Annotated in this window: 46 protein-coding genes (2 of these 46 only partly in view); 32 read left to right on the forward strand and 14 right to left on the reverse strand. The window is 40.5% G+C overall.

The window, feature by feature from the left end:
- The 15 genes from PYV58_RS04795 to PYV58_RS04865 all read left to right on the forward strand — a co-directional run.
- Nucleotides 1-1,714: the 3' portion of an ABC transporter ATP-binding protein gene (locus PYV58_RS04795; protein WP_034610623.1), read on the forward strand. It extends 92 nt beyond the left edge of the window; 1,714 of the gene's 1,806 nt are visible here — the last part of the coding sequence; the start codon falls outside the window, past its left edge; it ends in the stop codon at nucleotides 1,712-1,714.
- Nucleotides 1,708-3,477, forward strand: coding sequence for an ABC transporter ATP-binding protein (locus tag PYV58_RS04800; protein WP_034610626.1), 1,770 nt, complete (start codon nucleotides 1,708-1,710; stop codon nucleotides 3,475-3,477). The genes PYV58_RS04795 and PYV58_RS04800 overlap by 7 nt, the downstream gene beginning before the upstream one ends.
- Complete coding sequence (locus tag PYV58_RS04805; RefSeq protein ID WP_034610632.1) at nucleotides 3,477-4,421, forward strand: iron chelate uptake ABC transporter family permease subunit; 945 nt, start codon at nucleotides 3,477-3,479, stop codon at nucleotides 4,419-4,421. Before PYV58_RS04800 ends, PYV58_RS04805 begins: the two co-directional genes overlap by 1 nt.
- 35 nt (nucleotides 4,422-4,456) lie before the next feature.
- A complete protein-coding gene (locus PYV58_RS04810) occupies nucleotides 4,457-5,365 on the forward strand; it encodes an iron chelate uptake ABC transporter family permease subunit (protein WP_051670974.1) in 909 nt (302 codons plus the stop codon).
- Entirely contained in the window at nucleotides 5,362-6,132 is a 771-nt protein-coding gene (locus PYV58_RS04815; protein WP_034610638.1) for an ATP-binding cassette domain-containing protein, read from the forward strand. Before PYV58_RS04810 ends, PYV58_RS04815 begins: the two co-directional genes overlap by 4 nt.
- A 6-nt stretch (nucleotides 6,133-6,138) precedes the next feature.
- Nucleotides 6,139-7,113 carry a siderophore ABC transporter substrate-binding protein gene (locus PYV58_RS04820; protein ID WP_034610640.1) on the forward strand — a complete coding sequence of 325 codons (975 nt, stop codon included), beginning with the start codon at nucleotides 6,139-6,141 and terminating at the stop codon, nucleotides 7,111-7,113.
- A 143-nt stretch (nucleotides 7,114-7,256) separates the two neighbouring features.
- Entirely contained in the window at nucleotides 7,257-9,485 is a 2,229-nt protein-coding gene (locus PYV58_RS04825; protein ID WP_034610643.1) for a TonB-dependent siderophore receptor, read from the forward strand.
- 295 nt (nucleotides 9,486-9,780) lie between these two features.
- Nucleotides 9,781-10,839 carry an ABC transporter substrate-binding protein gene (locus PYV58_RS04830; RefSeq protein ID WP_004823403.1) on the forward strand — a complete coding sequence of 353 codons (1,059 nt, stop codon included), beginning with the start codon at nucleotides 9,781-9,783 and terminating at the stop codon, nucleotides 10,837-10,839.
- A gap of 15 nt (nucleotides 10,840-10,854) precedes the next feature.
- Entirely contained in the window at nucleotides 10,855-11,565 is a 711-nt protein-coding gene (locus PYV58_RS04835) for a class II aldolase/adducin family protein (protein WP_004717530.1), read from the forward strand.
- 33 nt (nucleotides 11,566-11,598) lie between these two features.
- Nucleotides 11,599-12,792 carry an LLM class flavin-dependent oxidoreductase gene (locus PYV58_RS04840; RefSeq protein ID WP_034610645.1) on the forward strand — a complete coding sequence of 398 codons (1,194 nt, stop codon included), beginning with the start codon at nucleotides 11,599-11,601 and terminating at the stop codon, nucleotides 12,790-12,792.
- Between the two features lie 12 nt (nucleotides 12,793-12,804).
- Nucleotides 12,805-14,382: an ABC transporter substrate-binding protein gene (locus PYV58_RS04845; protein WP_034610648.1), complete on the forward strand. Its 1,578-nt coding sequence runs from the start codon at nucleotides 12,805-12,807 to the stop codon at nucleotides 14,380-14,382.
- Between the two features lie 2 nt (nucleotides 14,383-14,384).
- Nucleotides 14,385-15,536 (forward strand): ABC transporter permease, encoded by a 1,152-nt coding sequence (locus tag PYV58_RS04850; protein WP_034610651.1) that lies wholly within the window; start codon nucleotides 14,385-14,387, stop codon nucleotides 15,534-15,536.
- Nucleotides 15,533-16,381 (forward strand): ABC transporter permease, encoded by an 849-nt coding sequence (locus PYV58_RS04855; RefSeq protein WP_034610655.1) that lies wholly within the window; start codon nucleotides 15,533-15,535, stop codon nucleotides 16,379-16,381. Before PYV58_RS04850 ends, PYV58_RS04855 begins: the two co-directional genes overlap by 4 nt.
- Before the next feature lie 2 nt (nucleotides 16,382-16,383).
- Nucleotides 16,384-18,201 (forward strand): ABC transporter ATP-binding protein, encoded by a 1,818-nt coding sequence (locus PYV58_RS04860; protein WP_034610658.1) that lies wholly within the window; start codon nucleotides 16,384-16,386, stop codon nucleotides 18,199-18,201.
- Between the two features lie 26 nt (nucleotides 18,202-18,227).
- A complete protein-coding gene (locus tag PYV58_RS04865; RefSeq protein ID WP_034610660.1) occupies nucleotides 18,228-19,496 on the forward strand; it encodes an acyl-CoA dehydrogenase family protein in 1,269 nt (422 codons plus the stop codon).
- A gap of 201 nt (nucleotides 19,497-19,697) precedes the next feature.
- Here the strand turns inward: PYV58_RS04865 and PYV58_RS04870 are convergent, their stop codons facing one another.
- Nucleotides 19,698-20,753, reverse strand: coding sequence for an ABC transporter substrate-binding protein (locus tag PYV58_RS04870; protein ID WP_004717513.1), 1,056 nt, complete (start codon nucleotides 20,751-20,753; stop codon nucleotides 19,698-19,700).
- A 286-nt stretch (nucleotides 20,754-21,039) separates the two neighbouring features.
- On the opposite strand from PYV58_RS04870, the gene PYV58_RS04875 reads away from it, so the two are divergent.
- The 4 genes from PYV58_RS04875 (at nucleotide 21,040) to PYV58_RS04895 (ending at nucleotide 28,668) form a co-directional block, all read left to right on the forward strand.
- Nucleotides 21,040-22,863, forward strand: coding sequence for an ABC transporter ATP-binding protein (locus PYV58_RS04875; protein WP_034610663.1), 1,824 nt, complete (start codon nucleotides 21,040-21,042; stop codon nucleotides 22,861-22,863).
- On the forward strand, nucleotides 22,860-24,692 hold the full coding sequence (locus tag PYV58_RS04880) for an ABC transporter ATP-binding protein (protein ID WP_034610665.1): 1,833 nt from the start codon (nucleotides 22,860-22,862) through the stop codon (nucleotides 24,690-24,692). Before PYV58_RS04875 ends, PYV58_RS04880 begins: the two co-directional genes overlap by 4 nt.
- 166 nt (nucleotides 24,693-24,858) lie before the next feature.
- A complete protein-coding gene (locus PYV58_RS04890) occupies nucleotides 24,859-27,351 on the forward strand; it encodes a TonB-dependent receptor (protein WP_034610668.1) in 2,493 nt (830 codons plus the stop codon).
- A 105-nt stretch (nucleotides 27,352-27,456) separates the two neighbouring features.
- The gene (locus PYV58_RS04895) at nucleotides 27,457-28,668 is read left to right on the forward strand and encodes a lipase family protein (RefSeq protein WP_085942779.1); all 1,212 of its coding nucleotides are present in this window, start codon (nucleotides 27,457-27,459) and stop codon (nucleotides 28,666-28,668) included.
- A 127-nt stretch (nucleotides 28,669-28,795) separates the two neighbouring features.
- Here the strand turns inward: PYV58_RS04895 and PYV58_RS04900 are convergent, their stop codons facing one another.
- The gene (locus tag PYV58_RS04900) at nucleotides 28,796-29,887 is read right to left on the reverse strand and encodes an LLM class flavin-dependent oxidoreductase (protein ID WP_004717504.1); all 1,092 of its coding nucleotides are present in this window, start codon (nucleotides 29,885-29,887) and stop codon (nucleotides 28,796-28,798) included.
- 317 nt (nucleotides 29,888-30,204) lie between these two features.
- On the opposite strand from PYV58_RS04900, the gene PYV58_RS04905 reads away from it, so the two are divergent.
- Complete coding sequence (locus PYV58_RS04905) at nucleotides 30,205-31,275, forward strand: sigma-54 dependent transcriptional regulator (RefSeq protein WP_004717502.1); 1,071 nt, start codon at nucleotides 30,205-30,207, stop codon at nucleotides 31,273-31,275.
- 42 nt (nucleotides 31,276-31,317) lie between these two features.
- Here the strand turns inward: PYV58_RS04905 and tatC are convergent, their stop codons facing one another.
- From tatC to PYV58_RS04940, 7 genes are all read right to left on the reverse strand, one after another.
- Nucleotides 31,318-32,055, reverse strand: a complete 738-nt coding sequence (gene tatC / locus PYV58_RS04910) for a twin-arginine translocase subunit TatC (RefSeq protein WP_034610671.1) — start codon at nucleotides 32,053-32,055, stop codon at nucleotides 31,318-31,320.
- Nucleotides 32,052-32,468, reverse strand: coding sequence for a Sec-independent protein translocase protein TatB (gene tatB, locus PYV58_RS04915; RefSeq protein WP_004823389.1), 417 nt, complete (start codon nucleotides 32,466-32,468; stop codon nucleotides 32,052-32,054). The genes tatC and tatB overlap by 4 nt, the downstream gene beginning before the upstream one ends.
- Nucleotides 32,469-32,481: 13 nt before the next feature.
- Nucleotides 32,482-32,697, reverse strand: a complete 216-nt coding sequence (locus PYV58_RS04920) for a Sec-independent protein translocase subunit TatA (protein WP_034610676.1) — start codon at nucleotides 32,695-32,697, stop codon at nucleotides 32,482-32,484.
- Between the two features lie 96 nt (nucleotides 32,698-32,793).
- Nucleotides 32,794-33,549 (reverse strand): ABC transporter ATP-binding protein, encoded by a 756-nt coding sequence (locus PYV58_RS04925; protein ID WP_034610681.1) that lies wholly within the window; start codon nucleotides 33,547-33,549, stop codon nucleotides 32,794-32,796.
- A gap of 30 nt (nucleotides 33,550-33,579) precedes the next feature.
- Entirely contained in the window at nucleotides 33,580-34,368 is a 789-nt protein-coding gene (locus tag PYV58_RS04930; protein WP_004823385.1) for an ABC transporter permease, read from the reverse strand.
- A complete protein-coding gene (locus tag PYV58_RS04935; protein ID WP_004823383.1) occupies nucleotides 34,368-35,207 on the reverse strand; it encodes an ABC transporter permease in 840 nt (279 codons plus the stop codon). The genes PYV58_RS04930 and PYV58_RS04935 overlap by 1 nt, the downstream gene beginning before the upstream one ends.
- 3 nt (nucleotides 35,208-35,210) lie before the next feature.
- Entirely contained in the window at nucleotides 35,211-36,284 is a 1,074-nt protein-coding gene (locus PYV58_RS04940; protein WP_034610685.1) for an ABC transporter substrate-binding protein, read from the reverse strand.
- A gap of 315 nt (nucleotides 36,285-36,599) precedes the next feature.
- Between PYV58_RS04940 and PYV58_RS04945 the strand changes: the two genes are divergently transcribed.
- From PYV58_RS04945 to PYV58_RS04960, 4 genes are all read left to right on the forward strand, one after another.
- On the forward strand, nucleotides 36,600-37,733 hold the full coding sequence (locus tag PYV58_RS04945) for an LLM class flavin-dependent oxidoreductase (protein WP_034610689.1): 1,134 nt from the start codon (nucleotides 36,600-36,602) through the stop codon (nucleotides 37,731-37,733).
- Between the two features lie 191 nt (nucleotides 37,734-37,924).
- Complete coding sequence (locus PYV58_RS04950) at nucleotides 37,925-38,752, forward strand: energy transducer TonB (protein ID WP_004823380.1); 828 nt, start codon at nucleotides 37,925-37,927, stop codon at nucleotides 38,750-38,752.
- 27 nt (nucleotides 38,753-38,779) lie between these two features.
- The gene (locus PYV58_RS04955) at nucleotides 38,780-39,520 is read left to right on the forward strand and encodes a MotA/TolQ/ExbB proton channel family protein (protein WP_034610694.1); all 741 of its coding nucleotides are present in this window, start codon (nucleotides 38,780-38,782) and stop codon (nucleotides 39,518-39,520) included.
- The gene (locus PYV58_RS04960) at nucleotides 39,520-39,924 is read left to right on the forward strand and encodes a biopolymer transporter ExbD (protein WP_004717481.1); all 405 of its coding nucleotides are present in this window, start codon (nucleotides 39,520-39,522) and stop codon (nucleotides 39,922-39,924) included. The genes PYV58_RS04955 and PYV58_RS04960 overlap by 1 nt, the downstream gene beginning before the upstream one ends.
- Before the next feature lie 322 nt (nucleotides 39,925-40,246).
- Here the strand turns inward: PYV58_RS04960 and PYV58_RS04965 are convergent, their stop codons facing one another.
- Complete coding sequence (locus tag PYV58_RS04965; RefSeq protein WP_034610698.1) at nucleotides 40,247-41,836, reverse strand: ABC transporter substrate-binding protein; 1,590 nt, start codon at nucleotides 41,834-41,836, stop codon at nucleotides 40,247-40,249.
- A 283-nt stretch (nucleotides 41,837-42,119) separates the two neighbouring features.
- On the opposite strand from PYV58_RS04965, the gene PYV58_RS04970 reads away from it, so the two are divergent.
- The 6 genes from PYV58_RS04970 (at nucleotide 42,120) to PYV58_RS04995 (ending at nucleotide 52,048) form a co-directional block, all read left to right on the forward strand.
- Nucleotides 42,120-44,732, forward strand: coding sequence for a TonB-dependent receptor plug domain-containing protein (locus PYV58_RS04970; protein ID WP_034610873.1), 2,613 nt, complete (start codon nucleotides 42,120-42,122; stop codon nucleotides 44,730-44,732).
- A 262-nt stretch (nucleotides 44,733-44,994) separates the two neighbouring features.
- On the forward strand, nucleotides 44,995-47,322 hold the full coding sequence (locus PYV58_RS04975; protein ID WP_034610702.1) for a TonB-dependent receptor: 2,328 nt from the start codon (nucleotides 44,995-44,997) through the stop codon (nucleotides 47,320-47,322).
- A 17-nt stretch (nucleotides 47,323-47,339) separates the two neighbouring features.
- Nucleotides 47,340-48,533 (forward strand): LLM class flavin-dependent oxidoreductase, encoded by a 1,194-nt coding sequence (locus PYV58_RS04980; protein WP_034610706.1) that lies wholly within the window; start codon nucleotides 47,340-47,342, stop codon nucleotides 48,531-48,533.
- Nucleotides 48,534-48,859: 326 nt separating this feature from the next.
- Entirely contained in the window at nucleotides 48,860-49,348 is a 489-nt protein-coding gene (locus PYV58_RS04985; RefSeq protein WP_034610708.1) for a hypothetical protein, read from the forward strand.
- A gap of 421 nt (nucleotides 49,349-49,769) precedes the next feature.
- Entirely contained in the window at nucleotides 49,770-50,600 is an 831-nt protein-coding gene (locus tag PYV58_RS04990; RefSeq protein WP_004717468.1) for an alpha/beta hydrolase, read from the forward strand.
- A gap of 209 nt (nucleotides 50,601-50,809) precedes the next feature.
- Nucleotides 50,810-52,048 carry an NADH:flavin oxidoreductase/NADH oxidase family protein gene (locus tag PYV58_RS04995; protein WP_034610709.1) on the forward strand — a complete coding sequence of 413 codons (1,239 nt, stop codon included), beginning with the start codon at nucleotides 50,810-50,812 and terminating at the stop codon, nucleotides 52,046-52,048.
- 243 nt (nucleotides 52,049-52,291) lie between these two features.
- On the opposite strand, the gene PYV58_RS05000 is transcribed toward PYV58_RS04995, so the two are convergent.
- From PYV58_RS05000 to folE2, 4 genes are all read right to left on the reverse strand, one after another.
- Nucleotides 52,292-52,705: a MerR family transcriptional regulator gene (locus tag PYV58_RS05000; protein WP_034610712.1), complete on the reverse strand. Its 414-nt coding sequence runs from the start codon at nucleotides 52,703-52,705 to the stop codon at nucleotides 52,292-52,294.
- Nucleotides 52,706-52,957: 252 nt separating this feature from the next.
- Entirely contained in the window at nucleotides 52,958-54,313 is a 1,356-nt protein-coding gene (locus tag PYV58_RS05005; RefSeq protein ID WP_034610714.1) for a dihydroorotase, read from the reverse strand.
- Nucleotides 54,303-54,863 (reverse strand): hypothetical protein, encoded by a 561-nt coding sequence (locus tag PYV58_RS05010; protein ID WP_004717461.1) that lies wholly within the window; start codon nucleotides 54,861-54,863, stop codon nucleotides 54,303-54,305. Before PYV58_RS05010 ends, PYV58_RS05005 begins: the two co-directional genes overlap by 11 nt.
- A 51-nt stretch (nucleotides 54,864-54,914) precedes the next feature.
- Nucleotides 54,915-55,817 carry a GTP cyclohydrolase FolE2 gene (gene folE2, locus PYV58_RS05015; protein ID WP_034610718.1) on the reverse strand — a complete coding sequence of 301 codons (903 nt, stop codon included), beginning with the start codon at nucleotides 55,815-55,817 and terminating at the stop codon, nucleotides 54,915-54,917.
- A gap of 110 nt (nucleotides 55,818-55,927) precedes the next feature.
- Here folE2 and PYV58_RS05020 point away from each other — a divergent pair, with 110 nt between their 5' ends.
- Nucleotides 55,928-56,686: a D-Ala-D-Ala carboxypeptidase family metallohydrolase gene (locus tag PYV58_RS05020; protein ID WP_034610722.1), complete on the forward strand. Its 759-nt coding sequence runs from the start codon at nucleotides 55,928-55,930 to the stop codon at nucleotides 56,684-56,686.
- 305 nt (nucleotides 56,687-56,991) lie between these two features.
- Nucleotides 56,992-57,671 carry the 5' portion of a zinc metallochaperone GTPase ZigA gene (gene zigA / locus PYV58_RS05025; RefSeq protein ID WP_034610878.1) on the forward strand. It continues 547 nt past the right edge of the window, so the window shows 680 of its 1,227 coding nt (coding positions 1-680); the start codon lies at nucleotides 56,992-56,994; its stop codon lies beyond the right edge, outside the window.

Here is a 57,671-nt window from a genome sequence, read left to right on the forward strand (position 1 = left end):
TTCGGTCACGGCAGCGGTTGGTTCAATGCTCACCTTGGTGCCTTTGATCGCGATTACATGGGTGATCAGTACTATATTTACCGAAGTAACCACACTTGGTGGATCACAACAGGGTGACGATAAAATCCTATGGATGATGTTACTCAGTATCGGGTGTTTGTTGCTCGGCATGCTTTTGTTGACTGTCAGTGAGTTAATCGCGCATTTGGCTGATCATGAAATTACTGGGCAATTGCAAAGCAATATAACCCAGCATCTGACCCAAGTTCCTCTGGGTTGGTTTACAGGCAGAAGTTCGGGAGAAGTTAAACAAATCATGCAGGATGACATTGGTCTGTTGCATAGTTTAACTGCACATTTTTATCCCGCTGTTGGACGTGCATTCGGCACAATTAGTGTTGCTGTAATTTTTCTATTGATGATGGACTGGCGCATGGCAATTTTAGCATTGTTGCCATTTTTAGGCTTTGTCATATTTTTACGCAAAGCCATGCGTGCCAGTGGAAATAATATTCAGCAATTTGCCACTCAGCTGGGTCAGATCAATAGTGCCGCTGTTGAATTTATCCATGCGATACCCGTCGTCAAAACCTTTGGCAAAAGTGGTCAGGCTTCACAGGGCTACCAGCAGGCTGTTCATTCCTTTGCAGATGCTTTTCGAATATTTACTCGTCCCTTAGTCAAATCTATGGCGCATGCCCATGCGATGATTTCACCGATTACCATATTAGGTGTTGTACTGCTGAGTGGAACACTATTGATTTCTTTGGGTTGGCTTAAACCCATAAATTTACTGCCTTTTATGTTGATTACACCAACCATCTGTGCCCCTGTTTTATTGTTGCATACCTTATTACATGATCTACAAGCCAGTCAGGCTGCCGCACAGCGAATTTTGGCATTATTGGATACACCAGTATTGCCAATGGCTAAAGGGAATCCACAATTACAGATTAAAGACAGCAGTATTGATTTTCATCAAGTCAGCTATGGCTATACAGCGCAGCATCAAGTGCTATCGGATCTTAATTTTTCACTTAAGTCTGGAACCATCACTGCAATTGTCGGTCCATCGGGTGCAGGGAAGTCAACCATTGCTCAGCTGTTGCTACGCTTTTTTGATCCTGTTGCAGGAAAGATCATGCTTGGTGGCGTAGATCTACGCGATATTCAAACCACCACACTTTATCAACAGATCGGATTTGTTTTGCAGGATACTCGTCTCATTCATGCCAGTGTACGTGACAATATTGCTCTCGGACGTCCAAACGCCAACCAACAAGAAATAGAACACGCAGCAAAGGCGGCAAATATTCATGATCGAATTATGGCGTTGCCGCAGGGCTATCAATCTATTGTGGGGAAAGATGCCCAGTTGTCAGGAGGGGAACGACAAAGGATCAGTATTGCCAGAGCAATTTTACTGGACCCACCGATATTGGTGCTGGACGAGGCCACAGCTGCCGCTGATATTGAAAATGAAATTGCAATTCAGGATGCACTTTCAAAATTTGCTCAAGGTCGAACCCTTTTAGTTATTGCACATCGTTTAGATACCATTATGAATGCTGACCAAATTCTTGTCCTTGATCAAGGACAAATTGTTGAACAGGGGACCCATGAAGCGTTGTTCGCTCAGCAAGGTTTATATCACCAATTATGGTCCTATACCGAAAAGCATGTTCACACGCAAATGGGAGAAGCATCATGCTAAAAACCTTTTCTCAATTGCTGGGTGATGATGTCATTATTCTTCACCGTTATCTGGCGATGGCAGTTGTATATGCTGTGTTTTGTGGTCTGAGCCTGATCATGTTGGCGTTGATTTTGTCTCAATTGATGCTTGCTAATCTTGATCAAATGGCGCTTTGGCTGATCTTATTATTTTTTGCAATCATTCTGTGTTGGTGTCTTCGCCGCGTAGTGGAGCAAATGGGAATTGCGGTTGGTATTGCTGTTTTAGAAAATGCCCGTCTGCGTTTGGGGCATCATGCCGCAAGTCTACCAGTCGGTTGGTTTACCCAACAAAATACCACTCAATTCAATCATCTTGTCACTCAAGGCATGATGTCGGTTGCACAATTACCAGCACACGTTTTTACCCCTGTGATTAGCAGTGTGATCACGCCTTTGGTCATTGTCATCGCATTGTTATGTATACATGGTGTGTTCGGCTTGATTGCATTGGTTGCGCTTCCGTTGATTGTGCTGGTCTTTCGATTGACCAGTAAAATTGCTCGTTTTACAGATGAGCGATACCAACAGAGTTTTGCTGAAACAAGCCAACGTATGGTGGAGTTTGCGCAAGCTCAATCCGTTTTACGTGCTTTTAATGGTGAAGGTCGTAGCACCCGATTTATTCATCAAGCTGTAGACCAGCAACGACATTTCGGTTTAAAGCTTATTTTAATGTCGTCCTTATCTGCGGTATTGAATAGCTGGGCCATTCAAATTGTGTTTGCGGTATTTTTGATTGTTACGGTGTTTTGGCTAAACATCCACAGCGCAAATCAGCTCTTATTGGCAGACATTGTTAACATTAGCGTTTCACTGCTCCTCGTTTGTCGATTTATTGACACCTTGCTTGAGGTTGCAAGCTATAGCGAAGTATTGCGTAGTGCAGGCAGTCAACTTGAAGCCATACAACAGATTTTTAACGCCAAAGCATTAGCACAAGTTGAGATTTCTAAAAGCCCCAATGATGCATCGATTGAATTTAAAAATGTTCAATTCCGTTATGCAGAGGATGAGCCTGATGTCTTAAAGGGTGTGGATTTATATATCCCTTCAGGCAGTATGATGGCGCTGATTGGTGCTTCTGGTTCTGGAAAAACCACTTTAGCCAAGCTCGTTGCTCGTTTTTTTGATGTCAATCAAGGGCAAGTGCTGTTAGGTGGGGTGGATGTCAAGCAATTACGTTATGAACAACTGACTACACAGATCAGTCAAATCTTCCAAGACAACTATTTGTTTTCGGGCTCGATTGCTCAGAATATTCGTATAGGTAAAGCCAATGCAACCGATGATCAGGTAATGCAGGCAGTCCAGCAAGCGGGCATCACAGAAATGCTGGCGCGCCTTCCTGATGGTCTTGAAAGCATGGTGGGAGAGGGTGGTGTACGACTATCAGGCGGTGAACGACAACGGATTACCATTGCACGCGCGTTGATTAAAGACGCACCTATTCTTTTGGTGGATGAAGCAACTGCTGCTTTAGATGCAGAAAATCAGGCGATTATTTGTGAATTGCTGAATCGCTTACGGGGTCAAAAAACAATATTGGTGATCGCACATCAACTCTCGACAATTGCTGCCGCAGATCACATCGCGGTATTGGAAAAAGGCCGAGTGATTGAGCAGGGAACAACCGCACAATTACGCTTGTTACATGGGCATTATGCCCGTTATTTAGCGCAGGGGCAGGCGGTTAAAGGATGGCGACTAGGCAAAAATGTACAGGTCGGAGAGCATGCCTAATGCCTGTCGTTTTATTGTTGCTGTTTGGTATGTTGTGCATCGCATCCTTACTGCTGGGTGCTCAGCAAATCGCATGGTCAGATTTATTTTCTGCATCGAGTGATGCATGGCTCACCCTTAGTGCAAGTCGGATTCCACGTTTGATCACGATTGTATTAACGGGTGTGGGTTTGTCAGTGTGTGGCGTGATCTTACAGCATATTGTCCGAAATCGTTTTGTTGAACCGGGTACAACTGGGAGTTTGGATGCCGCCAAGCTTGGAATTTTAGTGTCATTAACCCTCATTCCAGCCGCAAGTGTACTCAGTAAAATGCTGTTTGCGATGCTTTTTTGTTTTCTTGCCAGTCTGATTTATATCGCCATCATTCGCCGTATCCAATTTAGGAATACCGTTTTAGTGCCCGTGATTGGTTTGATGTATGGCGGCATATTAAGTGCATTGGCAGAGTTCTATGCTTATCGCAATAATATTTTGCAGAGTATGCAAGGCTGGCTGATGGGGGACTTTTCAAGAGTCATTCAAGGCCACTATGAAATGATTTATATCATCTTGCCCATCGTGGTGCTGAGCTATGTTTTTGCTCATCGCTTTACGGTACTGGGGATGGGTGAGGAAATGGCCTCAAGTCTGGGGCTAGGCTATGCAAGGATGGCTGCAATTGGCTTGTTGCTGGTTGCAATCACTGTTGCAGCAACGGTGATTACCGTTGGCGCTATTCCTTTTGTAGGATTGGTGGTTCCCAATCTGGTTGCCTTGATGTATGGCGAAAACTTGGCAAAAACCTTACCCATTGTGGCTTTGGCAGGTGCTTCTTTACTGCTGGTCTGTGACCTTATCGGACGTTCTGTACTTTATCCCTTTGAAGTGCCTATCGGTTTAACTGCTGGTGGTGTCGGTGGGGTTTTATTCCTCATGTTAATTCTGAGGGGGCTTCGATCGTGACAAAGTTGAAGCTATCGCTGCTGGTATTCGGCGTAATGGTGCTGGCGGTATTGTTTGTCTTTCTAAATGCAGGATTTGATTTTGCTTATGTCATTCCGCAACGGCTGGTTCGGCTCGCCACAATCGTGCTTGGTGGAATATGTGTTGCATTTTCTTCGATTATCTTTCAGACCATCGTCGGCAATCGTATTTTAACCCCATCCATCATGGGCTATGAAGCCGTCTATTTGTTATGGCAGGTCATGTTGCTGTTTTTTCTTGGCACTTCTGGATTGTCATGGCTGGGTTTAAATGGAAATTTCTTTGTTTCAATCTTGCTGATGCTGTTTTATTCGTGGGCAATGCACCGTTGGTTGTTGAACCGAGTGCGCAATGATGTCTTTCAACTGCTGTTATTTGGCTTAGTGCTCACCATGGTGATTAGTACCGTCACTCAGTTTATCCAGCTCAAAATAAGCCCCGGTGAGTTTTCAGTATTTCAAGGACTCAGCTATGCCTCATTTAATCGTTCTAAACCTGAAACATTAATTTATGCAGTGGTGACGGTTGTTATGGTTCTTGGGTTACTGAGAAAAAAATATGCTGTTTTGGATGTGATGGTGCTCGGTCGTGAACAGGCAATTTCATTGGGGATTGATCATCATCAATACGTCAAATTTTATCTTGCCTTGATTGCGATCTTGGTTGCAATTTCAACCAGCTTGATTGGCCCTACCGCATTTATGGGGGTGTTTATTGCCAATATTGCTTATGCACTCGCAGGAACACATCAACATAAATTTACCTTAGCTATCGGCTGTGTTGTAGCGATTGCTATATTTATTCTCGCTCAGATTTTAGTTGAGCATGTTTTTAATTATAAAACGACAGTCAGTATTTTAGTCAATTTGGTATGTGGTGTGTACTTTCTTGTACTGACAGTTCGTGCCAGAGGTGTTTCATGATTAGGGTGCGTAATATCCATAAAGCCTATGGGGGAAAAAGTGTGCTTTCGGATGTCAATATTGAATTTCCTGAAAAGCAGGTGACTTCACTCATTGGTCCAAATGGGGCGGGTAAATCAACATTATTGATGATGCTGGCGAATTTATCGAGCCCTGATCAAGGTCAAATTTTATTTCAGCAGAAAGATATTACCCAGATCCGAACGGCTGAATATGCCAAATATGTTGCAACCTTACGACAGTCTCCAAGCTTTAACTTACGCATGAGCGTAGAAGAACTAGTGTCTTTTGGGCGGTTCCCTTATAGCGGTGGTGCTTTGACCGCAAACGATCATCAGGTGATTGATGAGGCAATTCAATTTCTAAATTTAGAAGCATTACGTAAAGCCTATATCGATGAACTGAGTGGTGGTCAACGGCAGATGGCTTTTCTGGCGATGACCATTGCTCAGCAGACTGAAGTACTTTTATTGGACGAGCCTTTAAATAACCTTGATATGAAACATGCTGTTCAGATCATGCATGCATTACGTCGTTTATGTGATGAACAGGGGCGTACCGTCATTCTGGTGATTCATGACATCAATTTTGCAGCGAATTATTCTGACCATATTGTTGCCTTGAAGAACGGCAAACTGCATTTTAGTGGTCCAGTCAAACAGGTGATTACTGCGCAACAATTAGATGATTTGTATGAACTTGATTTTGAAATTACCTACAGTGAACAAGGCTGTATGTGCAACTACTTCAACTCAACAGGAGCTTGAATACACATGAAATGGAAAAATAACGGCTGGACTCTGGCACTGAGCATGATAGCCGCAATCAGCTTATCGGGATGTGACAAAAAACCTGCTGCTGATGCGAACCAAGGGGCTCAAAAATTAGCAACCCCGATCATGGTTAAACATGAACTAGGAACCACCAGCATTGCCTATCATCCTCAACGTGTTGCGGTATTGGATATGAATGAAGCTGATTTTCTTGATCAACTGAGTATTCCTATTGCGGGTATGCCCAAAGATTATGTACCGCATTTTTTGCAAAAGTATAAAGATGATCAAAAGGTTCAAGATCTAGGTGCGATTGTTCAACCCAATATGGAACGGATTTACACACTCAAACCAGACATCATCTTAATGACGCCACTGCAAGCAAATCAGTATCAAGCGTTGAGTAAAATTGCACCGACTGTGCACTATGACATCAATTTCAATAACAGTCAGCAGCATCACATTGAGACGATTAAAGCGCATTTGATCACTTTAGGCCAGATCTTTAATCAACAGCAATTGGCAACGCAAAAAGTAGATGCATTGGATGCCAAATTAGCAGAAGTACGCAAAATAACTGCAAATCGTCCTGAAAAAGCTTTGGTGGTCTTACATAACAATGGTGCCTTTAGCAACTTTGGGGTTCAGTCACGTTATGGCTTTGTATTTAATGCATTTGGAGTAAAACCAGCCAGTACAGTGGTAGATACAAGTTTGCATGGTCAACCGATTTCTAGTGAATTTATCAAACAGGCTGATCCCGATATTTTGTATATCGTCGATCGTACAGCCGTCATGGAACATCGTCCTACGATTGATGCTGAGCGGATGAGTAATCCTTTATTACGCCAAACCAAAGCATGGAAAAATGGCAAAGTGGTTTTTGTTGATGCAGATGCTTGGTACATCACTGCGGCAAGCCCAACTTCCATGCATATTTTAATTGATGATGTCATCAAGGGGTATCAGCTATGAATTAGGTCTTTACACGATAAATTTATAGCCAGATAAGCTCTAGCCAAAGCACCCATACCGTGAACAAGTGACTACAGCATACTTTTCAATAAAAAAAGTGTGATAGGGAAACTTGTGCTTAAAAAATGAAAGGAAATTTGTATATGAAATATGGTCGTCCACTTTTTCAGCATGCTTTGAAATCACAGTGTCGAGATTCAAGCCCGCAATTTAAACTGAAAAACTTGATTTCCGCTCAACTGTTGTTGGGTTTCGGATTAACTTTGGTGATTCCGATCTCAACAATTCATGCGCAAACACCTGATCTGCCATCATCAGATCACGAGGGATTGCAAAATTTACCCACCATCCATGTACAAGCTGTGAATGAAAAAAACAGTGTTTTAGCGGGGCAGATTTCTTCGCAAAATAAGTTGGGTTTTTTAGGTGAGAAAGGCTTTTTAGAAACGCCATTTAATAGCATTGGCTATACAGACCAATATATTGAAAATCAACAGGCAAAAGATATTACCGATGTCATTGCTAAAACCGACCCTTCGGTATTTACCAATGGCGCCAGTGGCGGCTGGAGTGAAAACTACTATATTCGTGGCTTTGCTTCGAGTACAAGTGATATGTCAATGAATGGTATGTTTGGCATCACACCTTTTTATCGAACCTCTCCTGAAATGTTTGAACGAATCGAGGTCCTTAAAGGACCTACAGCATTACTCAATGGTATGCCGCCAGCAGGATCTGTGGGGGGCATGGTCAATTTAGTCAGCAAGCGTGCAGGCGATGATCCATTGCAACGTTTTACCGCGACCTATATGTCTGATTCACAGTTTGGTGGTCATCTCGATATCGGCAGACGTTTCGGTCAAAATAAAGATTTTGGTGTACGTTTAAATACAGTATATCGTGATGGAACAGGGGCAATTAAGGACCAAGATAAAAAAACAGCCTTAGTTTCTTTAGGTCTGGATTGGCGTGGTGAACGTGCACGTATTTCAGCAGACCTCTATACAGCTGAGGATCGAGTAGATGGTGTCAACCGTGGGATTAATTTACTCTCAGGGGTTGCGATTCCTAAACCACCAAAACCAGACACACTATTAAATCCAGACTGGTCTTTTGTTGAAACCAAAGATAAGGGCGCTATGCTTCGTGGCGAATATGACTTGAGTGATCGAGTTATGGCATATGCCACTTATGGACAAAGTAAAACCGATTATAAATATAATGGTGCCATGTCGGCGACCGTGCTCGACAGTCAAGGCAGGCTCGAAACCAAGATTGGTCAGTTGGCTTTTGATCTTGAAAAGAAATCAGCTGATCTGGGCATAAAAGGAAAATTTGATACAGGATCTATTGGTCACCAATGGGTTGTCAATGCAACGTATTACCAACATGATCAAAATGACTATGGGGTAAGAAACGTGGCTGGGGCTGAATGGATCACCAATCTTTATCATCCAGTTTGGGGAAATCCAGTTCGCTTTAATGCGCCACATATTTCTAAAACAGCATCTCGTTTAAACAGTTATGGGATTGCGGACACCTTATCTTTTGCTCAAGATCAAGTCCAATTGACCTTTGGTGTACGACAACAGAATGTGCTGAGTGAAGCTTTTAATATTGTTACAGGCAGTCGAACATCACGTTATGATGAAAGTGCCACCACACCTGGGGCTGCGATATTGTTTAAAGCCACAGCGCATATTTCCTTATATGCAAACTATATAGAAGGCTTAAGCCAAGGCTCAACCGCACCGTATACTGCGGCAAATGCGGGTGAAGTTTTTGCACCTTTTAAAACAAAACAAAAAGAGCTTGGGGTTAAAGTAGACTTGGGTAAATTCTCAAACACTTTGAGTCTGTTTGAAATTGAAAAACCAAGTAGCTATACCGATCCCATCAGCAATGTTTTTACTGCTGATGGCGAGCAGCGCAATAGAGGAGTTGAATGGAGCTTCTTTGGAGCACCTATTGCGAATCTTCGTGTAATCGGTGGTGTTGCCTATATTGATCCTGAATTGACCAAAACTGCAGGTGGTAAAAATCAAGGCAATACTGCGACTGGGGTTGCCAAGCAACAGGCGAAATTAGGCATGGAGTGGGATATTTCGATGTTGCAGGGTTTAACCTTGACTGGAAATGCCACAGCAGTTTCAAAGCAATATATCAATCAGGAAAATACATTACATGCTTCTGGACGGACACTGTTTGATGTTGGGGCGAGATACAAGACCAATGTTTCAAGTTTTCCTCTGAGCTTAGCTGCGAGTATCAATAACGTGACCAATAAGGCCTATTGGGGCATGCCACAATTGTCCAGTTTAGCCTTGGGCGCACCTCGAACTTATATGCTGTCGGCTTCTATCGATTTTTAATTTAAGCGATACAGCACTATATTTTTATATGGTGCTGTATGTTGATTCAATGAGGCGCTTTAAATCATTTAAATCTGTTTAATCAAAAATAAAGCGGATGGTTTTTTTTGTCTCAGGGCAGGCTTGCTTAAAGTGCTGTTGATAAAACAACACTAAATCTAAAACAAGTGATGAAATCTAAACATTTATTAAAATTGAATTTTGAATAAGTAATTGAAAATTATAAAAATAAATATTGGCATAAAAGCTGCTCAATACAAGTGATATGAAATTGGAAGTATCTTAAGGAATACCTATGTCACTTGTCGTCGATAAAAAAGAAAATTCTAAAGAATTTGTAAAAAGTACTTTATCTGAAATTTGGGTCACACGATGTCCAGTACCCACTGCAACAGGAATCTCATTAAAGCGCGGCACCTTAGTCGAAAAATTTGAGCGACATGGTATTGATGTTGCGGTATTGCAAGATGCGCGTAAAGGCTTGTCTGTGCATCATTTTGATCATCAGCTTCCGGCTTTATTCCGTGAGGGTGGCAATGTACCTGCTTTGGCTGCACGTTCAGAAGGTGCCCCAAGTCGTCTGATTGGATTAACTTGGATTGATGAATGGCAAGTGATTATTGTTCGACCTGATTCAGCAATTCGTCAACCTGAAGACTTAAAAAATGCCAAAGTGGCTTTACCTGAATATGCTGACAAACGTGCAGGCAGTATTTTTAGAGCCATGTCATTGCAAGGTATTCGAGGGGCTTTACAACTTGCAAATTTAAGTTTTCGTGATGTTGATTTTATTGAAGTTCCTGAGCGAGCTGAATCGAAACAAGATCGTGATGCCAGTGCCTATTGGTCAGGCCTTGATGCATTGATTACAGGTGAGGTGGATGCCGTGTATGTCAAAGGGGCATCGGCTGTTGAGGCAGCCACCAAACGTGGTTTAAAAGTCGGTATCGATTTAGATCAATTTGCAGATGTGACTTCGCGTGTGAACAACGGGACACCTCGTCCTATCACGGTACATGAAGATTTATTGGAACATCACTTTGATGTCGTCGTGGATTTTCTGGAAGAGCTTTTTGATACCGCAGACTGGGCAGAAGATCATTTAGATGAAGTGCTGGTTATTCTACAAGATGAAACCATTGCGGGTGCTGAAAGTGTGGCTACAGCGTATCGTAATAATTTCCATAAATCTTTACATCCTTCATTAAGTGAAGAACGCCTTGAGCTTTTAAAACAACAAAAAGATTTTCTTTGGTTACATGGCTTCCTTGAAAAAGACGTAGATCTTGATACATGGGTCGATCATCGCCCATTACTCGAAGTTTTAAAGCGTCGCCAAAATAAACAACGTTAAAACAGGATATTTATCATGACTACACTGATTCAATCGCCACTTTCCCCTGAACTCAATGATTTTATTGAACGCAACCGTGAAAAAGCTGAATTTGCATTTGAAGTGTTCCGTGAGACGGGCACAATCACAGCCAATGGCACGGTCAATTTTGTTGAACGCGCCCCTGAGAATACCTTGGTGACCTTTAACTATGCAGGTCCTTGGTCACGAGATAAAAAAAGCAAAGTACTGGTAGAGAAACTTGATGGTGAAGTTTTATTGGGACGAAAAGGTGCTGGTGGCCGTTATAACAAACTGTTTCGTGAACATGCAGATGTCACCACAATCTCTCATGTACATGCACCGAATTTAGGTGCTTGGGCCCAAACACACCGGACCCTACCGATTCGATATGTGCCTGTTCAGCGTTTTCATTTATTTAATGAATTACCGATTTATATCGATCGCCGTCAGGCAGAAGTCGATTTCATTTTAGATCAACTCAAGATTGATATTGAGCATCGGGCTATTTTGGAAGCCAATGGCGGTGCCACAGTTTGGGGGCGTCAAGGTCTACAGGAAACTGCTGAATTTATTTTATTGCTTGAAGAGGGTGCTCAAATTCAACTGTTAGCAGAACTGGTTGGAGGAAGTCGTGAATATGGGCAAGGGGTATTACAGCAACAGTGGAAAATGAGCGGATTGACTGAAAAAGCCAAATCACTGGGATTACTTCCACTCCATTAGAAACATGATTTAAAAACAAATATAGAGAATATTATGGCTGTAAAACTTTTATGGTATCTCACCTCTCCTGATGGTCCCTATCCATGGTTGGAGTCGGGACGCTGGGATACCGATTATGAACATTTGCAACAAATTGCAATTACCGCAGATCGTCTGGGGTTTTACGGTTCGCTCATGGGTACAAGTGAGTATGAAACACTGGCGGTTGCTGCGAGTTTAATTCCTTTTACTGAACGCTTGAAGTTTTTGGTTGCACAGCATCCAGGCGAAGTTCAACCCGCAGTTTTAGCCAAATATGCACAAACTTTTGATGCATTCTCTCAGGGACGTTTGTTGTTTAATGTGGTCAATGGCAATGATCAGGGACTTGCCGCATTGGGTATTCATTATTCACATGATGAACGCTATGACTTTAGTAAAGAATACTGGAGCACATTTCAACAGAATTATTTAGGCGATAAATCTGGTTTTCAGGGTGAGTTTATTCAAGTGGCTCCACGTCAAGAGGGTGCTTCACCGATGTCAAAATGGCATGGGGCAACCCAAAAACAAGGCGTACCACTGTGGGGCGCTGGCACATCAGCGAAAGGGGTACAACATTCAGTGGAATTGCTGGATGTGTATTTAAGCTTTGCCAACACACCGCCGCTGCTGGGAGAAAAATTCAGTAAGGTTGCAAAAGAAGCCGCTAAAGTTGGGCGAACTTTGCAGTATGGAACTCGCTTACAAATTATTGTTCGTGAAACCGAAGAAGAAGCGTGGCAATACGCGCAGTCTCTACTCGATAAAATTGATGTGAATTATGCGATTGAAGCAGTAAAACGTCAGCTTCCACCCAATGAAACTTTTGAAAGCTATCAAAGTAATAACCCGATTGTTCAAAAAAATTTAGAACGCTTACGTCAGGGGATATTACCTCAAGCTAAAGATTTTGAAATTTATCCAAATATTTGGACAGGGCCATCACTGTTTGGTTTTGATATCTTAAATCCCGCTGCGGGGACCGCATTGGTCGGGAGCGCTGAAAATATTGCTCAACGTATTAAAGAATATGAAAGCTACGGTACATCTGCATTTATTTTGTCGGGTTTTCCTTTAATTACTGAAGTTTACCGTGTTGCAGACTTGTTGTTTCCTCTACTTGAGCTCGATCATGGTTTTGAGTTACCGAAGTTAAAAAAACGCTCCTCTGTAGATTCTCTGTTGAATCAAGAAACTGTAGTTTAAAAGGAGAATCCTATGAGTAAAATTACGCGTAGAGCATTAATTAAAAATACTGGTTTAGGTCTAGGTACGATTGCAGCAGCAAGCCTGATCGGGTGTTCTCGTTCCGATTCCTCAGCAGCAAATGAAGCTGCTGCACATACAAGCCAGCATGCCACACCGCAAAAAGGTGGAATGATCAAAATTGGGGTGATTAATGGTAATCAAGCTGGAAATTTAGATGCCCATAAGCCAATTGGAATGTCGAGTGCCTTTAGAGGTTGGCCGTTATATGCCAAATTATGGGAGTGGGGGCGAGATATTCAACCTAAATTGGCGCTTGCTGAATTTGCAGAACCCAATGAGGATGGGACTAAATGGACGATTCGGTTAAAGAAAGGGCTTGAGTTTCATCATGGTAAAACCATTACAGCCGATGATGTCATTTTCTCTTTACGTCGTTTGACCGATCCTAAACTGGCGTCTCCCTTTGCTGCTTATTTGTATTCATTACAGCGCGAAGCGATTAAAAAGCGTGATGATTACACCGTTGAAATTCCATTTGCTCAAGGCAAAGGATTAGTAGCCTTACCTGAAGCATGGATGAGTTGGGGTGGTATTGTTCCAACAGATTATGATCCAATCAAGAATGTCGTCGGAGCAGGCCCGTTTAAACTGGAAAGTTTTACCCCAGGTCAACGTTCCCGTTTCGTACGTTTTGAAAATTATTGGAAAGACAATCAGCCTTATGCAGATGCCATTGAAATTATAGATTTTAAAGACCAAACCGGGCGTCTTGCTGCTTTGCAATCAGGGCAAATTGATATTGCATCGGGTATTAGTGCCGAGCATTTATCTTTGATTCAAGCCAATAAACGACTGAATGTTGTTTCATCTGAAACAGATGCTTGGCAATCCTTTGACATGAATACCACTAAAGCACCGTTTAATGATCCTCGTGTCAGACAAGCATTTCGTTTGATTGCCAATCGGGATGATTTAGTGAAACGGGCATTGGCGGGACAAGGGCGAATTGCCAACGATCTGTATTCATTTAGTGATCCTGTTTATAACCATGAAATTCCACAGCGTAAGCAAGATTTAGCCAAAGCTAAAACACTATTAAAAGCCGCTGGTTTTGATCAAAACTTAAAAGTTGATTTATATACAGGACCAGATAGCAATGCCGCCTTGGTGTTTGCGCAACATGCAGCGCAAGCTGGCGTGATTGTAAACGTTAAACAAGTTGAAGCTGCAACATTTGCAGATGCAGTCAAACAAGATTGGGCATTGAGTACAGGTTCAAATGTTTCTCGTCCATTTTTATTGACGGTATTGCAGATTGATGGACCCGGTGCAGCCAATAACAAAACCCGTTTTAATCAAGCCCGTTTTACGGAGCTGGTGCATCACGCATTGCAACAGCCTGATCTGGAAAAACGCAAAGTTCTGGTGCATGAGGCACAGCAAATTCAGCATGAACAAGGTGGCTTACTGATTTGGGGTTTTAACAATGTTTTAGATGCACATTCTCATCAGATTGGTGGTGTAACACCTGATCGAACCGGTTTTGCAGCATGGCGAACTGATGAGTTTTGGCGTAAAGGGGAGTGATAATGACGACTCAAGCCAGCAAAATTGAAAGCTCGATTCAACATCCAGCTATCGCCAAGTCGTTTGAATTTCCTGCATGGTTACCTTGGTTTTTGACCCGTATCGTGTCAGGAATTTTAGTGATTTTTGTGATTAGTTTAATTGTATTTATCGCGACTCAAGCGCTTCCATCTGACCCTGCACGGGTCATTTTAGGACCAGAAGCACCAGAAGCTACGGTTCAAATACTGCGTGAACAATTGGGGCTGACTCAACCGATATTGGTGCAATACTGGAATTGGCTGACTCAATTATTACAAGGTAATTTTGGACGCTCAATTGATTCTAATGTATCTGTATTACAGATTATTCAAAACTATTTTGGTAATACGCTTGCTTTGAGTAGCTTGGTGGTGGCAATCACTGTACCGATTTCAGTTTTACTTGGGGTTTGGTTATCGCTACGTCGTGATAGCAAACTAGACCGAATCATTGTATCTAGCTCGATTATTTTTAAAGCAGTACCCGGATTTGTCATTGCCATTTGGCTGATGATGTTATTTTCAACTTCGATCTTGCATGTATTACCTGCTGCATCATTGCTGATTCCTGGGCAGTCTCCGTTTAGCCAGTTAGAGTTTTTAATTTTACCCATTTTAACGTTAGCTTTATCGCTTATTCCTTATCTCATGCGTCTTGTGCGAGGCTCAATGATCGATGCCTTAGAGTCTGATTATGTCACCTCAGCACGATTACGCGGTATTCCAGAGCGTCGCATTATCTGGAAGCATGTTTTACCTAATGCTTTAGTGCCTGTGGTACAAGGCACGGCATTGACCATACGGGTTTTACTCAGTGGGGCTTTAATTATCGAGGTTGTATTTAGTTATCCCGGAATTGGCAATGCATTGAATGCAGCAATTGAAATGCGGGATATTCCTACCATTCAAGCGATTGTGTTATTGCTGACCATCTGTGTGGTGGTGGTCAATTTAATTGCAGACTTAATGACCACTTTACTCACACCGAAAATACGCACTGCAAAAAAACATAAAGCCCGCTCACCTGGTTTACGTCAGGCATTACGTTTATGGAAATCTGGCCGACCGATTACGGTAAAGCCTGTCGATCGCCGTAATGCCTTGAAGAATATCAATTCAGGAGAGGGGAAATGAGTACACTTCATTGGTATCAACGTAAGTTTTTCAAAGCCTTGATTTCTGAGCGACAAGTCCGTTTTGGTTTTGTGGTGACAAGCTTAATTTTGATATTTGCGCTTATTGGCCCAGTGCTGGTTCCTTTTGAACCAACTGCATTAGTGGGCATGACCTATGGTGCGCCTGAAGCACAGGCTTTTCTTGGCTATGACTATATTGGGCATGATGTTTGGTCTCGTGTATTAGCGGGTGGTGCTTCAATTATTTGGATGACCCTCGCTGCCAGTCTGGTGGCTTTAATTATTGGTTCCAGTTTAGGCATATTGGCTGCTTTTGCACGAGATAAAGTTGACCAGTTTGTGACTTGGCTTACCGATGTTTTTATGGCATTTCCTGATCTGATTTTAGTGCTATTAATCGTTTCGATGTTAGGGCGTGAGCCATGGCTGATTGTGCTCACAGTTTCGATTGCTTTTATTCCTGGGGTAGTACGTCTTGCACGAAGTGTTGCGCTAAATCTGGTTGAGCAAGAGTATGTAGAGGCCGCCAAAATTTTAGGTTATTCGAAAAGCTATATTTTATGCCGTGAAATCCTACCCAATATGCTGACACCTTTATTAATTCATCTTGGGGTGATGTTGACGTGGGCTGTTGGCATGTTATCTGGTCTGGCTTTTCTTGGTTATGGTATCGCACCTCCTGCAGCCGATTGGGGCCTGATGATTAATGAAAATCGTGCTGGGTTATTGGTTCAACCGTGGGCAGTATTTGCACCAGTGATTTTAATCGCTTTGTTTGCGCTGGGAACCAATGTGTTGGCTGAAGGTGTAGGGCGTGCCGCAGCGCGGATTGAGGAAAAGTAACCATGACAGAGATTTTAAAGAATACGGTACTACAGGTAAAAGACTTAACGGTGGCATTGGTCAACACAGGCAATCATGTGGTTTCGAATATTTCTTTTCATTTAAACGAGGGCGAAGTCCTTGGGTTGGTGGGAGAAAGTGGTTCAGGTAAAACCACATTGTCGAGTGCGTTATTGGGCTATGCACGACATGGTGCCAAAATTATTCAAGGCACAATTGCGCTGGATGGACAAGATATCCTCAGTCTTGACGATCACGCCTTGCGTCAAATTCGAGGTTATAAAATCAGTCATGTTGCCCAAGATCCGGGAACGGCACTAAATCCAGCATTAACAATTGGACAGCATCTACTTGAGTTATTAGAAGTTCATCAATCAGGCTTATCCAGTAGTGAAAGAAATCATAAAGTTGCTAAAATTTTAGATGAAGTGGGATTGCCTCAGGATGATGTGTTTTTAAAACGCTATCCTCATCAGCTTTCCGGCGGGCAACAACAACGGATTTTATTAGCATTGGCATTTTTGTTACAGCCTCGCTTAATTGTCTTGGATGAACCGACAACAGCATTGGATGTTACGACCCAAACTTTAGTGCTGAATATTATTCGTAAATTATGTCGCGAATATAATGTTGCAGCAATTTATGTATCACATGATTTGACTGTGGTGAAAGATATTGCAGATCGCGTAATCGTCCTGTATTCAGGCCAGATTGCAGAAGATGCTGCATTAAGCCAGTTATTTGAAACGCCAAAACATCCTTATACCCAAGGTTTACTCAATGCCATCCCCGATGTGTCGATTCGTAAATATTTATCCCCCATCGAAGGACATGCACCCGCACCGAATGACCGTCCAACAGGATGTGCCTTTGCCGCAAGATGTACTTTCGCTAGCGAATTATGTCATCAACAGCAACCGAAATTAACCCTGTTATCTCAAGCATTTGATCCACATTTTGTTGCTTGTCATCATTGGGATGAAGTGGGCGTGATCAATTTTCAAGAGCTTGATCCGCATCTGATTGAATTAAAAACAGATCAACAGGCACTGCTTAAAGTAGAACATATCAATGCTTGGTATGGCCAGCAACAAGCACTTTTCGATGTTTCTTTTCAAATACAGCGTGGAGAATGTTTGGCCTTAGTCGGGGAGTCTGGTTCAGGTAAAACCACACTGTCTAGAGTGATTGCTGGACTGAATGAAAATGCAGAAGGTCAGGTGATTTTAGCAGATGAAGTATTGTCCTTGCAGGGACAAAAACGTCAGTTAACACAACGACATAAACTGCAGTATATCTTTCAAAATCCATATAAAGCCTTGAATCCAGCACATACCATAGGACAGACACTCACTAAAGTGGTTCAGCACTTTTTTGCTACATCTCAGCAAGAAACTCAACAAAAGGTCGTTCAGGTACTTCAACAAGTATCGCTTCCTCCACAGGTTCAAGAACTCTACCCAAGAGATTTATCTGGCGGAGAACGGCAACGTGTAGCGATTGCACGAGCGCTGTTATGCCAGCCTGATGTTTTGATTTGCGACGAAATTACTTCTGCTCTAGATGTGTCAGTACAAGCATCTATTTTAAAACTGTTGCAACAACTGCAAAAGCAAGGCGTAACTTTACTTTTTGTGACCCATAACCTTGGGGTAGTTCGAGCAATTGCTGATCGAGTTGCCGTTTTAAAAAATGGCCATCTGGTGGAATACGGTGAAACCGATCAAGTACTGAGTCATCCGCAACATGGGTATACCAAAACTTTGCTCACACATGCACCCAGCTTATTTAAGACTACAGCACAGCGTATCTGTGCATAAAAAACAAGAGATTTTCCGGAGTTAAAATGAACGATATTCAGCAACACAATTTTTTAGAATTGGGCAGTATAAGACATATTCAAAGTGAACAAGAAGCATTGGATATTGCCAAGGCAGTAGCAAAACAACTGACTGAATTTGCTCAAGATCCTCAATATAACAAAAGTGTTCCTTATGAACAGGCCCGCTTAATTTCAGAAGCAGGTCTGACAGCGATTATTGTTCCTCAACAATTTGGTGGTTTAGGTGCGAGTATTACCACATTGGTCAATGTGGTAAAGATCATTTCATCTGCAGATGGTGGTGTGGGGCAACTTCTACAAATTCATTTCACCATGTTTCGAGGAATTTTAACGGGTTATGAGGATGATATTCGCGATCAATTATTGCGTGATGTATTGAGTGGTAAACGTTTAGGCAATGCACTCGCAGAAGTGGGCGGAAAAGATAAATTTCAGCATAAGACTCGTGTAGAAAGAAATTCACAAGGGCAGTTAATCTTAAATGGCAGTAAATTTTATTCCACAGGCTCTTTATTGGCCGAGTGGATCTCTTTATTTGCAGGCAGTGATGATGGACCTGTTTCGATCTTGATTCATCGTGATACGCATGGGGTAGAACTGCTCGATGATTGGGATGCAATGGGGCAAAACAATAGTGTCAGTGGCACAGTCAATTTTAAAGATGTTGTTGTCGATGAACGCTATGTTGCCAAGCGCAATACTGGTGGTTTAGGGACAGTGCTACGCACAGGTTTAACTTGGCCTCAGATTTTGCATGCAGCTATGGATACAGGTATTGCCAAAGGTGCACTTGAAGGGGGGATTGGTTATTTGCAACAGAATGCTCGTCCTTGGGTGGAAAGTGGCGTCGACTCCCCGACACAGGAACCGCATATCATTAAGCAAATTGGTGAGTTTGCAGTTTTGGTCCGTTCAGCAGAAGCACTTTTAGATCGCTCAGCAGCGATTTTTGAGCAGCATTTAACCAATCTGGAAGATGAAGCCTTACAAACTGAATTGATTTTATCTGTGGCTGCCACACGTAGTCAGTCAGACCATGCATCTTTGAAAATTTCCAGTGAAATTTTTGGCTTACTTGGAGCAAGCTCTACTTTGTCAAAATGGAATTTAGATCGTTTCTGGCGTAATGCACGTACGCATACCACACATGATCCGATTCGTTGGCGTTTATATCATGTTGGAAATTATTATTTAAATAATATCCCACCTGGTGAATATAACTCTGTGCTTTTAAAGAAACAGGCTGAAAATGTGACCAAATTTAAGTCATAATTTGAGTTCGACAAAAATATGCTATTCGGAAACCTCATCCACAACTGTTTGAGGCAGTACTTAATCGCATATGTTTTTTCGGTGAGAAGCAGCGTTTTGTGCGTTGAGAATAGTCAGAAGCTTTTGTATAGGCGATGCCTTAAATTTGGAAGCTGAAAAATAAAAGGTTGTCATCACGACAACCTTTTATTTTTCGTATTGTTAAGCCACTTGTGCATGAATAGCAATGTCTTGTGCTAGCCATTCACGAACATTAATTTGAGCTGGAATAAACTTCCAGCGATAGAGAAAGTCACTGAGGTCTTGTAAGGCAATAATCGATGTTTCATCAAAATTGGTATTCAGCTTGAGATGTGCATCTGCGCCATAAGCTGCATGGACCCATTGTTCACTGCTATTACATTCTTTAGCCAGATAGCGGTGAGTTTCATCTGCATGCACATGCGCCCATTGTTCAGCTTGTAAAACCGCATCGACGATGGATTGAGCTTGTTGTGGATATTGCGATAGAAAATCTTCATCCACAGTTAGTGTTCGAGGGGTACCATTATTTGAACGTAGGATAGGGTCGGGATGTGAACCAATATCAATAATGGTATGCAGGGCAAAATCATGGGCAATTTGTGCTGCATGTGCGCCTTTTAAAAAGATGGCATCGACATCCCCTTTGATTAAAGCCACAATCTCTGCACTTGCGCTCAGTTTATTACGATTGCTAAAGAAACTCGCATCATTTTCTTCGGTATGATTTTGCTGTTGCGCCACTAATATATCAGCACGCAGACAATCCACCAGTTCCAGATCACTGACCTTAAGATTTACTGTTTTTAATGCATTTTCTAAACCGCGAATGGCTTGAGCACGAGAGAAATCGATGATGGCATCTTGATTTAGTGGGAGTCCAAAGCGTTTACCTTTTAGATCCTCAACCGTCTTAATTTGGGAATCATATCGAGTCAGCAGTAATTGGACTTCATCTGCCCAAGATAAACCGATGACTTTGGTTTTTTGTCCAGAAGCATATGCCCAAATTGCAGGAATACTGCCACCATGCCGAACTGAATTGGCAAGGGTATGGTTAAAATGTGAGTTACGAACCTCTTTTGAGTTCGATTCACGAATTGATTTAATTTCAATTTGTTGCTCAATAAATTTTTCTTTTAGCCAGCCTTTTTGAATCGAGATTCCGAGCCCTGTAGGAACTGGACAGCGTGTATACCAAAGTGTATTTAATGGTTGCGTTTGAAGTGTTGTCATTGTGACATCCTGTTGTGATTTGAATGCTTTAAAGCAATATTGATGCCATTGTTTAACTTGTTGATATTTAAAATATATTTTTAATATCTATTTTTATGATGTTGATATATCAAATGTTGTTGCAATAACAACAGAGAATAAGTGCGGATGTTTTAAATCAAACATCTCATCAAACACGTTTTTTAAAAAAACAATATAAAACAGTGGATTAAAATATTTATGCCTTTGAAAAATTTGGCATAGATCTCGCAGTGAGCTATAGATCTTTAGTTGTTGTTTTATTTTTATGTTTAAAAATTATCCACTGCTGCGAAGTTTGGCCTTATATCGTTTTATGCCATTTCGCTTTGTATTGACGGCAACATTATTTGTCCTTGCCAATTTTGGCTTAGCACTACAGCAATATTCAATCGGACATGCGATTGATACGCTAAAACACAGCCAACCTGAAAGTTTATTTCAGCATGCTTTTACAGATCCGTTAAATCCGTGGTTTTGGTTTATTCTACTGACGAGTATCGCTTTACTTCGCGCCATTATTCAATATTTAGCGGGTTTAAGTGCCTTGATGATTGGACAGCAATTGTTAAGTATTTTAAGAGAAAGAATCTTTAGCCAGGTCCAGCATTTAGATGTTTCATGGCACTGGAAACACGGATTAGGTGAAGTTTTATCAAGAACCACCCGAGATTCAGATAAATTAAAAGAAGCTTTAATTAATTTTTGGCGACAAGTGTTTGAATCCAGTCTAGTGGTCGCCGCAACAGTCGGATTGTTGTGTTGGTATCATCCTTGGTTGGGAATCGTCCCGCTTATTTTTATTTTTCTAGGTCTAGCTGTGCTGTTTAAACTGACCAATCAGTTGGTGGTGCTGGATCATCAAGTTGCCTATGCCTATGAAAAAGTCAGTGATACTTTGGCTGAAAGCGTCAATGGCATTCGAGTGGTCAAAGCCTTTCAACTTGAGGAAAAGCTCTTACAACGTTTTGATGCTGCAGTTGATAGCTTTATTCGTCATTCCATTCAAACCATTCGCACCAGTGCACAACGCTTACCGATTCCTCAAATGATTATTGCCTGTTCCTACTTATGGGTGATTGGGTTTGGTGGCTACTTAATTGGACAAAATCAATTACAGATTGGGCAATTTGTGGCTGCTGTACTTATGGCAAATTTATTGGTGTTTCGTATTGAAAGTATTGGACAGGTCTTACATATTTTTGCAGATGCACGTTCATCGGCAACTCGAATATGGCAAATGCTAGATGAGAAATCAGCAATTGTAGATGCTGCATATGCTTTGCCACTACAAAGGGATGCTGATGGGGATGAAGGTGTAAATATTCGACTGGAAAATGTCAGTTTTCAGGATCGAAGCACAGAAAAGTATATTTTAAAACAGTGTAATGTTGAATTCCGAGCAGGTGAAATCGTCACCATTGTGGGGAAAACTGGAGCGGGAAAAACCACACTGATGAACTTGCTCAATCGTTTTATCGATCCAACCGCAGGGCAGGTCTGGATTGGTTCAGATCAACGCGGTTGGCTCAATCTTAAAGATATTAGTTTGGTTAACTTACGTCATATGGTTCAGATTATTCCGCAAGATAATTTCTTTTTCTCAGGAACCTTGGCGGATAACTTAAAAATAGCCAAACAGGATGCGACTGAACAGGAGATGCGAGATGCGTTGCATTTGGCTTCAGCATCTGAACTATTACAGCGACTCGATGCTGGTCTGGAGACACGAATAGGGGACAAGGGAGTCACCTTATCTGGAGGGCAAAAACAACGGATTGCACTAGCACGGTCAATTTTAAAAAACTCGTCAATCTTGGCGCTTGATGATTCAACCAGTGCTTTAGATTCCACTACAGAAAAACAAGTATTACAGCGTTTATCAGGCTTGGCTGACAATAAAAATCAGCTCAAAAGAACCATTCTGATCAATTCAAATAAACAGACCACGATTTCTTTATCAGATCGCATTATCGTATTAGATCAGGGACAAATTCTTGCTCAAGGGAGCCACACAGAATTGCTCCAGCATTGCGTATTTTATCGGGAGTTGATGGGCTTTCAAAAAGCGCAACAGGAGATTCAAGCATGAATACCACGGTTAAAAATTTCCGTCCGCTGGCGAAAATCTCTGATCTGCAGATCGAAGAAAACTTAGCAAAAACCGCACTACATCGCGGAATGTTAAAAAAACTCATTCCTTTGCTTTATCCGATTCGTTATTTAATTCTGGCCATGATCTCAGTAGAAATCTTACAAGTGCTGAGCATCTTTGTACGTCCATGGGCAGTCAAGTACATTTTAGATTCTGGATTTCAGCAAGTGGCTGGTAAACTGGTGTTGTATCAGCCAGTACTTTTTATAGCAATTGCTATTCTGGCATTCAGCTGGGTGTGTCGTTTTGGATTAGCAGGTGTATCAAAATACTTGTCTGGAAAAGCGGCTTTAAGCGTCATTAATGATCTAAGACGTTCATTATTTCAACATATTCAAGCTTTAAATATTGGTTATTTTGATCGAACTAAAGCCGGCCGAATTATTTCACGAGCGGATCGTGATGTGGATACTTTAGAACCAGTATTGATACAAGGACCACCTGAACTACTTTCTGCGATTTTACGTTGCGGATTAGCATCTTTGCTTTTGTGGCATATCTATCCCCCATTTTTCTGGTGTTTATTTGCAACTTTGCCGATTTTATTGACAATGACTGCAATATTTAAAAAGTCATCACAACGGCATTGGGGACGGGTTGCCGAAGAACGCAGTCGATTTACTGCACATTTGGTTGAAACGGTAAATGGTGCCAAAATTATTCAGCAATTAAATTATAGTGAAACCAATCAACAGCGCTATCAGCAGCTCTTAAAAGATTTTAATGATTCTATTATTTATGGAAGTAAGCGGACCAGCTGGTTTGCACCATTTACAGGATTGCTTTCGACAGTGGCAACCGCGGTTTTTATTGTGATTGGAAGTTATGCTTATAGTGAAGGTGTCATCAGTATTGGACAGTTTGCCGAAAGTATTTTTTACGTGTTTTTATTCTTGGCACCTTTACAGGAATTGACCGATTTATTTGAGCGTTATGCCAATGGTGCAGCGTGTGCACAACGGATATTTCTACTTTTAGATACCCAATCTAGCATTCAAGATTCACCACATGCGTTGAAATTAGGGCAACTTAACGGGCATATTCGTTTTCAGTCTGTAGATTTTGCTTATACCACCAAAGCTGTTTTACAAAATTTTGATTTAGAGATCGACGCTGGAACGGTGGTTGCGATCGTGGGGCCGACAGGTCATGGTAAAAGCACGATTGTTCAATTACTGACACGGTTTTATGAGCCTCAGCAGGGTGGGATTTTCTTAGACCGTTATCCGATACAGGATATCCATCTGGACAGTTTAAGACAAAATGTCAGTATTGTTTTACAGGACAATGTCTTGTTTAGCGGCACAATTTTAGACAATTTACGTTTAATTCAACCCGAAGCTACAGATCAACAACTGATTCAGGCGATTGAAGAACTTGGTGCAGATGATATTCTAGGACAGCTTCCTCATGGTTATTTTACTGAAGTTGGAACACTCGGAAAAAATTTAAGTCATGGGCAACGCCAACTTGTTTGTCTGGCACGTGCATATTTGGCTGATCCTAAAATTTTAATTTTAGATGAAGCGACCTCTGCAATTGATATTTATACGGAACAGAAAATCCAATATGCCCTTCGACGCTTATGTAAAAATAGAACCTGTATTGTGATCGCACATCGCTTAAGTACCATTCAAGAAGCAGACAAAATTGTGGTGATTGAGAATGGGGCTGTAGTGGAACAAGGTGCTCATGAACAACTGATTCAACAGCAACAATCTTACTATCAGTTGTATCAATCTTATTTACACAATCAACTTGTATAAGCTTATGCGCCACTAGCAAATCTGTGGTTTTATAAACATTTTTTCGAATCATTGTTTAAATATAAACAATGATTTTTTTATTTTTAATGACAAGTTTTTGATATTCAATAATAAAAATTTTGGCATTGGCTTTGCTATATCGGTGCAGATCGTTAAGGAAGCTTATATGCGTACATATTTTTCTCAATTCATTCTTCATTCTTCTGTTTTTGCGTTCAGTACACTTACCGCCTCAATCACTTTGGCAAATGAACAAAGGCCTGTATCAGAAAAAGAGGATGTCGTGACATTACAATCAGTTGTTGTAACGGGTTCTCGGCGAGCTATCAATAGTGCTTTAGAGGCTCCTGCTCCAGTAGACATTGTGACAGCCAAAGAACTACAAGAAACAGGGGCAGGTGATCTTGCAGCTGCATTAACACGCTTATCGCCGTCAGTGAGTTTACCAACATCACCTGCGGGTGGTTTCGGTGCATCGGTGCCGCCGAGTATTGCATTGCGAGGTTTATCTGCAGATCAAACCTTAATTTTGATCAATGGTAAACGTCGCCATACAGCGGCTTACTTCACTCGACAAGCGTATGCTGGGGGGAGAGGTGCTGCGGTAACAGATTTAAGCCTAATCCCGATTAGTGCCATTGAACGTATAGAGATTTTACGAGATGGTGCCGCAGCTCAATATGGTTCTGACGCGATCGCGGGCGTGGTTAACATTATATTGAAATCACGTGATCATGGTGGTGGCGTGAGTTATCAAACTGGAGGCTATACACAAGGGGATGGTGAACAGCATAAAATCAATCTTTGGAAAGGCTTTGAATTACCCAATGATGGTGCTTTAACTGTTGCCGTAGATTTAGGAAAGCGTGAAGCTGCAAGTAATACTGCACCAGATACGCGAACATTTTATGATGGTTCAACCCAAGCCCAATATACCGAGCAGAACACACCATTTAGAACTTGGAAATTTGGTTCTCCTGAACAAAAAGACCAAATCAATATCACTGCGAATTTAGATTTACCTTTAACTGATGAAATTGCCTTGTATGGTTTTAGTAGTTATGGGCATCGTAAGACCATCGGGGAAAATTTTTATGAACCTCCAACCACCAAAACAGTACTGAATCAATCCAGTTATTTTAAGCAACGTTATCCTGATGGACGCTCACCTTTGAGTTTAGTCAGTGTGGATGATTTTGCGACCACGTTTGGGGTTAAACAAGGCAACCAGACTTCAGGAAAATATGACCTGTATGCCACTTATGGACAAAACAAAGTCAGCACTGAACAAGGCAATGGCATTAACCCAAGTTATGGTGCAGATTCACCCTCTCATTATGATTTAGGGGAAAACATTTTTGCCCAACTCAATACAGGACTGGACTATAGTCGTGATTTTGCAATTGATGGTTTAGCCAGTCCATTGACTGTTTCGACGGGAGCGCTATACCGTTGGGAACAATATAAACAAAATGCAGGCGACCCCATTGCCTATACCCGTGGACCCTATTTTAATCCAAGTACGGCTTTAGGTACGGGTATCCCAGGTATATACGCGGGTATTACAGATCAAGACCAACGCAAAATTAGTCGAGATGTGTACGGCATTTATTTGGATCTCGAAGCCGATATTGTAAAAGATTTAAATGTTGGTGCTGCTATTCGAACAGAAAAATATTCAGACTTTGGTTCGACAACCAACGGCAAACTCTTTGCCAAATATGATATTTCTCCGCAGTTGACCCTTCGTGGATCTGTCAATACAGGTTATCGCGCACCGTCATTAGCCCAGCAAGGATACTCCGCTTATAGTGTACAAACGGTGCAAACTCCGACAGGTTGGCAAGATGTACAGCAAAGGACTTTAGTTGCGGGAAGTGAAGCGGCTTTACTGATTGGTGGAACTTCACTTAAGCCTGAGAAATCCACCAATTATTCTTTAGGTTTGGTACTCAAACCATTTATCAATACCTCTGCAACTTTAGACCTTTATCAAATCGATATTCGAAATCGTATTTTACTTTCAGACAATATTACTGGCAGCGTGATCAATAATGCTTTTGCAAATACGCCGTATGCAAATATTGCCAATGTGGCGTTTTTTAATAATTTATTAGATACGCAAACGCGTGGTTTGGAGTTCGCGTTAAAACATGATCTTGATCTTGAACAATATGGCAAGTTAAAGCTGAATTTAGGCTTGGCTTATCATAAAAATAAAATCACTGACAGCCGAGACTCAATCACTGCAAAAGGTGAGCGAATTCCAGTCTCTAGTATTGCTGGTCGAAATACCCAAAGCCTAATTGAATCTACAGCGCCAAAAACCAAATTAGCATTGGGGGCACTTTGGTCAAATCAAGCGTGGAGTATCAATGCCGCAGTCCGTCGTTATGATAAATGGACCACTTTAAATAATACCAATACTTCATTGGATCAGACCTTTGATCCGCAATGGATTGCTGATTTGGACTTTGGCTACAAAGCAGATGCGTGGGTAAAAGGGCTGAAATTCAATCTGGGCGCAAATAATTTATTTAACAGTTACCCAGACAAAGCCAAAGACTCATCTGTAGGGAACATCGTCAAATACAGTTTTAATGCGCCAGAAGGTGCCTTTGGAACGTATTTATATGGCCGTGTAAGTTACGACTTTTAAATTAAAAAATAAATTTTTTAAAACAGTTTTTAAATAGGTTTCAAGATCATGAAAATGCAAAATACGTTTATATCTAATGTGGTTAAATCCGTTTTTGTCGCAAGCATACTAACGTCTGCTGGAATGGCAAATGCCCAGCAAGCCCCTCAGCCTGAAGATCGTTATGGGGATGGACGTGTTTCAGCATTTTATACATGGAAAGCTGCGATTCCAGAACAAGCTGGAAAACTCTTAAAGACAGAGGACATCAGCAACCCTTATATCCGTTTGGACAATGATAGTACGGCCATTCGTATTTTATATAGTTCAACAAGTGGACGGGATAGTAAGACCCCCATTGTGGTTTCTGGGACAGTACATCTTCCTAAAGGTACGCCACCGAAAGAAGGTTGGCCTGTTGTGTTATGGGCACATGGTACGGTTGGTCTAGCCGATGCCTGCGCACCTTCTTGGAATGGACGATCTTATCGAGATGTACAATATTTAAACCGATGGTTAAAAGAAGGATTCGCTGTAGTAGCAACTGACTATGAAGGACTTGGTGTGGCTGGCCCGCACTTGCTGATCAATAATCCAATGCTTGCTTATAGTATTTTAGACAGCGGTCGAGCTGCGCTTAAAACGAAATTACCTCTAGCAAATCGTTTTGTTATTGTGGGGCAATCTCAAGGTGGGGCGGGGGCTGTTTCAGCTTCAGCTTATTCAGCAACCTATGCACCAGAGTTAAATATTAAAGGATCTATTGGCACAGGGGTGATTTATCAGGACCCAGAGGCAACAGCTGAAAAGAATCAGTTAAAGTTAAATCCTTATGAAGTCAGTCCATCCTTAGCATATGGTATTTATAGTTTTTTAGTGACGCAAAGCTTATTTCCTGAAATCAAAACTGAAGATATTTTTACCGCTGAAGCAGTGCCTTTGGTGGAACAAGCAAGAAATGCCTGTTTGACCAGTTTTATGGGAGATATTCAAACAGCAGGACTTTCACCTGCGCAAGCCTATAAGGCGAATCCACCATCGATCTATAAAAAATTACAGGAAAAACAATCCAATGATTATGGTTATTACCCGACCTTAAAAATCAATCATCCATTATTTATTGGCACTGGGGCAAATGATCGTACACCAGATGCACGTAATCAAATGAAGTTGGTGGCGGATGCATGTAAGGCAGGTACAGTCGTTGAAGGGCATTTGTATCATGGATTGGGACATAGTGAGACAGTGAATGCTTCCCTACAAGATTCTGTTCCATTTGCCAAAAAGGTGATTGCAGGGGAGAAGATTCAGTCCATTTGCAAACCAGATTTACAATAGAAAATCAGAAGAAAATAACCATCCCTCATAATGATGCTCATGGTTATGACAAGACCTTAAATTAGCAAGCAATAAAAACCGCTCATTCAATCCGATTAAATGAGCGGTTTTTATTTAGCTTGAGGACTTAGGCAATCTGTTTGTTTCGCTTGGCCGCCTCAGCTCGTACCGCAGGAATAATATAACGACCATAGTCCACAGTATCGTAAATTGGATCATAACCACGATTTAAAAAGGTGGTGACGCCCAGATCTACATAATCAAGTAATGCGGCAATAATCGTATCAGGCGTTCCGACAAGGGCGGTGGTATCACCATAGGCCCCAACTGCGCTTGCAGTTGGCATCCATAAGGCTCGGTCATGGCGATCACCTTGTTGTGCTGCTGCCAGTAACCGTTGTGAACCTACGCCTTTAATTTTATGTCCCGAAAGTGAGCCATTATTTTGGAAGGTTGGATTTTGCTGAATATCAGCTAAAATTTGTTGTGCTCGTTGCCATGCGAGTTGTTCTGTTGGCCCAATAATAAGACGTACTGATAAACTGACCTGCGGCTGGGGTTTATTGGCTGCTTCTGCTGCCTTTTTAAGTTTATTTATCTGCTCTTTCACGCCCGCTAAGGGCTCACCCCAAAGCGAATAAAGATCTGCATGACGCACTGCGATATCGTAGGCAATATCCGAAGAACCACCGAATGAAATCGGAATAGAAGTTCCATTGACCGGTTTTAAAGGGCAGAAAGCATTTTCCAGTTTAAAGTATTTGCCTTCATAGTGAATCGGTTGCTCACTTTTCCAAAGCTTTTGGATGATATCTAGATATTCACCCGTGCGTTCATAACGTTGAATTTTATCAACAATATAATCACCTTCTTGCGGTTCAGCGGTAATTCCCGTAATGGCATGTAAACGAATGCGTCCTCCGCCAGTGGTATGGTCCAGTGTGGCAAAGGAACGTGCAGCCAGATTAGGCGTCATCAGCGCAGGGCGATGTGCAATCATAAATCCAAGTCGTTCAGTCTGTTGTGCCAGATAAGCTGCGATTTGGGTACTATCAGGGCTACTTGGTCCATTGGCGATTAAAACTTTATCAAAACCTGCATATTCATGTGCACGAGCATGATAACGTAAATATTCGAGATCAATTTTATGACCAATTCGGGTTCCTTTGGTTTCAGACCATTGATTTGGAAAAACCATACCCACAAACTCTATGCTCATCATTTAACCTATGCTGTAAATTTTAAATAAAAGAGCAAAATAGGTGCCAAATAGTGAGGGGAGATAAAATATATAATTTTTTCAAAAATATTATTGTAATCTGTTTATATATGATCAATTGACAGACATATTGTTTAAAAAGCAACATTGCATAAAAATAGAAATACATTGATTATAAATGCATAAGCAAAAACGCCTATTAAATCATTCAATATATAAATTTAGGATTAAATATCTGTAATTATTATTTATCAGCTTTGTAATAGAATTGTACTATTCTATTTTAATATCCTCCTCAGCTATTTAAAGGGTTAATTATGAAATCCTATTTGGATAATGATTATAAAGTAATTACCTTGCCTGATAATGGTGTGCCAATTAAGCCAATAAGAGCAAAAGCGATTATATTTTCTGATCAAAACTCTCGTAAGCTATTAAGCCAAGTTGAAACCATTGCACCAAGTTCTGCCAGTGTGATCATCCAAGGTGAATCAGGTACAGGTAAAGAATTAATCGCACGTGAAATTCATTTGAAAAGTGATCGCCAAAATAAGCCATTTCTTGCTGTCAATTGTGGTGCTTTAGTTGAAACACTTGCAGAATCTGAATTGTTTGGTTATGAAGCAGGCGCATTTACGGGTGCGCATAAGACACGCCCTGGTATTTTTGAAACAGCCGACGGCGGAACTTTGTTCTTGGATGAAGTGGGTGAGTTGCCGTTGTCTTTGCAAGTAAAACTGTTACGTGTATTGCAAGAAAAGGAAGTTGTTCGGGTCGGTGGACGTAAACCGATCCCGATTAATGTACGCATCTTGTCTGGTACACATGTTGATTTGCGTAAAGCTGTCGCGGAAAATAAATTCCGTTTAGATTTATACTATCGCCTAAATGTGGTTGTGCTAAATATTTTACCATTGCGAGAGCGTAAGGGTGACATTTTGCCTTTGGTGGATTTTTTCTTAAACTCCTATTCGCAAAAGATGATTACGCCGAAACCCAACATCAGTGATCGCGCCAGAAATGCGCTGCTCAACTATAGTTGGCCGGGAAATATCCGTGAGCTTGAAAATAATATCCATTATGCACTGCTCATCAGTGGTGGCAAAACCATTGATATTGAACATTTAAGGTTTTCAGAGGAGGGTGGCTCAAGCGTTTTACCAGATAATGATTTGATTCAAGAGTTTGAGGATGTACTCAAGCGTTTATTTCAAGAATATGATGGTGAAGCATGGCACATCATTGAAGATAAAATCGTCAATACCGCTTTTTCAAGTTGCTGGAATAATCAGGTTAAGACTGCAAAAATGTTAGGACTGTCGCGCAATGTTTTACGTAATTTGTTATCAAGATATAATTTATTACCAAATAAAAATGAAATTGTTTAATTGGGCTGTGCAATAGAAACATCCATTTTACCCATGGATGTTTTATTTTGGGCTGGTCATTTTTGTGATCCATAAACCCAGTTCAAACAAAAGCCACATTGGTACTGCCAGTGCAAGCATGCTAAAAATATCAGGGGGTGTAATAAACATTGCGATAAAGAAAAATAAAACAATGATGTGTTTACGGTAATGTTCCAATTGTTGAATAGAAAGAATACCAATAAAAATAAGAATGTATGTGAGTACAGGGATTTGAAAGGCGACACCAAAAGCCAGAAAAAGCTTGAGACAGAAATCAAGATAACTGTTGATATCAGTCATCGGTAAAACATTATCTGGTGAAGCTAAGACAAAGAAGTTTAACGCCAAAGGCAGAATCAAATAATAGGCAAATAAGATGCCAAGATAAAATAAACCGATGCTGGAGAGCACAAGCGCCACGCCAAATTTTCTTTCACTTTGATATAGAGCAGGTGCAATAAAGCGCCAGAATTGATAAAGAATAAAGGGAATCGCCAATAAAATTGCAAAATAAATATTGAGTTTAAAGGGCGCTAAAAATGTACTCATCACATCTGTAGCTATCATGGTTGAATTTTTAGGCAATCGGGATATTAAGGGTTGAGCCAAAAAATGATAATTGTGTTGTGCAAGGGGCAATAAGAGTAAAAAAATAGTTAAGACTGTAGCAATGCTATAGATCAAACGCTTTCTAAGCTCTTTTAAATGTTCTCTATATTTCATTTCAGTGAGTGTTTCACTGAGTATTTGTTCGGTCATGCAGCTTGATCCTCACGCAAGATATTGGATGATGTTGTGTAAATTAAAAAGGGTACTTTTAATTCACGCGCAGAGATTTGATAAACATAATCATGTGTGGGATAAGGGGGCGCTTGATGTGCTATAGCAACAGCGCTATGTACACTTTGGATTTCGTGTTGCATTTGTGCAAGCTGCTGTTTGAGCAGCTCTTCGTTTTGTTTTATTTTGAGCAGCTCTTCTTGCATGATCCTTTTTAGTTCAAGCAATTCCAGTTCATTTTCTAACTCTAGCTGGATTTTGTTAAGGTTATTTTTAAGGGCTCTGTATTTAAGTAATCCCACCCTTAATGTTTGAGGGAGCTTTTCAGGTCCCAATATAATCAGTGCAATAACAGCAAAAGCCAAGAGTTCACCAAAACTGATATTGAACATAATGATTTAGTACTCACCGGTTAGTGTTTTTTTCTTTATTTAAATCGAGATGATGAATTTCTTTAGGCTGATTTGATTCAGACAGTTTTTGATCATCAGAATGAACCGAGTCTTTAAAATCTTTAATTGCACCACCTAAATCCTTACCTAAGTTTTTAAGTTTTGATGTACCAAATAATAAAATAACGATCACGGCAAATAATAATATATGCCAAATTGATAAACCCATTTCATATTTCCTTAATAATTTAAAACTAGTTGGTATACATATCATGCTTGAATATATTTTCTAAATAATATTTATATCGATGAATATTCGATTTCATTATGCGCTATGGTCCAGCATATTGAGTGCTTGATTACGATAGTTAAATAATAATTCGCTGTCTTTATGTCTTGGATGGGTCAAAGGAACTTGAATGATTTGTTTAATTTTTCCTGGTCGAGCAGACATTACGATCACGCGATCACCCAGATAAACCGCTTCTTCTATATCATGTGTAACTAGAATCATGGTGATCTTTTGATCTTGCCAAATACGTTGTAATTCAGTTTGCAGATGGCTACGTGTAATTGCATCTAAAGCACCAAAGGGTTCATCTAAAAGTAAAATATCAGGCTGATTAACCAAGCCTCGTGCAATCGCTACCCGCTGCGCCATACCACCCGATAGCTCATGTGGATAAGCATTTTCAAAACCTTTTAAACCCACCATTGTAAGATGTTCTGCCACACGGGCATTTTTTTCAGCACGGCTTAAGTCGGTTTCTTCGAGTGCTAAATGAATATTTTCGGAAACACTGAGCCAAGGCAATAGACGATGCTCCTGAAAAATTAAACCTCGTTTTAGATCTGTCCCTTGTATTGGTGTTTGATTCAGTAAAATCTCACCTTGATAGTCTTTATCTAATCCTGCAATTAAGCGCAACAAGGTCGATTTACCACAGCCACTGCTTCCGACAATAGAAATAAATTCTCCTTGCTGAATATCGAGATGAATACCATCTAATACGGTGAAAGTTTGTTGATCTCGATAAAATGATTTATTGAGTTTTTTAATCGAGAGTAAGGAAAAGCTCATATCAATATCCTGATGAGATGGATGATTCAGTTAAACACGCCATTGCAGTAGTCGTTTAGAAATCAAGTGAATACAAAGCGTCATGCCAATACCGCTGAGTGTGACCGTGATTGCACACACCAACAAAATATCCATTTCGGCATTGATTTCAGCTTTCATCATTAAATTGCCTAAGCCTGCACCAGCATTGAATAACAGTTCACTGGCAGTTGTGGTAATCCATGTAAAAGGCACCGCTAAATTCAACCCCGTTAAAATATATGGGAGAGCTTGAGGGAAACGGATTTTTTTAAATTCCTGCCAAAAAGATAATTTGTAAATACGAGCGACTTCACTGTATTTCTGGTCATAATGACTTAGCCCTTGAAAGCTGTTAATCACCATCGGGAAAAAAGAAGCAAGCGCAATAATAAAGATTTTTGCCTGCTCACCATTGCCAAACCACAGTGCAATCAATGGGGTTAAACCAAGTAAGGGTACTTGGCGAATGCTATTAAATAATGGTGAAACCAAGGCATTTAAAATTTTTGAATAGGCAAGTAAGGCACCGAGTAGTAGCCCTGTTGTCGAGCCAAGTAAAAATCCCAATCCAGCTTTTTTAAGACTTCCCCATGTGTTTAACCATAATTCACCTGTTTCAAGCAGCTGAATAAAAGCAAAATACACCTTCTGTAAAGGCACAAATGCATAGGCATGACTGGCACCTAAACTTGAATTGTATTGCCATAAAGCCAGTAAAAGGAACGGGAGCAGTAGACCTTTGATCAAGATCAATGGTTGCGCAAAAGCACTTTTTAAGTTCAGTGGATGCTGTGACATTATTTCCCCCTTGAACTCAATGCAGGTGATACAAGATATTGTTCGAGCTGACGTAAAGTTTTATCTAAAGCAAAACCAATGATTCCTGTAATAAAAACTCCGACCATGACAACGTCTAAACGTAACATTTGTCGTCCGAGCTCCATCATTTGACCAATGCCAGTGCCTGCAGCAAGTAATTCAACGGCCACCAAAATCAACCAAGCACGACCTAGAGCAATCCGCAGTCCACCGATTAATGGTGGGAGGATGCAAGGGATGATGATGTATCTCAACCATGCTGGAGTTTTTAGTTTGTAGATCTGGCCCAATTCAATATATTTTTTAGGAATATTTCGAACAGCATCCGCTGTTGTGAGTGCGATTGGAAAAAAACAGGCTTTAATAATCAGTAAAATTTTAAATAGTTCACCAATGCCAAAAACCAAAATAAAAATAGGAATAAGCACAAAGATTGGAATTTGATAAAGGATATTGAACAAAATATAGGTGTAATGACGGAAAGAGCTGAGTGATGCATAGGCAATGCCAAACAAAATCGCACAGGTGGCCGCAAGTGAAAAACCCATCAGCAGTCGAGAAAGGCTATCTTTTAAATGCAGTTGGAGTTCACCACTTTGCAACAAGGCAAGAAATGTCTGCCATACCGTTATAGGTGGCACTAAAATTTGGGTTGGAAAAATCTGTAAATAGCTAATCAATTGCCAAACCAGTAACGCCAAGATGGGTGAAAGGAATGAGAGCAAGCGATAGACCTGCTCAGAAGACAATCGCCTCCATAATGGTGCTTTGATCGCCACGATTTTTTTTTCGATAAGCGGATTTACGAGGATTTTCATGACCTAGTTTCCTTGCTTATGTTGAATATCAAGTGGTTGTAAATTTTGAATGGCTTCACTGGTAAACTGAGCATTGAGCAACTCTTCAGCTTTGATTGGCGTTTGAATCAATTGGTTTTTTACAGCATGGTCGATGACTTTTGCATAATGCTGTTTAAGAAAATCCACTTGGTACTCAGGTGACCAATCTTGTTGCCAGTTACTGCTGGTATTTTGACTTTCGCGTTGAATCACACTTAGAGGCTGACCAAATTTGGTTTGGCTTTGTTGGAATTCATCTTGATGCTGTGAAATCCACTGTATTGCCCGTACTGTCGCATCAGCAAGTAGTTGGGTTGTGTCTGGATGTTGATCCAGATAAGTCTTGCGTCCCCAGAGTTCAGCACGCATTTTCCAGTCAGCGGGTAGACTTTGCGATGACCAAATAATTTTGCCAAGATGGCGATCTTGTAAAGTGAGCGCATCACTTAAGGTAAAAAATGCATCGACGCTTTTAGCGGATAAAGCCGCAGCTCCCGCCTGTGGATTGAGATTGATGATTTGAAAATCTTTAAGCTTTAAACCTTTGCTCTGTATCAATTGAGCAAAATTAATTTCCCAAGGACGACCACGATGTAAGGCAATCTTTTTACCTTTGAGGTCCTCAATGGTTTTGATGGGTGAATCCGCTGGAACCACCAAATAAACATTATTACCGACTCCGCCAGGGACGACAATTTGTGTTCTAACACCAGTGGCATTGAGTACTACCGCAGGAAGATTGCCATAAAAAGCAAAATCAATTTTATTGTTGATAAAGCTTTCATTGACTAAGGTGGCCACAGCCGCAGTGGTTACAGGTTCCCACTTTAATTCAATATTTTTCTGCTTTAATGCTTTTAGAAAAATGGGGTCCTGTGCAATAAGTTGTGGTACACCAATAAAGTCCAGACCGCCAGAAGTTCCATTGGCCACAACCGCAATACGAAGCTGTTGTTGACCGGTTTTACTTTGGTTTGGATCTTCGGTTTTTTGTACGCCACAAGCAACCAATCCTAAAAGGCTAAAACTTAAAAAAAGACCAGAAAAAATACGCATATCATCATAAAAATTTAGAAATATAAGGGGATAGAGCAAGAACCAAGCCAAAATAATTATTTTATATAAATCAATTTATTATGTTTTTATGATTGGTGTTATTTGGGTGGATCAAACAGGTTATGTTGTGAAACCGACAGTATTGGATGGATAAGTGTTGAAATTTCAACACCATGTTTAGCTGGGTTTTTATAATATTTAGATAAAACAACAATATAGATGAATTCATTATTGAATAAAAAACGGCATGGTTTCTGCTCATGAGTTGTATCACTCACGATAGCGTGTAAAACCTTTAAATTATTGAGAAGTATTATGTCTGTTGAATTTTTATGGAGAATCCCTGTGCATGGGGATGGTCGTCGAGCACATCAGTTACATACACGAGGTGAATGGAACCAGTTGGGCCCAGCAGTACAATCCCCTCAACGTGTGGCACCTCAACATCAAGATGAATTGTTTGCCTACTATGATTATGTACAACAGGTAGCAAAAGCCGCAGATATCGTGGGTTTTCACGGCGCATTGATTCCTGCTTTTCCACATACTGAAGAACCGTGGGTGCTGGCATCGGCATTGGCAAGAGAAACCAAAAGACTCCGACTATTGATTGCGATTCAACCTTGGTTTATCCATCCTGCATACGCAAGCCAAATGGCAGCAAGTTTGCAGCGTCTCAGTCAGGGACGGGTTGAATGGAACGTGATTTCAGGTGGCGGTGGGGCACAGCAACGTGCCTATGGTGATTTTATTGAACATGATCAGCGCTATGCGCGAACCAATGAATTTTTAGAGTTTGTAAAAGGGTATTCGCATCAGGCACCTTTTGACTATGATGGAAAGTTTTTCCACGTTGAACAAGGTGGTTTGAAATACCCGATGAATCAATATGACGTTCCTCGTTTGTGGTTAGCGGGAGCAAGTCCAGCGGCACTGCAAGTTGCAGGTCGGCATGCCGATATCCACTTAACCTGGGGGGAACCTGTTGAACAGCAGAAAAAAGTGATTGAACAGGCGCGATCCTTCCTTGCACAAAATACCCCAGACCATAAGCTAAAGTTTGGTATGCGTATTGATATTTTGGCACGCCCCACACAGGAACAAGCGTTTCAAGAGCTTAAACAGATGTATGAAACCATTGCTATTGATGGCAATGCATTTGAACGTAAAGATACTGAGTCGGTTGGTGCAAAACGTCAGCAGGCCTTAGCACAAGGCAATCGTTTTGAAGACTTATTTGTCAGTCCAAATGTTTGGGCTGGTATGTCAAATGTAAGGGGTGGGCCAAACTGTATTTTAGTGGGGAGCTATGAACAAGTGGCACAGCGCTTACAAGAATATATCGACATTGGTGTTGGGCATTTTATTCTCGCCAGTAACCCACATTTGGAAGAAGCATATCGGGTTGCTGAAGAAGTCTTACCCTTGGTTGGATATAAATTAAAATAATAAGTTTAGATCCCTTTGAGATATCAGAGGGATCTTGTTGTTTCAACAGCATAGAACTGTCTTAAAACCAACAGCTTTGCTGACAAATCGAAGAGTGTTTTTAATTAAATTTATAAAAATTAGTAGCTTATATTGTTGGCATGACTTGTGCAATTTTCAATACAGTATTTTATTTTTTAGTTTAAATTGCCATGAGTGAACGAATATTTAATCCCCATCAGCGGGCGTTGCTATTTGAGCAATATGCATCTGCTTCAACTGCAACTGGCATATCAGACCCATTTACACGACATCATTTGGATGTGAGTCAATCACCTCCAGCAAAATTGAATAAATTGTGGATCGCGATCATTGCGGTTGCTGCAGCACATTTGGGTATTTGGTATATCGCAAAACAATTACCGACACCAGCTTTGGACATTGCAAAGCCAGAACCCGTGGTGATTGAAATTGTCAAACCAGTGGAACCACCTAAAGTCATTGAACCTAAAATTCCACCAGTGACACAAAAACCCAAAATTCCGCCTGTGGTCGAAAAACCAAAACCGATTGCGAAACCTATCGAACAGCCGAAACCTGTTCAAAAAACTGTGGAGCAAGCCAAACCGATTGTAAAACCCATTGCGCAAGACACAGTTCAAAAAACTGAGGAACCTGTTGTAAGCAAAAAACTGAGCGCTGAACCTGCTCCAAAAACAGCAGAACCAGTGAAGCCTGCTGATGACAATTTACCTGTGACAGAAGCCAAGGGTTATGCAGGTTATCTAAGCAACCCCGCAGCAGAGTACCCAGAACAGGCCTTAGAACGTGGTTGGGAAGGCTCGGTGATTTTAAGGGTCAAAGTATTGCCAAACGGTAGCCCAGATAGCGTAACAGTCAAACAAAGTAGCGGCAAAAAACTTTTAGACAGCGCGGCTGTAAGAACAGTAAAGCAATGGAAATTTTCACCGGCCTTAAAAGGTAAAACACCTGTCGAAGGTTGGGTTGATGTTCCAATTCATTATCAATTACCGAAATAAACTATTTTAAATTAAGAGGATATCTACATGACAGACATAAATTCATTGATCCATGACGGCACAATCTGGTTATTGGTTGCTTTCTCCATCGTCACATGGGTGTTAATCGTGGTTAAAGTGGTACAGACACAGAAAGCCAGCAAGCAAAGTAAGATCTTTGTCGAAGCCTTTTGGAAAGCCAAAAATTTGCCTGAGGCAGTGACTCAATCACAACAGGGGGAAGGCCCTTCAGCCCGTGTTGCAAATGCAGGTTTTCAAACCTTGATTGAGGCAGATGAAAGGACTCATCAAGATTTGCAAAACAGTTGGAGTCGTCAGGATTTATTAGAGCGTCATTTACGCAAGCAAATTTTAACTGAACGTCGTCAATTGGAAAAAGGTTCTGCATTATTGGCTTCGATTGGCAATAACGCACCGTTCATTGGACTATTTGGAACAGTGTTTGGGATTATTCATGCTTTACAGGCCATTGCACATTCAGGTAATGCAAGTATGGATGTGGTTGCAGGGCCAATTGGTGAGGCCTTGATTGCCACAGGTATTGGTATTGCTGTGGCGGTACCCGCTGTGTTGGCTTATAACTATTTCATACGTAAAGTTAAAACCATCGGTGCAGACCTCGATGATTTTGCCACTGATTTTGTCAGTTTAAATCAAAAAGCGGGCTTTCAGTTACCTGTCGCTAAGCCAAAAAATACCACTGGAAATACTGTAGTCAATCATGATGCATCCAGTAAAGAAGTCAAAGAAAAAGGAGTGTTTGCATAATGGCCGTTTCAACCTCCCAAGAAGATGATGTGGTAAGTGAAATTAACATTACGCCATTGGTTGATGTGATGCTGGTTTTACTCATCGTGTTTATCGTTACAGCACCCCTGTTAACCAATACCGTGAAAGTAAATTTACCCAAGGCTGCACCGACGCAGTCAACGGATCAGAATAAAGCGGTTGTCATTAGTGTTAATCCGCAAGGAGAAATCTTCCTTGACAAGGATAAAGTAACTTTGGCAAGTTTTGAAAAAGAGATTCAGTCACGTAAAAACAGTAACCCTAAATTGGCTTTGAATTTAAATGCCGATGAGACCATTCCTTATGGGACAGTTGCAAAATTACTTGCCAGTATTGAGCGAGTAGGGGTAGAAAAATTATCCGTGATTACCGTACCCAAGTAGTCTTTGGATGCTGAATGAAATAGCTGCTACGGCAGCTTTTTAGTGCCTAAAAATATGATAGTTAAAATAAAAACAGCGTTCAAATTTTATTGCTTTGTATAAACATGATTTATATAAGCCTGATTTTTATAAACTGAATGTGTCTAAAATGAATGTGTTATTCACGATTTTGATCAGCAACATTAAGGTCGTTGTGTTGGGCAGTAATAGTCGGGATGCATCATCAGAGCCCCATAGTGGATTGACTTTTCGTCCTTGAAAAGTCAGAAGATCGCTGACTACAGCAGATGCTTGCTGGTGTTAAGGCTCTGCAAATTTTATTTTAGGCTTGATTGTTCCATAATTTCTCAAAACGCCACGTTGGGAAAATAGTGTGTTCTGCCGCTAATCCTCCGATCTGTTTCGATGCAGCATCTATGCTATGGCTAAAACCCCAAATCAGCATTCCACCGCGTTCATGTTGAATTTTTTGTGCCTGAGCCAAATACACTTTACGCTTGGCTAAATCGGGTTCAGCCAGTGCTTTATAAAACAGCTCACTATATTCTGGGTCTTTAAAGTTGACACGATTGGTTGTTGAAATTGGCGCATCATTCACTACAGCAGTGGATAAATACGGTGTACCCACGTTGGTTGCATTACTGGAGAATTGCCATTTACTCCGATCAGGTCCATTAAAGGTAGCTAAATCAACTTGTTTGACCCGAATACTGACATTGGCTTTCTTTGCTTGTTCTGCAAATATTAGGGCAGGTTGGGCGTTGCCAACGGGGGTAATCAGTTCAACGCTTAAGCCATTTTTAAAGCCCGCTTGAGCCAATAAATTCTTGGCTTCCGTAATGTTTTGTTGACGTTGTGGCAAATTTAGAAATGCTGGATCCTGTGGCGAATATAAATCATTGGCGATGCGTCCCTGACCGTTTAAACCCCGTTGTATCAGCTCTTGACGATCGGCGATTAAACGAAATGCTTGGCGGACTTTGGGATCATTAAATGGTGCCTGTTGAGTATTAAAGTCAAAACTATTGTGGGTATTGGTTTGAGAACGAACCGTTTGAATATGTTTTGCTTGCTCTAAAATTTTAATGTATTCAGGTGAAATCGCATTTGCAAGATCAATTTGTCCTGCCAATAATGCATTTAGTCGAGAAACTTGATCTTTAAAGTCAATGACTTCAAAACGATCTGCATAAGGCCGATCTGCTTTAAAATAGTTTTCAAACCGAGTAAAGACTGAACGTTGACCGGGGATAAATTCTTTGACTTTATAAGGACCTGCGCCCACAGGGTTATGAATGGGATCAAAATCAGTGGGGACAATACCGCCAAAATTGACCCAAGTTTCAGGCAGCGCCACAAAGCCAGCAATTGAACTAATAAAAGGGATGCGTACTGTATATTGATCTAATTTTTGAATACGATCACGATCAATCCATTGCACAAGATTTCGAAAAGGTGAGGCAAGCTTTGGATCTGTTAAGCGTTGCAATGAAAAAATGACATCCTCTGCGCTGACGGTTTTACCATGATGAAACTCTAAACCTTTACGCAGTCGTATGGTCCATTCGCTGGCATTATGATTAGGTTCTGCAAATTCAGCCAAAGCAAGACGAGGAAGCATGTTTTCGTCCCATTCCCAGAGCTTATTATAAATCGCAAATCCACGGGTAATCCCACTTCCTGATGTTGAAAGGTGAGGGTCAAGGCTACCTGATTGTTGTCCACCAATCAGCCCTAATCGAATTGTTCCACCATGCTTAGGGGTACTGGAAAGTGAACTTTGGGAGTCAGCGCTAGGTTGTGGAGATTGTCCACAAGCAGATAAACCACTGATTAAAGAAACGCCACCGAGCGCAGTAAGACTCTGGGTTAAAAATTTTCGACGTGAGAGTAACAAGGTTTCATGTGTCATTAAAAATACTCAGTTAGAACGTATCCAGAGGAGATTGCACAATGAATGCCAATTCTTTTTTATATTTTTCTAATATTTATCAATTAATTATAAGCGTTGTGTTTTTTTTCACTGTTGCTTTTTCAGCATTTCTGTTGAAAAAATAAACATGAATAAAAGTTGTATATCAATGATGGTTGTTTAAAAGTAATAAAAATCAATGTTTTATATTTGAGTTTTGCCTATTTAAAGATTGGCATAGGCTTTGCGTAACGCAGTGTAAATGTATTTTACTGAGTGTGATATGAAACAGAACTTTCAATTAAAGCCACTGGTGATTGCGCTAGGGCTATTTGGGGCAATTTTTCCATGTGCTATTTTTGCTGAAGAAACCTCAGAGCAAGCCAAGGATTCTGATGGTGATGTAATTACCTTAGCTGATGTTGTGGTGACAGGAGCAAATAAAAAAACCACCATTCTCCCCAAGCGTAAAGTCACTTCGATTTATGGGACGGATAGTTCTGTATTAGATACCCCACGTGTCGTTTCACAAGTATCAGAACAACAGTTTCGTGAAGATGTTATTCGTAGTGCAGATGATTTGGTTAAGTATGCTCCAAGTATCACCAGAGGAGGTGGGCAAAATGCCAATTTCGCGCCACAGATACGAGGGCAAAACTCTGAAGTTTTTCAAGATAGCCAACGAATATACAGTACCCGACATCCGACCAATTTAAATGCCTATGAAGCTGCTGATATTGTTGCAGGACCAACAGGGGTAATTTTTGCACCGACCTCAGGTTCAGGGGGATATATTAATTATCTCACCAAAAAACCGAATTTTAATAAAGCTGAAACCACGATTTCGGGATCAGTGGGTTCAATTTATGCAGGGCAAGGTGCTGAGCCTAATTTCTCAGTCAGTATTGATCATACTGCACCTATTTCTAAAGAATTGGCATTTCGTGTCAGTGCAACAGCACAACGAACAGATGACTATTATGACAATGTAAAAAATAATTTTAATGCATTTTATGGTGCTTTGGCTTGGCGTCCAGATGACAGTCTACGGGTTGACTGGAATATCAGTTATGACGATTATTCAGATTTTAATGTGACGCATGGTTGGAACAGAGCGACACAACAATCCGTTGATCAAGGGCTTTACTATAAAGGCAGAGCGACCCCGATTATTCAAAACGGTTCAAACTTTTGGTCTCCAGTCTTTGAGTCTGGTGCAGCTCACTCTAAAGTGATTGGTTGGCAAACTCGGCAGAAGAATGACAAAAATCAATATATTGCTGTAGGTCCAGTACAGACTTCTCCTTTGCCAAGTTCTACTGCTGATCAAGCGGGTACAATTCGAGGTTGGGTTTATGATCCATCAATCGCAGGCAATGGCTTAGTCAAATTAGATGATGATGTTTCTGGTCGGAGCGAAGATAAAAACAGTGCAAAGCGCTTTAGTACACAATTTAAACTGGTCAAAGATATCAATGAAAATTGGTCTGTGGCCAATAGTACGCTATATCAAAAGAGTCGTGATTTGGGTGATTCTGTTGGGAGTTTCTTTACCGATTTGGACCATGAATTATTGGATAACCGCTTAGAGTTTTTAGGCGATCATGACGTTGAGCTATTGGGTGTCAAAATCAACAATAAAAGCAGTACAGGTGGCGCTTATCGGCATGAGAAATTTACCTCTCTCGCAGCAAACAATAGTTTTAATATCAATCCCTATGATTTAACCAATGATCCATCACAGAAAAACCCTGGAGATTTATTGGGGTTGGTCAATCATGGCGGTTCGACTGGAAGCTGGATTGGGCAGGCTGGTGTTCCACAGTATTCGCAGTATTTTGGCTATTTAAATCTACCTCGAATGTACCCTGTGGGTCATGGCTTATATGCTGAAAAAGGCGGTTTTCCTCCCAATGGAGGTGGTGCAGTTTATACAGGAACAGGCTTTTGGGACACTTACAGCGTATTTACACAGCAAAATTTTACCTTTAATGATGTTTTTGGGATTAATCTGGGAATTAACCACAGTTCTATAAAAGCAAAATTAGAGAATCCACTGGTTTTAGTCCCTACAGATGTCCGCTCAGATTCCAATAAATATAGTTTGCTCAGCTATCAAGCCAGTACCTTTATTAAACCTACTGAAAAAAGTACCCTATATTTTACTTATGATAAAAGTACAGCATTGAATACGGGTGTATTTGGTCCATTTTTAATTTGGGGCGCTGGAAATCAGCTAAATCCTTTGGCTTTTGACAGCCAAAGTGAATTAAAAGAAGTGGGAGTGAAATACGAGCCGATCACTGATCAACTTCTGTTAACGCTCAGTGGTTTTGAACAGAAGCGCGATTTATCACCTGATACCAATGGCAATATGGCGCGTTTTGAAATCAAAGGCCTTGAATCATCATTACGTTGGCAACTACAAAAAAATATCGCGATCGGGGCAAACTTAACCTATCTCAATGCTGAATATTCTTCCATTATTCCGGCTAGTTTTTCACCTTTTGGTTTCCATGCAGACAATGCGACGGTATGGGGCGATAGCAATGCTTTAAACCAACGCAAAGCAGGACGTTATGATGCAGCAGGCATTCCTAAATATTCTGCAAGTGCTTATGTGGACTATCAACACCAGTCAGGTTTTGGGCTAAACCTATCGGGCTGGTGGACAAGTAACTGGTATACCAATCTAAGTCAGACCGTAAAGGTACCCAATAATTATAATTTAGATTTGGGACTTTATTATCGTCAACCGCAGTGGACAGTGGGCTTAAATATTCTTAATTTGACCAATGAACGTAATTTCGTAAATGGTTTAGCTGGTGCAAATAGCGAGTTTTTACAGCCAATGCGTCCATTGACGATACAAGGACAATTTAGCTATAAATTCTAAATTAAACAGATTTTTATTTTTGATTGCATTAGCCATACTTTTGTATGGCTTTTTATAAATTTATTCTTAGTAGATATCATTAAAAATAAAAAACAGCAAAATGTTGAAATAACAACAATACGACAATTAAAAATGTCTATCTATCAGCAAAAATAAATAATTTTTTTATAATTTTTTATATAACACTTTGAAAATATTTAAATAAATGGAATGGCACAAAAGTTGCCAATAACAAGAATAGATTTATTTAAATGGAGTCAGCATGTTTAAGGTTACAAAAATTAGGCAGAGTATTTTAACTGCTATGTGGGGCGTAACGGCGAGTGTTTCAACACTGGCTATTGCAAATGAAGAGATCGAGACTACACCAGCACAACAAGCACAGGTTGAAAAAGCCAAAGATGTCAAAAAATTAAGTGATGTGATCGTCACTGCACAATATCGGGCGCAAAATATTCAAAAAGTTCCAACTGCAATTACTGCTGTTTCGGGTAAGGACTTGGCTGCGAAAGGCTCTACTTTTATTGGGGATGTTTTAACCTATACACCAAATGCTGCAGCTGAAAACCCAGATGGGGATAGTCGTCCACGTTGGTATATTCGTGGTCTAGGTACGGGAGATGTGGCTGCATCGACAGTATTTCCTGTTGGCGTGTATGCAGATGGGGTTTATTTAAATGCGCCAGTTGCAGGTGCAGGTGACTTGTTTGATTTAGAGCGTATAGAAGTTTTACGTGGTCCACAAGGTACGCTCTATGGGAAAAACACCACTGCGGGTGCAGTCAATTATATTTCTAAAAAGCCTAATTTTTCAGATAAACCCAATGGATATGCAACCATTGGTTTAGGGGATCATAACCTGCGAACATTTGAAGGTGCTGCAAACGGCAAAATTTCGGAAAATGTTGCGGTGCGCGGGGCTTTTTACTCTGAAGACCGTGACGGATATGCAAAGAATATTGCCAATGGTGAAGATTATGGCAACGTGGATAAAAAATCTTTTCGTTTCCAAGTGCTAGGCAAAATCAATGATGAATGGGATGCCTTGGTCAATCTACACAGCCAAACTTATAATGGTTTAGGCAGTAATGGTTCCTTAAGTGTGGGTAAATACTGGGGTATTTATGAAAGACCTAAAGGACGAGACACCAATTTAGATTTAGATGAAAACAATAAGATTCAGCATGATGGTGCGTCATTAACCTTAACTGGAGATTTGGGGAGCGGATATAGCTTTACTTCGATTACTGCCTTTGATAAGACCACACAAAAGTCGATTTCAGATGGTGATTACACCCCTTATGATGTCGCACGAAGCTATAGTGATAATGAGTGGCGTCAATATAGCCAAGAGTTCCGCATTGCTTCTGATGCTGAAAAACGCTTAAGCTGGATTGCAGGATTTCATTATTTCAATGAGGATTTAGATTCCACTGGAGTCAGTGCACGTGTCAATAAAACATTGCCAAATGGCGCTGCTTCTCAAACTGCGTCTACGCCAGCATTTAGAGATATAACCTATAACCAAGCCACTCAAAGCTTTGCACTTTTTGGTAACAGTACCTATAAATTTACAGATAAATTTAAAGTGACAGGTGGTTTACGTTGGACCAGTGAAGAAAAAGATATTGATCTCAATCTGACTCAGATCACAACGGGAGACTATACAAAAGGCAGCTGGTGGAAAAAAGATGGTTATAGCAATGCTGTTTATAACCCAACCCCAAATGCAAATGGGTCAACAAGTCGCAATAAAACTTGGAATGAGTTGACCTATGACATCACCCCAGAATATGAAATTAATCCTAATTTAAATACTTACTTTAGATTCGCACGCGGTTTCCGTTCAGGTGGATTTAACACAGGTTTATCCAGCAGTTTAACCCAACTTGCCGACGTGAATCCTGAATACTTAAATAGTTATGAACTCGGTTTAAAGTCTACGTTATTGGACGGAGATTTAATCGCAAATGCCAATATTTTTTATTATGACTATAAAGATATTCAAACCAATTTACTGGTTGCAACAGAGGGACAAGGTGGTGGGGTGACCTCTGTTCTCGCCAATGGACCAAAAGCTGAAGTTAAAGGTGCTGAATTAGAATTAGATTATTCAGTGACTGAAAATCTACGTTTACGTTTTGCTGGTGCTTATCTTGACAGCGAATATACCGATTTCGTCGATAAAAACCCGGTAACCAATGTAGTTAATGCAGATAATACAGGCAACAGTCTAGTCCGTTCGCCAAAATACACTGTCGGTCTGGGTGGAGAATATACTTTTAATCTCAATGATGGTGCTCGTGTTGTTGTAGGCACAGATGCCAGCTACCGTGACCGTGAGTTTTTCCTCGTAAACCGTCAAGATTATTCGGTAGATCCAATCTTAAGCCAAAAAGCATATACCTTATGGAATGCCAATGTTGGCTACCATAGCGCAAATAACAAATACCAAGTCAATGCTTACGTTAAAAACCTATTGAATGAAGAATATCAAGTACACGGCCGTCCAAATGGTCCCGCTGGACAATATGTTTTAACTTATGGAAACCCACGTCAAGTTGGTGTTTCTTTGACTGCTAAATTCTAAGTTATACGGAGAACATCATGGGAATTGAATTTTTTACCCGTCTACCACTGCATGGTGAAGCAGAGTACTTAGCAGGTGATCCACGCAATCGTGGTGATTGGTCACGTGTCGCGGGTGTAGACAATACTGGTGCAACATCGAATTACCAAGTTGGTGATGACTTTACCTATATCGACTATCTTAGCCAAGTGGCTCGTGCGGCTGAAATCAATGGTTTTGCAGGCGCACTGATGGTGAATGCACCTACAGGTGAAGAACCATGGACAGTGTGTTCCTTATTGGCAAGAGAAACCAAGCGGTTAAACTTTGTGACTGCATTCCAGCCTTATCATTTTAGTCCTTATAATGCAGTACAAAGTGCAGCAACGTATCAGCGTGCCACAGGGAATCGTTTGGTCTGGAATATTATCAACGGTGGCTCTGAGATTATTCAGCGCCAAGTTGGGGATGCTACTCCGCACGATGACCGTTATATCCGTGCGACTGAATTTTTAGATGTGGTGAAAGGGTATTGGTATAATGAATCATTCCATTACCAGGGCAAATATTATTCTGCTGAAGGTGGCGGTTTAAAATATCCTCTGAATAAAGCTGAACTACCGATCATTTGTACGGCAGGATCGTCTGAGGCTGCCCGTGAGTTTGGTGCGAAGCATGCTGATTATTATTTAATGCGTGCTGAAAAACCCAGTGAAATTGCTGAATTGATTGCAGATGTGCGCAAACGTGCTGCGAGATATGGGCGGGATAATATTAAATTCGGCTTATCCATTGATACGATTGCACGCCGTAGTGAACAAGAAGCGTTGGCAGAGGCACAACGTTATTTGGATGAAGCTGCTGAAAAACAACGCTTACATGCGTCTGCTGCACATGCAGGTTTGAGATCGGCACGTGTATTGAGTTTTGAAAAAGAATATAGTGAAAAAGCAGGCAGTAAAAACGTTGATGATTTCTTTATTCATCCCAATGTTTGGTCAGGCTTTGGCTATATTGGTATCCCACCAGGTGTTGCTTTAGTGGGAAGTTATTCGCAGATTATCGAGCGGATTCAAGAATATAACAGTATTGGGATTGATCTGTTTTTCTTGGCGGGCTATCCACATTTAGAAGAAGCTTATCGCCTTGGCGAACATGTTTTACCTTATTTTAAAAAACAGCGTCAGGCATTACAGCGTATTTCTGAAGAGGCAAAATATCGTATCGCCTAACTTCCATTGCAACATGTTAAAGCCAAGATTTTTAAACCAGTCTTGGCTTTTTTATACCAATAAAAAATACAAAGCGTGGCAGTGTAAACTTGATTTTCATACTCTTCTTTCTATGCAATGATCAAAGTTTGATGCCTGATAAAGCTTAACCACATTTAAAAATCATTCCGAAGCTTAATTTCGTAAGAGCTATACTGATTATAAGTAAATAAGTGAATAATAATGCTTACTTGCATTTTTTACACAGTTTCGTATATTTGATAGTTGTGCTTCATTTTATCAACAACAATAACCTGACAAACAAACATGACCATTGAGCAGGAAAAATGAAAGTAATTAATATCCATAAAAGAGAAATTCAGCAATCAAAGGCTGAAATTGCTAAGTTATTCAGGACTTTGTCAACAGATAATGATTTGATGTTAGCAACAGACAAATGGCCACCCATGAAGTTGGACAATGGATTAAGTATGGGTTCAAAAGGTGGGCATGGACCAATCAGATATTCTGTGGCAGATTATCAGCCCGAAAAATCAATCACTTTTCAGTTTGACTTAACAGGTTTTAATGGTTTTCACAGATTTAGCATCAATGAATTAGACCCCAACAAAACAGAAATTTCACATATTATTGATATGAAAACAACAGGTTTAGCGACTTTAAAATGGGCCTTAGCAATTCGTTGGTTGCACGATGCCTATATTGAAGACGCATTTGATAAAGTTGAGAATCATTTTACAGCTGACAAGAAAAATAGTGAGTGGAGCTTATGGGTTAAATTATTGCGAAAAATATTGAAACCTAAAAAGAAATAAAAACCAACTTCATATTGTCTAAGCCCCTTGCAACAGGTTAAAGCCAAGATTTTTAAACCAGTCTTGGCTTTTTATATCCATTTTTATCTTAATAAAAATACTGTGGGTTGTCGTTGAAGCTTTGAACAGAAAACCTGTAATGGTTTAAATCATGTAACGACATAAAGCCTCAACAATCCTATATAAAAAAATAAAGCTGTTTTCTTTCAATAATAAATCCTGATATTTGCGTATTTTTATTTTTTATAGATTTACATTTCTGCTATCAGAAAATCACCAAAAGCATTGACCTTAAAGTTAACTTTAACCTTAGTATAGAATGACGGTCCATACGAATCGTATCAAACATTGTAATTTACTGACATGAATGAGAACGGCAATAAGTTATTCAAAGTGTAAATCATACACAGGAGAAATTAACATGGCATATGTTACGACAAAAGATGGTGTTGATATTTTTTATAAAGATTGGGGACCGAAAGATGCCCCAGTATTATTTTTTCATCATGGATGGCCATTAAGCTCGGATGACTGGGATTCTCAGTTATTGTTCTTTTTAAATGAAGGTTTTCGTGTGGTTGCACATGATCGTCGCGGACATGGACGTTCAAGTCAGGTCTGGGATGGTCATGATATGGACCACTATGCCGATGATGTTGCAGAAGTGGTCAAACACTTGGGCATTAAAAACGCAGTACATATTGGTCACTCCACTGGTGGTGGTGAGGTTGTTCACTACATTGCACGTCATGGTGAGGAAAATGTATCCAAGGCCGTATTGGTCAGTGCTGTACCTCCAATTATGTTGAAAACGGAAAAAAATCCGCAAGGCTTAGCCAAAGAAGTCTTTGATGACTTACAGAATCAGCTTTTTAAAAATCGTGCTCAATTTTATCATGATCTACCTGCGGGACCGTTTTATGGTTTTAACCGACCAGATGCTCAGCCTTCAGAACCTGTCGTATTGAATTGGTGGCGACAGGGCATGATGGGTGGAGCAAAAGCGCATTATGATGGAATTGTTGCATTTTCACAGACTGACTTTACCGAAGATTTGAAAAAAATCTCAGTGCCTGTTTTAGTCATGCATGGGGATGATGATCAAATTGTACCTTATGAAAACTCAGGGGTACTTTCTGCCAAACTGGTTCAAAATGGCCGATTAAAAACCTATAAAGGTTATTCACACGGTATGTTAACTGTCAATGCCGATGTAATTAATCCAGATTTATTGGCGTTTATTCGCGAGTGAACAGTTGTCGTTTGATCTAAAACAGAATATCAATAGAGGCCTTGCGGCCTCTTTTTTTATTAAAGTATCAGGTGGTTATTATCTTATTATGATGTAAGCCTTTGAATAAAATTAGTTCTTAAAATAATAAAAATTAAATGCGAAAAAAGGATTGACATTAAAGTGAGCTTTAATCTTAAAGTAAGTCCATACTCGATGAGGCTATAAAAATGAACATCTTTGAAAAATTAGTTTTACCCAATGGTACTCAGATTCCAAATCGTATTGCAAAAGCTGCGATGGAAGAGAATATGGCAGATCTCAATCATGCACCATCAGAAGAGCTCATGCGTTTGTATCAGGCATGGGCAGATGGTGGTGTTGGTTTAATCATTACAGGTAATGTGATGGTGGATCGCCGTGCGATGACAGGACCGGGTGGGGTGGTCTTGGAAGATGAACAGCATTTAGCGCACTTCAAACGTTGGGCGAAAATCGCACGTTCTCAAGGCGCGCAAGCATGGTTGCAGATCAACCATCCGGGCCGCCAAATGCAGTCAAATTTAGGTCAGCCAACGTGGGCACCTTCTGCTGTGGCTTTAGATTTAGGTAAAATGTCAGATCGTTTTAATACTCCAATTGAAATGACTCAAGCCATGATTGACGAAGTGATTCAACGTTTTGCCAATACCGCACGTTTGGGTGAAAAGGCTGGATTTACTGGTGTAGAAATTCATGCAGCTCATGGCTATCTACTCAGTCAGTTCCTTTCACCTTTAAGCAACCGACGTCAAGATCAATGGGGCGGTTCATTGGAAAATCGTGCACGTATTTTGATTGAGATTGTCAAAGCAGTACGTGCAGTGGTGTCATCAACATTTACAGTTGCTGTTAAACTGAATTCGGCCGATTTTCAACGTGGTGGTTTTAGTGCTGAAGATGCGCAGCAAGTGGTTCAAATGTTAAATGATCTGTCAGTTGATTTGGTTGAATTGTCAGGTGGCAGTTATGAAGCACCTGCTATGCAAGGTCAAGCTAGAGATGGTCGGACTTTGGCGCGTGAAGCTTATTTCTTAGAGTTTGCTCAAGAGATTGGCAAGATTGCCCATATGCCGATTATGGTGACTGGTGGTATTCGCCGTAAACCCGTTGCAGAACAAGTCATTGACAGTGGGATCGATATGGTCGGAATTGCAACAGCCTTAGCAATTGACCCTAACTTACCCAACGAATGGAAACAAGGTCAGAATATCGCACCTGAATTGAAACCAATTCACTGGCAAAATAAAACCTTAGCTTCACTTGCCAATATGGCAACAGTCAAATTCCAGTTACAGAAACTTAGTCGTGGGAAAACACCGAATCCTAAGGTTTCACCTTTATGGGCCTTGATAGTACAACAGACAGAAACGACATGCCGCACACGTCAGTATAAAAAACATATGCGTGAGTATTCACATTCAGCTTAAGTACAGTGCGTTGTTCAGATGTTGGATGTGATTCGACAGACTGTACTGCGGCTCGAAGACGCTTTACTTGGTGCTTAGGTATGATCACCCATTAAAGTAATGATGAGAATACTGATCAATCTTTTTGCAGACTCCAAGGTTTGAACATCATAGATCACTTATCAATGACCTATGCACAATTCTGAGCTTAAAGTAAGATTTAAGCTCAATCGCTTTTACGATTTAGCGATAAGCTAAAGATGTCTAAACTTTATCATTGGCATAATAAAGATTCAGTAAACGGTTGGCGTTTTCTTCACAGGTGATTTCATCAGGCTTACTATTGATTGCAGTGATCATGCTGCGTAGGTTTTGCTTACTGATCAACAACTTTTGTTCTAGATCTTCAATATCTTTGATTTTACTTTCAAGTCGCCCAATCAGAATATTATGATCCCACTTACCTACATTTGACGGTAGAAAGGCTTTGATTTCAGCCAATGAAAATCCAACTTGTTGCGCTTGCTGAATTAGAAATAATTGTTTGAGGTCATTGTCACTATATTCACGATAACCATTAGATTTGCGTTTTGCCTTGGGAAGCAGTTTGATTTGTTCATAATAACGAATCGTTGGGGTACTTAAACCACTTAGCTTGGATAACTCGCTAATGTTCATTTTACTGGCTTCCGCTTGACATTAAAGTTAACTTTAGGCTTATAGTCGGGTAAAAGCAAGATGAAAAATAACGTTAAAGTTGAGGTCAATCAGGTTTAAACGAATATTGGGAGTCCTTTCGGTGGAAATTCTCCCATTGAATCAAAATCATTAAACATTTGTCGTGATGAATGATTTTTAAACTTAAAAAATATAAATTTAAATATCAAAAGTTTGCAATAAATTCATGCCATTTATTCGTTACTTGCTATGTTAACGATTAATTTCAAGTTGTTGTCCTTGACAATTTAAAAACAGCTGTTGTTGATGCCAAGCAAGTTGCCCCGAAACAATTGTGGTGCTGACCTCATAAGCAAATGTTTTATGCATAAATGGTGTCCAATTGCATTTCATATAGTTTTTTTGATCTTTCACTGCAATGTGTTGCTGATTTTCTCGAAGGATCACTAAATCAGCCCAGTAACCTTCTCGAATATAACCACGGTCTTTGATCCTAAATAGGTCTGCCACTTGATGTGCAGTTTTTTGAACCAATGTTTCAATACTCAGTTTACCTGCTGCAACCAGTTCCATCAGTGCAGGCAACGCATGTTGTACCAAAGGCAGGCCAGAAGGAGCATAAAAATATGACTGGTGTTTTTCATCCCAAGTATGTGGGGCGTGGTCAGTACCAATAATATCCAAGCGATTACTATTCGCAAGGGCATTAATCAAAGCATCTTTATCTTGCTGGGTTTTAATGGCGGGATTACATTTAATTAAGTGGCCCAAAGTAGCATAATCAGCATCATCAAAACTGAGATGATGGATACACACTTCTGCTGTGATATGTTTTAGATTTAAAGGCAGATTTTTAAACAAACAGAGCTCTTTCGCGGTGGTGATATGTAAAACATGCAACTGTGTGGCATATTTCTCGGCCAAAGATACAGCCAATTTTGAGCTTTCAAAGCAGACATGTTTATTTCTAATCTGCGCATGAATTTCTGCTGGAATATTTTCCCCATATTTTTGAAAATAGAAATTTTCTTCGGCTTTAATAGCAGGGGTAAACTCGCAATGAGTCAATAAAACCGTTGGAACATTTGCAAATAAGCGTTCCAAAACTTTAGGATCATCGACGAGCATATCACCCGTAGAAGCGCCCATAAAAACTTTAACACCGCTGATTGATTTGGGATCAAGCTGTTCAATAATATCTAAATTATGCGCACTAACTCCAAAATGAAAAGCATAATTGGCCCGACTATGTTGTTTTGCAATCTGCTTTTTCTGGGTCAAAGCGTCTAGAGTTAAGGTGGCTGGATTGGTGTTTGGCATATCCATATAGCTGGTGATTCCACCAATCGTTGCTGCCATTGATTCCGAAGCAATATTGCCTTTATGCGCTGCGCCGGGATCTCGAAAATGAACTTGGTCATCAATCATGCCAGGAATTAACCACGAACCTTCAGCATCTATATTTTTCGCATGATAAGCCCCTGTAATATTAGGATGAATCTTTTCAATCCGTCCATGTCGAATCAGTACATCTGCATAATACTGCTTGCCTTCATTGACAATATTGGCATTACGAATAATAAGATTGGGCGAATTTTTAAAACTCATTGTGCAATGCCTTATAGCCTTGAACCAGTTTGATATTGGTACTGACAACGCTTTCTGAAAACTCACTGATTGAAATATCAATGGGTGGAAATTGCTTTAAATCGGTTTTGGGATTGATATAACTCATTGCAGGTACATAAAAATGATCGGGTAAATCACGCCCATCAACCACTGCATTGTGACGAATCGCGCTGTGATGACCCACTGTGCAATTAAATAACACACTGTTAAAGCCTACAAAAACATGATGTCCAATTTCACAGGGACCATGAATAATAGAGCGATGCGCGATTGAAGAATTTTCACCAATGATCACTGCTGCCCCCGCTTTGGAATGAATCACCACTCCATCTTGAATATTGGAATTTGCACCAATAATGATGGGTTCCATATCACCCGCGTCATTGGTTTCATCTGCTCTGATCACTGCATAAGGTCCAATAAATACATTGGCATGGATAATGACTTTTCCGCAAATAATCGCTGTTTGGTCAACATAGGCTGATTGATCGATAACAGGGAGATCACCAGATGGGTTTTTTCTAAGCATGACTAGACCATTTTAAATAAGTTAAACAATGAGGGTGGTTGAGATAAGGCATTACCATTGCCAAGCGCCCTGAGCAACTGCGTCATGAGCATGTAAACTTTCCGCATGAATCACTTTAAAGTTAAAGCCTAGAATGCTGGGATGATGGATAAATGTGGCATACAAGCGTCTTAATGCATCTTCACAAAACATCAGGTTTTGACCATTCGCAACAGCAAAGGCTTGTTCATCGATACGTTTTACTGCTGTTTGTACGGGTGTCATCAAGGCTTGTTCAGCCTGATTAATAAATAAAATCAGTGGGATATACTGAATGTTTTGATCTAATTTGAAATTTAACTGAGCAAAACTTCTTTGGCTGTGAGGTGTTGCTGCAATTGCATCTGTGCTATTTAGCCAACTGAGGATTTCTTGTGGGTCTAACTGAATCTCATGATTTTCCAATGCGGATGCAAATCTTTGTTGAATGATGTTTCTGGCAAGTGCTGCGGAACAAGGACAAGTAGATGAATAGGGAATTTCGACTTTTAATTCAGCATAAAAATCATCTTTTAAAAGCTGGCAGGACAACACAAAAGGATAGCTTTTCCAGCCAGACAATTGGCTGACTAAGGCAGGGCGCTCGATATAAAGCTCACTATGAATTTCGATTTTGGCATGTGCTGATAAATCTTTATGGCTGGCTAAGAAATCCAATAAAGCGTCTTTAATATCAAGTAGCGCTAAATTTTTGATCGTGCTCAATTTCAAAAGTCGGGTATACAAGCGCGACATATGAATACCTTTGGCAAACACATCATCCAAACTGACATAAGCATTTACTTGGCTTTGGCAAAGACTATTTTCGAGATAAAGCGGAAGCGCGATTTTTTCCATACCGACCCAATCGAGTGGGTAGTAATAGTTTCTTGTGAGTGAGGATTCAGCCGAAACATCTGGAAGAACAAGATTCATAGGGGGAATAGCTTAAGTTGAAATACATATTGTTATGTTATAACATAACAATATTAATCAACACTACTCATCTGAGTTAAATTTACGCTATGAGATCATTGCAAATTGAGATGAACAAAAAATATTTGATCGGATTCATACTCTGCCTTTCTGCATGTAGTCAAAACAACTCAAATACAATTCATGCTATGCGTACAGTTCAGCAAGCGTCACCACAAGTGCCATTAAAGGTAGACTTTCCTCAGCAGCAAGGTATTTTAAAACAAGAAAAAAATCTGCCGCCTGCTTATTTAAAATGGCTTAGTGAACCGGAAAATGCTGAAAAAGTTCAGGCTTATCAGCGCTTTTTAAAGCAACAAGGTATTTCTGCTTATATTCCTACTTTTGAATTTTTACAGACAGCCAGAGATTGGCAACAATGTGATGCATCTGAATTTGAAGTTCCGCCACAAGAGCTGTGGGGCAATATTGTGCCAACATTAAAAATTTTAAATCGTCTTGTGGATGAAAAAATTTTAACCCAGTTTAGCGTGACTTCTGTCTATCGAAATTTCAAGCTTAATCAGTGTGCAAAAGGCGCTGCTTCATCCAAACATATTTTTAATGCCGCATTAGATTTTCGTATTGGTGATGAAAATCCGGACTTAAACCAACAGCTGATGATTCAAGAGCGCAAAGCAAAATTATGTCAATTTTGGCTGGATTCTGGTGAGGAACTTCACATGGGCTTAGGCGTCTATGCATCAGGACAGATTCATATTGATAGTGCAGGTTTTCGTACTTGGGGGGCAGACCATCGCTATAGCTCATCACCATGTATCAATAACGCTTTAATTGGCAACAATAAAAAAGTGAGTGAATCGCCATGAAGTCAAATTTCATCCGTGACATCAGACAACTTTTAATACGAGAAATTCAAGCGACACATATGTATCCGCTATTAAACAATCTAAATCCTGATGTTTTTCAATCCTCAGCTTAGATTTATAGCAACTTGATAAACGCTGTAATCATCACCGAATGATTAAAACCGAATCATCAAATTGCAGTGTTGAAAATGTATGTGCAAGCACAGCTAAAATTTAACTCTAAAGCGATCTGTTTGGAGTTATTCAGTCAGTATTTTCATGTCGATCTCGATATGAAAACACAAAAATATAAAGTGAGAATGCCAATGAATACTCTTTTAGCCACTCCGCAAAAACTTCCCGTCACCGTGCTTTCTGGATTCCTAGGGGCTGGAAAAACCACCTTACTCAATCATATCTTAAACAATCGTGAAGGCCGAAAAATTGCAGTGATTGTGAATGATATGTCGGAGGTCAATATTGATGCTGCTTTAGTTCGAGAGGGCGGTGCTGAGCTTTCAAGAACAGATGAAAAGTTAGTTGAAATGAGTAATGGTTGTATCTGCTGTACCTTAAGAGAAGACCTACTGGTTGAAGTACGTCGTTTAGCACAGGATCAGCGTTTTGATCAATTGGTGATTGAATCTACAGGGATCTCTGAACCACTCCCTGTTGCAGAAACGTTTACCTTTGAAGATGAAAATGGGATTTCTCTCAATGAGTTTGCCCGCCTAGATACAATGGTGACCGTGGTCGATGCTTATAACTTTTTAAAAGATTATAGTTCGCTGGATAGCTTACAAGCGCGCGGTGAATCATTAGGTGAACAAGATGAGCGAAATGTTGTTGATCTACTGATTGATCAAATTGAGTTTTGTGACGTGATTCTATTGAATAAAACAGATTTGATTGATCAAGACGAGCAGGAAAAATTATTTGGCATTTTGCAGTCTTTAAACCCAAGAGCAAAAATTGAAGTTTCTGCGTTTGGCAAGGTGAATCTTGA

The organism is Acinetobacter sp. TAC-1 (genome assembly GCF_029025845.1).
Taxonomy (GTDB): domain Bacteria; phylum Pseudomonadota; class Gammaproteobacteria; order Pseudomonadales; family Moraxellaceae; genus Acinetobacter; species Acinetobacter guillouiae.

Coding starts and splice junctions, on each gene's coding strand:
- PYV58_RS04800 (WP_034610626.1), top strand. CDS start 1,708: ATGCTAAAAACCTTTTCTCAATTGCTGGGTGATGATGTCATTATTCTT.
- PYV58_RS04805 (WP_034610632.1), top strand. CDS start 3,477: ATGCCTGTCGTTTTATTGTTGCTGTTTGGTATGTTGTGCATCGCATCC.
- PYV58_RS04810 (WP_051670974.1), top strand. CDS start 4,457: ATGGTGCTGGCGGTATTGTTTGTCTTTCTAAATGCAGGATTTGATTTT.
- PYV58_RS04815 (WP_034610638.1), top strand. CDS start 5,362: ATGATTAGGGTGCGTAATATCCATAAAGCCTATGGGGGAAAAAGTGTG.
- PYV58_RS04820 (WP_034610640.1), top strand. CDS start 6,139: ATGAAATGGAAAAATAACGGCTGGACTCTGGCACTGAGCATGATAGCC.
- PYV58_RS04825 (WP_034610643.1), top strand. CDS start 7,257: ATGAAATATGGTCGTCCACTTTTTCAGCATGCTTTGAAATCACAGTGT.
- PYV58_RS04830 (WP_004823403.1), top strand. CDS start 9,781: ATGTCACTTGTCGTCGATAAAAAAGAAAATTCTAAAGAATTTGTAAAA.
- PYV58_RS04835 (WP_004717530.1), top strand. CDS start 10,855: ATGACTACACTGATTCAATCGCCACTTTCCCCTGAACTCAATGATTTT.
- PYV58_RS04840 (WP_034610645.1), top strand. CDS start 11,599: ATGGCTGTAAAACTTTTATGGTATCTCACCTCTCCTGATGGTCCCTAT.
- PYV58_RS04845 (WP_034610648.1), top strand. CDS start 12,805: ATGAGTAAAATTACGCGTAGAGCATTAATTAAAAATACTGGTTTAGGT.
- PYV58_RS04850 (WP_034610651.1), top strand. CDS start 14,385: ATGACGACTCAAGCCAGCAAAATTGAAAGCTCGATTCAACATCCAGCT.
- PYV58_RS04855 (WP_034610655.1), top strand. CDS start 15,533: ATGAGTACACTTCATTGGTATCAACGTAAGTTTTTCAAAGCCTTGATT.
- PYV58_RS04860 (WP_034610658.1), top strand. CDS start 16,384: ATGACAGAGATTTTAAAGAATACGGTACTACAGGTAAAAGACTTAACG.
- PYV58_RS04865 (WP_034610660.1), top strand. CDS start 18,228: ATGAACGATATTCAGCAACACAATTTTTTAGAATTGGGCAGTATAAGA.
- PYV58_RS04870 (WP_004717513.1), bottom strand. CDS start 20,753: ATGACAACACTTCAAACGCAACCATTAAATACACTTTGGTATACACGC.
- PYV58_RS04875 (WP_034610663.1), top strand. CDS start 21,040: ATGTTTAAAAATTATCCACTGCTGCGAAGTTTGGCCTTATATCGTTTT.
- PYV58_RS04880 (WP_034610665.1), top strand. CDS start 22,860: ATGAATACCACGGTTAAAAATTTCCGTCCGCTGGCGAAAATCTCTGAT.
- PYV58_RS04890 (WP_034610668.1), top strand. CDS start 24,859: ATGCGTACATATTTTTCTCAATTCATTCTTCATTCTTCTGTTTTTGCG.
- PYV58_RS04900 (WP_004717504.1), bottom strand. CDS start 29,887: ATGAGCATAGAGTTTGTGGGTATGGTTTTTCCAAATCAATGGTCTGAA.
- PYV58_RS04905 (WP_004717502.1), top strand. CDS start 30,205: ATGAAATCCTATTTGGATAATGATTATAAAGTAATTACCTTGCCTGAT.
- tatC (WP_034610671.1), bottom strand. CDS start 32,055: ATGACCGAACAAATACTCAGTGAAACACTCACTGAAATGAAATATAGA.
- tatB (WP_004823389.1), bottom strand. CDS start 32,468: ATGTTCAATATCAGTTTTGGTGAACTCTTGGCTTTTGCTGTTATTGCA.
- PYV58_RS04920 (WP_034610676.1), bottom strand. CDS start 32,697: ATGGGTTTATCAATTTGGCATATATTATTATTTGCCGTGATCGTTATT.
- PYV58_RS04925 (WP_034610681.1), bottom strand. CDS start 33,549: ATGAGCTTTTCCTTACTCTCGATTAAAAAACTCAATAAATCATTTTAT.
- PYV58_RS04930 (WP_004823385.1), bottom strand. CDS start 34,368: ATGTCACAGCATCCACTGAACTTAAAAAGTGCTTTTGCGCAACCATTG.
- PYV58_RS04935 (WP_004823383.1), bottom strand. CDS start 35,207: ATGAAAATCCTCGTAAATCCGCTTATCGAAAAAAAAATCGTGGCGATC.
- PYV58_RS04940 (WP_034610685.1), bottom strand. CDS start 36,284: ATGCGTATTTTTTCTGGTCTTTTTTTAAGTTTTAGCCTTTTAGGATTG.
- PYV58_RS04945 (WP_034610689.1), top strand. CDS start 36,600: ATGTCTGTTGAATTTTTATGGAGAATCCCTGTGCATGGGGATGGTCGT.
- PYV58_RS04950 (WP_004823380.1), top strand. CDS start 37,925: ATGAGTGAACGAATATTTAATCCCCATCAGCGGGCGTTGCTATTTGAG.
- PYV58_RS04955 (WP_034610694.1), top strand. CDS start 38,780: ATGACAGACATAAATTCATTGATCCATGACGGCACAATCTGGTTATTG.
- PYV58_RS04960 (WP_004717481.1), top strand. CDS start 39,520: ATGGCCGTTTCAACCTCCCAAGAAGATGATGTGGTAAGTGAAATTAAC.
- PYV58_RS04965 (WP_034610698.1), bottom strand. CDS start 41,836: ATGACACATGAAACCTTGTTACTCTCACGTCGAAAATTTTTAACCCAG.
- PYV58_RS04970 (WP_034610873.1), top strand. CDS start 42,120: ATGAAACAGAACTTTCAATTAAAGCCACTGGTGATTGCGCTAGGGCTA.
- PYV58_RS04975 (WP_034610702.1), top strand. CDS start 44,995: ATGTTTAAGGTTACAAAAATTAGGCAGAGTATTTTAACTGCTATGTGG.
- PYV58_RS04980 (WP_034610706.1), top strand. CDS start 47,340: ATGGGAATTGAATTTTTTACCCGTCTACCACTGCATGGTGAAGCAGAG.
- PYV58_RS04985 (WP_034610708.1), top strand. CDS start 48,860: ATGAAAGTAATTAATATCCATAAAAGAGAAATTCAGCAATCAAAGGCT.
- PYV58_RS04990 (WP_004717468.1), top strand. CDS start 49,770: ATGGCATATGTTACGACAAAAGATGGTGTTGATATTTTTTATAAAGAT.
- PYV58_RS04995 (WP_034610709.1), top strand. CDS start 50,810: ATGAACATCTTTGAAAAATTAGTTTTACCCAATGGTACTCAGATTCCA.
- PYV58_RS05000 (WP_034610712.1), bottom strand. CDS start 52,705: ATGAACATTAGCGAGTTATCCAAGCTAAGTGGTTTAAGTACCCCAACG.
- PYV58_RS05005 (WP_034610714.1), bottom strand. CDS start 54,313: ATGAGTTTTAAAAATTCGCCCAATCTTATTATTCGTAATGCCAATATT.
- PYV58_RS05010 (WP_004717461.1), bottom strand. CDS start 54,863: ATGCTTAGAAAAAACCCATCTGGTGATCTCCCTGTTATCGATCAATCA.
- folE2 (WP_034610718.1), bottom strand. CDS start 55,817: ATGAATCTTGTTCTTCCAGATGTTTCGGCTGAATCCTCACTCACAAGA.
- PYV58_RS05020 (WP_034610722.1), top strand. CDS start 55,928: ATGAACAAAAAATATTTGATCGGATTCATACTCTGCCTTTCTGCATGT.